The following is a 56452-nucleotide window of genomic DNA, read 5'->3' as shown; positions in this document are numbered from 1 at the left end:
TGACCGAGGTGCAGATCGATTTGGGAAAGCCGCGATAGTTCAGCGGCGCGGGGATCGCATCCTGGGTGTTCACGATGTAATCGTGGCAGATGCGATCCAGCTCGCCGGTGGTGACCCCGGCCTGCACATGCGGTTCGATCATCTCCAGGACTTCGGCGGCCAGGCGGCCGGCGACGCGCATGTGTTCGATCTCTTCTGGGGTCTTGATGGTTACGGACATGGGGGCTCCGGTCGAGACCTGCGAGGGTTGTGTGGCGGGTCTCGGGAGCCCGCGACACGGCGCCAAACAGGGCCCGGATAGTTGGTTCAAGTCAGCGTCCTATGCTATAAAGCGCGCGCCTCGCTGGCAATTCGGCGGGGTCGGGAGGCGGCCGGAAGCCGGCGGTCTCGCGGAACCTTAATCCACACACGCATCGACACGGTCTGTCGGGTGCCCGCCAGGAGGCTTCGGTCTCGTGCTCGGGTTTCAGATCGGGATGCGTGGAGGCTCAACCCGTTACAGGAGAAACCTAATGTCCCTCGTGACTATGCGACAGATGCTGGAAGCCGGTGTGCATTTCGGCCACCAGACGCGTTACTGGCATCCCAAAATGGCCCCGTACATCTTCGGGGAACGCAACAAGATTCATATCATCAACCTCGAGAAGTCCCTGCCGATGTTCAACGACGCGTTGAACTTCCTCGGCAAGATCGCCGCAGACGGCGGCAAGATCATGTTCGTGGGCACCAAGCGCTCCGCGCGTGAAGTGGTGGCCGAAGAGGCGCGCCGTTGCGGCATGCCGTTCGTGTCCCATCGCTGGCTGGGCGGCATGCTGACCAACTTCAGCACGGTCAAGCAGTCGATCAAGCGCCTGAAGGACCTGGAGACCATGGACGCCGATGGCAGCTTCGAGGTGCTGAACAAGCGCGAAGCGCTGACCCGCCGCCGCGAGAAGGACAAGCTCGAGCGCAGCCTGGGTGGCATCAAGGACATGAACCGCATGCCGGACGCGATGTTCGTGATCGACGTCGGCTACGAGAAGATCGCCGTGGCCGAGGCCAAGAAACGCGGTATCCCGGTCGTGGCGGTGGTCGATTCCAACCACTCGCCGGAAGGCGTGGACTACGTGATCCCGGGCAACGACGACGCGATGCGTGCGATCCAGCTGTACGTGGCTGCGATCGCTGACACGATCATCGAGGCCAAGGGCGCGGTGACCACGGGCGGCGTGTCCGAGGACGAGTTCGCGGGTGCGGATGCCGCTGCCGGGGGCAGTGCCGAATCCAGCGAGGCGGCCCCGGCCAACCCGGCCTGAGTGGGCATTGGGCCCGGTGCGCGATACCGCGCCCGGGCCACTTGAACCAGAGAGCCGGCCCCGGTTTGCTGCGTGGCCGGCTCGATTGACGAATTTTTCAGGAGTACATCCCGATGCAGATTACTGCTGCCCAAGTGAAAGAACTGCGCGAGCGCACCGGCGCCGGCATGATGGAGTGCAAGAAGGCACTGACCGAGACCGGGGGCGACCTGGAAGCCGCCGTGGAGGCCATGCGCAAGTCCGGCATGGCGAAGGCCGACAAAAAGGCCGGTCGTGTGGCGGCCGAAGGTCGCGTCGAGATCGTCAGCGAGGGCAACAAGGCCGTGCTGGTCGAGATCAACTGCGAGACGGACTTTGTTGGTAACGACGACAACTTCCGTGCCTTTTCCGCCCAGTGCGCCCAGATTGCCCTGAGCTCCGGTGCTGGCGACGTGGAAGGCCTGATGGCCGAGACCGTCGATGGCCAGACCCTCGAGGAGCACCGCACCCAGTTGATCGCCAAGGTCGGCGAGAACGTGCAGGTGCGCCGCTTTGATCGCCTGCAGGCCGAAGACGCGCTGGGCTTCTACCAGCACGGCACGCGCATTGGTGTCGTGGTCAGCCTGAAGGGTGGCGACGAGGCCCTCGCGAAGGACGTGGCGATGCACATCGCGGCCTCGAAGCCAGTGTGTGTGGACGAGTCCGGTGTCCCGCAGGACCTGCTGGACAAGGAACGCGCGATCTTCAAGGCGCAGGCCGAGGAATCCGGCAAGCCGGAGAACATCATCGAGAAGATGATCGAAGGCCGCATTCGCAAGTACCTCGCCGAGATCACCCTGGTCGGTCAGCCGTTCGTGAAGGACCCGGACCAGACCGTTGGCCAGTTGCTGGAAGCGAAGGGCGCTTCGGTTACCGGTTTCCTGCGCTACGAGGTGGGCGAAGGCATCGAGAAGAAAAAAGAGAACTTCGCCGAAGAAGTGATGGCCCAGGCCCGCGGGGCCTGATCCGCCGAATCGCTTTGGCGTAGACTCCCGATGCGGGCGCAGGACGCGCCCGCATCGCTCGCCGGCCGGCAAGCACGGCCATTGATGACAGGTGCAGGACCCGAGCCCGATAAAGGAGCCCAATGAGTCAGGACAGGCAGCCCGCGTACAGGCGCATCCTTCTGAAGTTAAGCGGGGAGGCCCTGATGGGCCAGCAATCCTATGGGGTGGACCCGGATGTCCTGGCGCAGGTCGCCGAAGAGGTGTCGGAGCTTTCGAGCATGGGTGTCGAGGTCGGCATCGTGATCGGAGGGGGCAACATCTTTCGTGGCGCCGGTCTCGCCCAGGGTGGCATGGACCGGGTTACGGGTGACCACATGGGCATGCTGGCAACGGTCATCAATGCCCTGGCCATTCAGGATGCGATCGAACGCGCGGGTCGTTTCTCGCGTGTGATGTCGGCCATCCGCATCAATCAGGTTTGCGAAGACTACATTCGCCGCCGCGCCGTGCGGCATCTGGAAAAGGGCCGGATCGTGGTGTTCGCCGCGGGAACCGGCAACCCCTTCTTTACCACCGACTCCGCCGCTTCGCTGCGCGCCATCGAGATCAATGCCGAATTGATGATCAAGGCCACCAAGGTGGACGGGGTCTATGATTCGGACCCGATGACGAGCAAGGATGCCCGCCGTTATGAACGCCTGACGTTCGACGAGGCGCTGGAACGCCGTCTGGGTGTAATGGATACGACCGCGCTGGTGATGTGTCGTGACAACGGCCTGCCAATCCGCGTGATGAACATGTTTGCAAAAGGGGACCTCCGCCGGTTGGTGATGGGCGAGCCGGTGGGAACCCTGGTCGAGGGATCCCGAGATGACTGACGCCACGATCAAGGACGCGCGCCAGCGCATGGACAAGAGCATCGAGGCCCTGCGCAACGAGCTGGCCAAGATTCGCACGGGTCGCGCGCACCCCAGTCTGCTCGAGCATGTGCATGTCGACTACTACGGCATGGAAGTGCCGATCAATCAGGTCGCGAACATCAACGCCGAGGACTCGCGCACCCTGGCCGTGGTGCCATACGAAAAGGACATGGTCGCGAAGGTGGAGAAGGCGATCATGACCTCGGACCTGGGTCTGAACCCGGCGAGCATGGGCACCGTGATCCGGGTGCCGCTGCCGGCGCTGACGGAAGAACGCCGCCGTGACCTGGTCAAGGTGGTCAGGGCCGAGGCCGAAAATGCGCGTGTTGCGGTGCGCAATATCCGCCGCGACGCCAACAACACCTTCAAGCAGGCGGTGAAGGACAAGGAGGTCTCGGAAGACGAAGAGCGCAAGGCACAGGAACAGGTGCAGAAGCTCACCGACGACCACATCGCGAAGATCGATGCATTGCTCGAGGACAAGGAAGCCGAGTTGATGGAAGTCTGACCGGCCATCCCCGTATGCCGGTTTCCTCCGCCACCGACCCCGCGCTGCCCGGCCACGTTGCCATCATCATGGATGGCAACGGGCGCTGGGCCCAGGCCCGTGGGCTGGACCGCTCCGAAGGCCATCGCGAGGGTCTGGAGGCGACCCGCCGGGCGGTGCGTTTCTACGCCGAACACGGTATTCAGTCGCTCACGGTATTTGCGTTCAGCAGCGAGAACTGGGGTCGCCCCCGCGCCGAGGTCGAGGCGCTCTTTGAACTCTTTGTCACGGCTATCGAGGGCGAACTGCCCGAGCTGGTCGAGCGCGGCATTCGCCTGAGATTCATCGGCGATCGCGCCACTTTTCCTCCAACGCTACAAACCCGTATGTGCGAGGCCGAAGAGGCCACCGCGGGCAACGAGGGGATGTGCCTGGTGGTTGCACTGGGATACGGCGGCCGCTGGGACATCCTGCAGGCGGCCAGGCGGTGGGTGGCCAGTGGTGGCTCGGAGGCCGATGGTGATGCCGAGGCCGCTTTTGCGGCCGAGCTGAGTACAGCCGGTCTGGCCGACGTGGACCTGCTGATCCGCACCGGCGGCGAACAACGCATCAGCAACTTCCTCCTGTGGCAGGCGGCCTACGCCGAAATACTGTTCATCGAAACCTACTGGCCGGATGTTGGCGTGAAGGACTTCGAGCGCAGTCTGGCCTGGTATGCCCAGCGCCAGCGGCGTTTTGGCCGAGTGTCAGCCGGGGCCTATTCAGCGACCGAGGCCCCCGGTGCTTAGAACCCGGGTAATGACCGCCGCGGTGATCGGGCTGCCCGCGCTGGCACTGATCGCGTTCGGGCCCAACTGGGCGGTGCTGGCGTTGATGGCTTTGGGAATTGGGCTGGCCACCTGGGAGTGGGGCGAGCTGACCGGACTGCACGCAGCCTGGGAACGCGCGGTGCTGGTGGTGCTGGTGCTGACGCCACTGGTGGCCTTGGGATTGACGCTGGCGCAGCCCGTGCATCTACTGGTTCTCCTGTTTGCGGTTGTCTGGTGGCTGCTGATTGTGCTGGCACTACCGTTTTACCGCTCCGGGATCGACGAGCGTGGGCCGCGCCCCAAGCTGCTAACCGTCGCGGCGGTGTTGACGCTGGTGCCCGCGGGTATGGCCATCGTCTGGCTGCATGCGCTGGCACCCTGGCTGGTGGTGTACCTGATCGTTCTGGTGGGCTTTGCCGATACCGGTGCCTATTTCGCCGGAAGGGCCTTCGGGCGCACCGCACTGGCTCCGCATATCAGTCCGGGGAAGACCCGGGAAGGTCTGCTCGGCGGTCTGGGCGCCGTGTTCGCCTTGGCCGTGGTGGTGGCCGGTGTCTGGGGGCTGGCGCCCATGGATGCGCTGGTGTTCGTGCTGCTGTCGATCCTGATTGCGCTGGTGTCGGTGGTGGGCGACCTGTTCGAGAGCATTCTCAAGCGCCAGGCGGGTGCGAAGGACAGCGGTTCCTTGCTACCCGGTCACGGGGGTATTCTGGATCGCATCGACAGCCTGATCGCGGCGGCCCCGATCTTTCTGGCCGGCTTGCTCTGGCTGGCCTTGTTGCCCGTCCCCGGGGCATAAAGAGTCGCAGGTAACACGTTATGAGCCCCACGCGGATCACCATACTCGGTTCCACCGGCAGCATCGGCGTCAGCACCCTGGATGTGGTGTCGCGCCAGCCGGACCGCTTTCACGTCTACGCGCTGACCGCGCATCGCAATGTCGAACGTCTGAAAGCGCAATGTCTGCAGGTGCGACCGCGCATCGCCGTCGTTGCCGAAGAGGACGCCGCGAGCGCGCTTCAGCGCGAACTGGAGGCGGCCGGTTGTCCCACGGAGGTGCGGGCGGGGCCGGAAGCACTGGCCAAGGTGGCGGAGGCGCCGGAGGTGGACGCCGTGATGGCTGCTATTGTCGGCGCGGCCGGGCTCCTGCCGACTCTGGCGGCGGCCGAGGCCGGCAAACGTGTGCTCCTGGCCAACAAGGAGGCCCTGGTGATGTCCGGGGCGCTGCTGATCGATGCGGTGCGCCGTTCCGGGGCCTGCCTGCTGCCGATCGACAGCGAACACAACGCCATTTTCCAGTGTCTGCCGACGGGTTATGTCTGCGCGGACGAGGTTACGCCGCATGGCGTCGAGCGCATCTGGCTGACCGCCTCGGGTGGCCCGTTCCGCGACCGGCCTCTCGATACCTTTGGCGACATCTCGCCGGACGAGGCCTGTGCTCACCCGAACTGGGACATGGGGCGCAAGATTTCGGTCGATTCCGCAACCATGATGAACAAGGGCCTGGAGGTGATAGAGGCCTGCTGGCTGTTCGCGGTTCATCCCTCGGCCATCCAGGTCGTCCTGCACCCGCAAAGCATCGTGCACTCGATGGTGGCGTATAACGACGGCTCGGTGCTTGCCCAGATGGGCAATCCCGATATGCGCACCCCGATCGCGCATGCCCTGGCCTGGCCCGACCGGGTGGAGTCCGGTGTTGCGCCACTGGATCTTCTGGGTGTGGGGCCGCTGGAGTTTCGCGAGCCGGAGGCCGAACGGTTCCCGGCCCTGGGGCTGGCCTACCGAGCCATGGAGCAGGGCGGTACGGCTACCGCCGTGCTGAACGCGGCGAATGAGATCGCGGTAGAGGCCTTCCTGTCGGGCGGCTTGGCCTTCAGCGACATCACCGTGGTCATCGAACGGACGCTGGACGCCCTGCCGACGCAGCCAGCCGACTCCCTGGAGCGCGTCCTGGCGGCGGATGCCGAGGCACGCGCCCATGCCGGTAGCGAGATCGGGCGTCTGCAGCGCCGGGCGGTGTCATGACGCTGTTGACCAGTCTGCTGGCGTTCGCCGTGGCCATCGGTGTGCTGGTGACGGTGCACGAGTACGGGCACTATCTGGCGGCGCGTGCGATGGGGGTCAAGGTCCTGCGGTTCTCGGTCGGGTTCGGGCGGCCGCTGTTGAGCCGCCGGATCGGACGGGATCGAACGGAGTTCGTCGTGGCGGCCCTGCCGCTTGGCGGGTACGTGAAGATGCTCGACGAGCGCGAGGGCGATGTGGCGCCCGAGGAGCGGGATCGCGCCTTCAACAACAAGGGCCTGAAGGCGCGCACGTTTATCGTGTCCGCCGGCCCGCTGGCGAATTTCCTGTTCGCGATCGTTGCTTACGGTGCGATGTTCATGATTGGCGTGGGCGGGGTGCGACCGGTAGTGGGCGACATTACCGCGGACAGCCCGGCGGCGGTCGCGGGCCTGGAGCGCGGCGAGGAGATTCTTGCGGTCGACGGGCGCGCCGTGCGGGACTGGGAGCAAACGAACCTTCGGCTCCTTGACCACGCCGTACGGGGTGATACGGTGCCGGTTCTCGTGCGCGACCGCGATGGCCGCGAGGTGGAGCGCACGCTGGATCTGCGCGATCGTCAGGCGATCCTGGGCCAGGGGCAATTCCTGGAGCAGGTGGGGCTCGCGCCTTATCGCCCGGCACTGGTGCCGCGCATCGGCCAGGTCGAGTCGGGCAGCCCCGCGGCGACGGCCGGGCTTGAGCCCGGCGACCGCGTGCTGACCGTGGACGGTGACCCGATCGACGACTGGAACGACTGGGTCCGCCGCATTCAGGCGAGCCCGGAGCGTGAACAGGTCGTGCAGGTGGAACGTGGTGACCAAACGGTCGAGCTGAGGGTTACGCCGGAGGCAATCGCCACCAATGGCGAGACCATCGGGCGCATCGGTGCGGGGGTGGATCCAGACCAGCCCGCGGCGCGCGAGATGGCGGTGCTGGTGCGCCAGGGCCCCGTGGAGGCGCTGGTTTCAGGGGCGGCTCGCACCTGGGATGTCTCGATTCTGACGGTCGGCATCCTCTGGCGTATGGTCACTGGCGAGGCGTCGGTCAAAAACATCAGCGGACCGGTTACCATAGCCGAGTTTGCGGGCACCACCGCGGTGATCGGGATCTCGGCCTTCCTCGGGTTCCTGGCGCTGGTGAGTGTGTCGCTGGGGATCATCAATCTCTTGCCGATCCCGCTGCTCGATGGTGGCCACCTGCTGTATTACGCGGTGGAGGCGGTTAAAGGGAGCCCGGTGTCCGAGCGCGCCCAGATCATCGGGCAGCAGTTCGGCATCCTCGCGATCGCCGGGTTGATGTTGCTGGCCCTCTACAACGATTTGACACGTCTGTTCGGGTAACCCCGAAACAGCCCTTCTGAATTGGCGGAAAGCATGTCGCGAAACAGCTTGAGAGCAATAGCCCTGGTCGGTCTCCTGGGTCTGGCAGGTACGGCCTGGGGACAGACCTACCAGATCGAGGATATCGAGATCGAGGGGCTGGAACGGATTACCGCCGGTACGGCGCTGAGCTATCTGCCAGTCGAAGTGGGCGACACCTTCGATGAAAGCCAGAGCCCGGACATCATCCGCGAGATGTTCCAGACGGGGTTTTTCGACGACGTGGAGATTGCCCGGCGCGGGAACGTGCTGGTGGTGATTGTCTCCGAGCGTCCGGCCATCAACGAGATCAACTTTTCCGGGAATCGAGACATTCCGGACGATGGCCTGCGCGAGGCGCTTGAAGCGGCCGGGCTGCGCAGCGGGCGCGTGTTCAACCGCACGATGCTCGACCGGATCGAGAGCGAGCTGCGTCAGCAGTACTTCGCGCGCGGCCGCTACAACGTCGAGGTGGATGTGGAGATCATCGACCTGCCGCGCAACCGCGTGGATATCGAGATCGATATTGCCGAAGGCCCTGTGGCGCGTATCCAGCAGGTCAATGTGGTGGGCAACGAGACCTTCACCGACCGCGAACTGACCCGCCGTTTTGATTCGGGCGTACCCCGCTGGTGGGCCTTCTTCAGTCGGCGGGACCACTATTCCCGCGAGAAGCTGTCGGGTGATCTGGAGCAGCTGCGTTCGCACTATCTGGACGAGGGCTTTCTCGAGTTCGATATCGATTCCACCCAGGTGACCCTGACGCCGGACCGCCGCGATCTGTTCATCACGATAAATGTGGACGAGGGTGACCGCTATACCGTCACCGGATTCGACCTGGCGGGCGATTTCGTGGTCTCGCGGGACGAGTTGGAAGAGCTGGTCGAGATTGATGTAGGTGAACCCTTCTCGCGCAGCCAGGTGACCGAATCGGCCGAACGCATCACGAACCGTCTGATGCAGGACGGCTATGCATTCGCCAACGTGAATCCCGTGCCGGATGTCGACGAGGACAGCCGCGAGGTCGATATCACCTTCTTCATCGACCCAGGCCCGCGTGTATACGTTCGTCGCATCCAGATCACCGGTAACGAGAATACGGAGGAGCGCGTCTATCGCCGCGAGCTGCGGCAGATGGAGAGCTCCTGGTACAACGGGGCCTTGATCGAGCGCTCCCGCGTGCGGCTGCAGCGTCTGCCATTCGTGCAGAGCGTGAATGTGGAGACGCAGCGGGTCCCCGGTACTGATGACGAGGTGGACCTGAATATCACGGTCACCGAGCAGCAATCCGGTGCGTTGACGCTCGGGGCGGGTTTCTCGCAGAACCAGGGCGTGCTGCTGACGGCCGGGCTGCAGCAGGACAACTTCCTGGGCACCGGGAACCGCTTCAACGCGGAGATCAGCACCAGCCGGGTGAACCAGATCTTCCGCATGAGCGTGACCAACCCGCACTACACCCCCGCCGGGGCCAGTCGCGGGTTCTCCGTCTTCTACCGCAAGATCGACGCCGAGCGGGCGAATATCTCGCGCTACTCCTCGAACCGCTACGGGTTCGACGTGAGCTACGGGATCCCGCTGTCCGAGTTCGACCGGATTCGGATCGTGCCCGGGTACGAACACATCGAGATCGACACGGTAGAGCGTGATGGACGGCGGGGAAGCCCGGAAGAGATCTTCGCCGAGATCGACGAATTCGGCAGCTCCGCCAATTTCTACAAGATCGAGACGAGTTATATCCACGACACCCGAGATCGCACGACATTCGCGACTCAGGGTCGGCGCCACCGCATTGGTTTGGAACTTGCTGTGCCCGGCAGTGACCGAGAGTTCTACAAGCTGACCTATTCGGGCGAGGAGATCTTCCGCCTTTCGGATCGGTATTCCTTCAGCCTCTCTGGCGGTATCGCCTACGCGGATGGTTACGGCGGCTCCGAACTGCCGTTCTATGAACGCCTGTTCGCCGGCGGTATCCGTTCGGTGCGAGGCTACGAGGACAATCGCCTGGGCGACCAGCGCGAGCTGCGCGAGTTCGACGGCGAGTTGAGACCCGCCACGCGTGATTCGAACGACGACCCGTATGGTGGCCGGTTCCGCACCACGATCTCGGGCGAGCTGTTCTATCCGTTGCCCTTTGCGGCCGACAACGATGCGGTGCGCATGAGTACCTTTGTCGATGCAGGTAATGTATTCAACGATCCGGGTGACTGGGACGTCGGCGAACTGCGGGCTTCCGCGGGGTTTGCGATAACCTGGTTCTCGCCGGTGGGTCCGTTGAGCTTCAGTATTGCGGAGCCGCTGAACGACCAGCCGGAAGACGATATTCAGCGCTTCCAGTTCCTGCTGGGGGCGTCCTTCTGAGCGTAAGGAGCAAGAAACGATGAGTCAGCGCAGTGGGACCATGAAGGGCGGCGCCCTGGCGCTGTCCGCCGTGCTGTTGTTGGCTGGCTGGCTGGCCCTCCCGGCACAGGCCGGGGCTCAGAACGTCGCGTTCGTGACGATGAACCGCATTCTGGAGGACTCGCCGCAGGCCGAGCAGGCTATGCGCGAGCTCGAACGTGAGTTCTCCCCGCGTGACGCCGAGCTTGTGGCCGAGCGCGAAGAGCTGCAGCGCATGCGTGACCGGCTGGAGCGCGACGGGGACATGATGAATCCCTCCGAGCGGGCCGATCTGGAGCGGGAGTTTTCCCAGCGGTCGCGAGAGTTCCGGCGCGCCCAGGAGAGCTTCAGCGAGGACCTGAACGTGCGCCGTAACGAAGAACTCTCGCGGCTGCAGCGGCGGATCAACGATGCAATCGTGGAACTGGCGCGCGAACGCGAGATCGACGTCATCCTGACCGAGCGCAACGTGCTCTACGCCAGCGACCGGGTCGACATCACGGACGATATCCTTGCCGCAATGCAGCGCGACGACTGAGCGGGTGATTACCACCGGTGAGCTCGCCGAGCATCTGGACGGCGAACTCACCGGGTCGGCGGAGATCCCGTTGCGAGGCCTGGCGACGCTCGCCCAGGCCGGGCCAGCGGATGTGGCTTTTGTGACGAATCCCGATCGCTATCGCAATGCCCTGGAGTCGACCGAAGCGGGCTGTGTTCTGGTCCCCCGGTCGGGTATCAAGCCAGTGGCCACGACTGCGCATGCATGGATTGCCGTCGACAACCCCTATCGGGCCTATGGGCAGGTTTCCCGTTGGTTGGCTGCCGGTCGCCGGGACGCCGTTCCCGGAGTGGACGCAAGCGCGCGAGTGCATCCGGATGCGCATCTTGCCGCCGATGTGCAGGTTGGGCCCGGCGCGGTCGTTGGCCCCGGATCGCGGGTTGGTGCAGGTTCGGTGATCGGCGCAAACAGTGTGCTGGGGGAGCGCGTCGAGCTGGGGGAGGGGTGCTACCTGCATCCCCGCGTCAGCCTGCTGGATGACGTGAAGGTTGGCAAACGCGCCATCATCCACAGTGGCGCGGTACTGGGCGCGGATGGGTTCGGATTCGCACCTGGCCCGGATTCCTCCTGGGAGAAGATCGAGCAATTGGGAGATGTGCGCGTGGGCGATGATGTGGAGATCGGTGCGAACTCCACCATCGATCGCGGATCGCTTGAGTCCACACGGATCGGCAACGGGGTCAAGATCGACAACCTCGTCCATGTTGCCCATAACGTTCAGATTGGCGACCATACGGCCATTGCGGGTTGTGTGGGGATTGCGGGCAGCGCACGCATCGGGGCGCATTGCGCCATTGGGGGCGGGGTCGGAATTCTCGGCCACCTGGCGATCGCCGATCGGGTGACACTGCACGCGATGACGCTCGTCACGCGCTCGATTGATCAACCGGGGGAGTATGCATCCGGTGTCCCTCACCAGGATGCCCGGCTGTGGAACCGGATGCTGGCACGGCTGCGTCGGCTCGCCCGGACACGGGATGCGTGAGTCCCGCTTGTGTTGGAGTCGTCCTTTGGTCTCGGCTCGTCAGAATCAACAAAAAAGGAATGCCGCGTGGATGACTTCAATGTCCAGGAGATCATGCGCTATCTGCCGCATCGATATCCGTTTCTCATGGTCGACCGGGTGCTGGAATGGGAGCCCGGCACCTATCTGACCGGTATCAAGAACGTCAGTATCAACGAGCCCTATTTTCAGGGGCACTTCCCGATCAAGCCCGTGATGCCCGGCGTCCTGATCCTCGAGGCGCTGGCGCAGGCCACCGGCCTCCTGGCGTTCAAGACCGAAGAGGCGCGTAACGAGAACCAGGACAAGCAGCAGCTGTACCTGTTTGTCGGCATCGACGAGGCACGTTTCCGGCGCCAGGTGGTGCCCGGTGACCAGCTCCACCTGCGTGTGGATCTCAAGCGCACCATGCGCGGCATCTGGCGCTTTGACGCGGTTGCTCGTGTGGGCGATGAGGTTTGTGCCACGGCGCAGCTGATGTGTTCCGGGCAGGAAATCCCCTCGTGATCGACCCTCGGGCCGACGTACACCCGAGCGCGGAGCTGGACTCCTCGGTCGAGGTGGGGCCGTTCAGCGTAATCGGTCCGAATGTGCGGATCGGGGCCGGTACCCGCGTGGGTCCGCATGTGGTGATCCGTGGCCCGACCGAGATCGGTCGCGAGAACCGCATCTTCCAATTCTCCTCGATAGGCGAGGAACCGCAGGACACGACCTACAAGGGCGAGCCGACGCGGCTGGTGATCGGGGATCGCAACGTGATCCGTGAATCCGTCACGCTGCACCGGGGCACGGAGAAGGGGCTCGGCGAGACCGTGATCGGACACGACAATCTGATCATGGCCTACGTGCACATCGCGCACGACTGCACCATCGGCAACCAGATCATCTTCTCCAACGCGACCTCTCTGGCGGGCCATGTCGAGATTCAGGACAACGTGACGCTGGGGGGGTTTACCCTGGTACACCAGTTCTGTCGCGTGGGGACCTTTGCCTTTACCAGTATGGGCGCGGCGCTGAACCGCGACCTGCCGCCCTACTGCCTGGCCAGTGGCAACTACGCGCGGTTGATCGGGATCAACAAGGTCGGGCTGCGGCGCAACGGTTTCTCCAACGAGGCGATCCAGGCGCTGCATCGGGTCTTTATCCTGGGCATGCGCGGTCGCGCGGGTCGCGAGCGCCATCTGGAGACGATGTTCGACGAGACCGAGGTCCCGGAGGTGCGCAACTTGATCGGGTTCGTGCGTAACAGCCAGCGCGGCATACTTCGTGGCGGGCGGCCGCACTAGGGAAACGCTGATCCCCGAGGCCGGATTCAACCTTGGGACAGATGCCCCTGGCTGAGCAGTTCCTGCGCCATCTCGGCGATACGGCGGTCGGCCCCGCCGTCTCCCAGACGTTCACGGATCGAGGCCAGGGACTCCCGCATCGCGCCGAGCCGCTCCGGGTGTCGCAGCAGGTCGAGCGCGTCCGACGCGAGGCGTTCGGGGTTCGCCTGGCGCTGAAGGTATTCGGGGACCAGTCGTTCGCCCGCGACGATGTTGACCAGGGCGATATTCTCCAGGCGGACCAGGCGGGAAAAGACCGCGTGGCTAAGCCCTCCCATTCGGTAGAACACCAGCATGGGCGCCTGGAGCAGTCCGGCCTCGAGCGTGGCCGTGCCCGAGGCAATCAGCAGCAGATCGGCATCCGCCATCAGCGCGTGCGTGCCATCCTCGCCCGAGACAAACGAGATCGGCAGGCCGTCGCGCGGCGCCAGTGCGTCCAGGCGCGACGGGTCCACACCCGGGGCCAGCGCGACCACGAAGCGCAGTGCGGGCTCCTCCCCGTGCATCCGTCGCGCGGCCTCGACCAGGAGCGGCCAGTGGCGCTTGAGCTCTCCGCTGCGGCTGCCGGGCAAGAGCCCGATCACGCGTTCATCTTCGGCGACGGCGATCCGTTCCGCTAACGGTACGGTGGGGTCCTGGACCCGGTCCACCAGTGGATTGCCCACGTAGCGCACCGGGACGCCGGCACGTTCGTAAATCTCGGTTTCGAAGGGAAACAGCACCGCCATCGCATCGACGCACTGCTGAATCCGGCGGATGCGCCCGGATCGCCAGGCCCACAACTGGGGGCTGACATAGAACAGGACCGGGATACCCAGGCGTCGTGCATGTGCCGCCAGGCGCAGGTTGAATTCGACGTAGTCGACCAGGACCAACAGGTCCGGACGGTTGTGCTCCAGGTGGGTACCCATGCGCCGGAACAGTCGGCGCAGGCGCGGGTAGTTCACCAGGACGTCGACGAGGCCGACGACCGCGAGTTCCTCGACATCGATTAGCGTCTCGACACCCGCGTCACGCATCTGCGCGCCCCCCATGCCGGAGTAGCGCACTTCGGGCTCCAGGGTCGCCAGTTCGCGTACCAGCCCGGCACCCAGGGCATCGCCGGAGCTCTCTCCGGCGCAGATGACCACGTGGCGTTCCATGGGGCCGGGTCTGTCTCGGCGCTTAGGCGAGGGCGTGCCGGATGGTGTCGCAGATCATCTCGATCTGGCCGTCCTCGAGCTCGGGGAACACCGGAAGGGACAGGCAGCGTGCAGTGACGGACTCGGTGACCGGAAGACTCGTCGGCAGATTCGGGAGATCCGCGAAGGCCTTTTGCTGGTGCAGCGGCACCGGGTAGTAGATCGCGTGCGCAATCTCGGCCTCTTTCAGGGCCTGCATGATCGCGTCACGGTGATCGGTCAGCAGCGTGTACTGGTGGTAGACATGCGTGCCGATGCCGTCCTCGTGCGGGGTCTGAACCGGCAGGCCCTCCAGGCCCTTGCGGTAACTGGCGGCGACGCGCCGGCGCTGGGCGTTGTAGTCGTCGATGTGCGGCAGTTTCACGCGCAGTATCGCCGCCTGCATCTCGTCCAGGCGGCTGTTGTAGCCCACCTCGTCGTGGTAGTAGCGCTCGCTGGACCCGTGGTTCCGCAGTCGCTTCAGGGCCTCGGCGGAGGTCGGGCAGCTGGTGGTGACCAGGCCGCCGTCGCCGAAGGCCCCGAGGTTCTTCGAGGGGAAGAACGAGAAGCAGCCAAAGGCATTGGCGGACCCGGTCTGCGCGCCATCGATGGCGGCGCCAAAGGACTGGGCGCAATCCTCGACGATCAGGAGCTTGTGGCGTTCGGCGATGGCCTGCAGGCGTGGCAGGTCGGCCGGCTGTCCGAACAGGTGCACTGGAATGATTGCCTTGGTGCGTTCGGTGATCGCCGCTTCGACACGCTCCGGGTCGATGTTGAAGGTATCGGGATCGATGTCCACGAACACCGGATCGGCCCCCACATACCGAATTGCCTCGGCGGTGGCAATGAAGGTGAATGGCGTGGTGATCACCTCGTCGCCCGGCCCGATGCCCGCGGCGGCCAGGGCCAGATGCAGCGCGTCCGTGCCCGAGGCGCAGGTGATCGCATGCTCCACTCCGAGATAGCGCGCCAGCTCGTCTTCCAGCGCCTGGACATTGGGACCGAGGATATAGCGGGCCCCGGCCAGGACCTCCTGCAGCGCGGCATCGATTTCGGGACGCAGGCTCTGGTACTGGCGCTGCAGGTCGACCATCGGGATCACGGCTTGACTCCTGTGCGGGTGTTGTCGAGGTGGCTGTGGGGGCCGTCGGCCTGGCCCATCACGTTGAGATTCTGATAGACGAGCTTCGTGATCTGCTCGGCGGTGGCCAGCGCCCGCTGACCATCGCGGCCGCTGACCACGACCGGGCCTTCGCCGCGCACGGCGGCCACGAAGGCGCGGATCTCGGCGAGCAGGGCATCGGCCTCGTCGAACACGCTCTCGTCCCTATGGATCTCCGGGGCACCGGTCTCGGGATCGGGCGCGCCGATTCGGTTCAGCGAAAGGATACGGTTCTGAAAGTCCACCGAGGCGTAGGCGTGCGACTGGAAGATGCGCATGCGGCGCTCGGACTTGTTGCTGACGCGCGAGGAGGTGACGTTTGCGACGCAGCCGTTGGCGAACTCCAGACGGGCGTTGGCAATGTCGATGTCCTGCGTGAGCACGCGGGCGCCGGAGGCACGGACCTCGGTCAGCGGCGAATCCGTCAGAGACAGGATGATGTCGATGTCGTGGATCATCAGGTCCAGTACCACGGAGACGTCGGTCGCGCGGGGCTTGTAGGGCGCGAGGCGGTGCGATTCGATAAAGCGCGGATGCAGCGGATCGTCGGTCAGCCGGCGCAGGGCGGCATTGAAACGCTCCAGATGCCCGACCTGTAATACCACGCCCTTGGCCTCGGCCAGCTGGTTCAGGGCCTCGGCCTGCTCCAGCGTCGCGGTGATCGGTTTTTCCACCAGCACATGGCACCCGGCGTCGAGAAAGTCCCGCGCGATGTCGTAGTGCAGCGTGGTTGGCGCGGCGATCGAGACCGCATCGACCTGGCCGAGCAGCTCGCGGTGATCGGTGACCGCGGCGCAGCCATGTTCGGCGGCGACACGCTCGGCGGTGGCGGCATCGGCATCGGCTACGGCGACCAGTTCGGTCTCGGGCAGGGCGGCGTATTTGGCGGCATGCCATTTGCCAAGGTGACCGACGCCGATCGCGGCGCAGCGCAGGGGATTCTGAGACATGGGCGGGCTCGAGGTTCGTGGGGCGTGTGCTAGGATTTCCGGCGCTATTGTAACGGATCGCCCGGACCGCGCATGTCCGCGATCCATTCCCGCTACTGTCCAGGGAAACACAGGTTTCAGTGTTTTCCTGGTGTCCAGGCCCGATCGGGGGTTCGATGTCCGCAAACAGGGTGGCAAACGCTTGGGTCGCGGGCGTCGACGAGGTGGGGCGTGGCCCGCTGGCGGGGCCTGTGGTGGCGGCCGCGGTGATCCTGCCGGAGGGTTTTGAAGCACCGGGGCTGACCGATTCCAAGAAACTCTCGGCCCGGCGCCGGCAGGCGCTGGATGTCGAGATTCGCGAGCGGGCGGTGGCCTGGGCGCTGGGGCGGGCCGAGGCGGCCGAGATTGACACATTGAACATCCATCGCGCGACTCTGCTGGCGATGCAGCGCGCGGTAGTCGCATTGTCGCAGGCGCCCGATCACCTGCTGGTCGATGGCCGCTTCACGCCCGATGGCCCCTGGAGCGCCGAGGCGATCGTCGGGGGGGATGGCTCCGTAGCCGCAATCAGCGCGGCCTCGGTCATCGCCAAGGTGGCGCGTGACGCGGAGATGACGGCCCTGCACGAGCGCTACCCCGACTACGGCTTTGATCGCCATGCCGGCTACCCGACGGCTTATCACCGCGACGCGCTGGCGCGCCTCGGGCCGTGTGTGGAGCACCGTCGCAGCTTTGGGCCGGTGGCACGCGCGCTGGCCGCTGTTGCGGGGGAACAGGCATGAGCAGCGAATGGCACGACCCCGGCTTTGTGCACCTGCGGGTGCACTCCGAATACTCCCTGATCGACGGGCTGGTGCGCCTGAAACCGCTGGTCGCGGCGGTCGCGGAGAAGGGCATGCCGGCCGTCGCGGTGACCGATCACTGCAACCTGTTCGGGCTGGTGAAGTTCTATCGGGCGGCCATCGCCCAGGGCGTGCAGCCGATCATCGGGGCCGATCTGCTGGTACGGGATGCCCGCGCCGACGGGAGCGTGGCGCGCATCACCCTGCTCGCGCAGAACGACCCCGGCTATCGAAACCTGACTCGACTGATCTCTCGGGCCTGGCAGGAAGGTCAGGAAAAGGGCATCCCGCGGATTGACGCCGAATGGCTGGACAGTGCGGCCGAGGGCCTGATCGCGCTGTCGGGTGGCATCGATGGTCTGTTCGTGAGTGGCTCCGGGGTCGCGCGCGCGCTGACTCACGATGATCTTGCCCCCTGGGTGAAGCGTTTTCCCGGGCGCTTCTATCTGGAGCTGACGCGCACCGAGCGCCCGGGCGAGGAGGCCTGGATCGAGCAGGCCCTGGCGGCGGCGGAGCAGTTCGAGCTGCCGGTGGTGGCGACCAACGACGTTCGTTTCCTAAAAGCCGAGGATTTCGAGGCACACGAGGCGCGTGTCTGTATCCATGACGGCACAACGCTGGATGACCCCTCGCGCCCCCGGCGTTACTCCGAGCATCAGTACCTCGCCACCCCGCAGGAGATGGCGGAACGCTTCTCGGATATCCCCGAGGCCCTGGCGAACTCGGTCGCGATCGCGCGGCGCTGCAGTGTGAGCCTCACGCTCGGGGAGTCGGTGTTGCCGGATTTCCCGGTGCCGGAGGGATACACGGTCGAGGATCACCTGCGCGAGACCTCGGCGAAGGGGCTCGAAGCGCGGCTGGAACGTTTTCAGTTTGCCGAGCGCTCGGAGTACGAGGAACGCCTGAAGCTCGAACTGGACGTGATTTGCCAGATGGGTTTCCCCGGCTACTTCCTGATCGTGGCCGACTTTATCCAGTGGGCAAAGGACAACGGCATCCCGGTGGGGCCGGGGCGTGGCTCGGGTGCGGGTTCGCTGGTGGCCTATGTGCTGGGAATTACTGACCTCGATCCATTGCGTTACGAGCTTCTCTTCGAGCGGTTTCTTAACCCTGAGCGCGTCTCCATGCCCGACTTCGATGTCGATTTCTGCATGGAGAAACGCGACGACGTGATCGACTACGTGGCCGAGCGTTACGGGCGCGACAAGGTCTCGCAGATCATCACCCACGGCACCATGGCCGCGAAGGCGGTCGTGCGCGACTGTGGCCGCGTACTGGGTTATGGCTACGGATTTGTCGACCGTATCGCCAAGCTGATTCCGTTCGAGCTGGGCATGACACTGGGCAAGGCCCTGGCCGAGAGCGAGGACCTGAAGGCGCAGTACGACCAGGACGAGGAGGTGCGAGGGATCATCGATCTGGCGCTCAAGCTCGAGGGGCTTACGCGCAACGCGGGCAAGCACGCCGGCGGCGTGGTGATTGCACCGTCTGCGCTGACCGACTTCTCGCCACTGTACTGCGAAGACGATGGCGGGTCGCTGGTGACCCACTTCGACAAGGACGACGTCGAGGCCGTGGGCCTGGTGAAGTTCGACTTTCTGGGGCTGCGCACACTGACGATCATCGACTGGGCGGTCGAGAACGTGCGCAAGATGGACCCGGAGGCCCGCATCGACCTGGATGCGGTCCCGCTGGATGACCCCGACACCTTCAAGCTGCTGAAGGCCTACCAGACCACCGCGGTGTTCCAGCTGGAATCGGGCGGGATGAAGGACCTGATTCGCCGCCTGCAGCCAGACAGCTTCGAGGACATCATCGCCTTGGTGGCCCTGTACCGTCCGGGCCCGTTGCAGTCCGGAATGGTGGATGACTTCATCGACCGCAAGCACGGCCGCGCGCAGGTGGAGTACCCGCATCCGGATCTGGAGCCGATCCTGCAGCCGACCTACGGGGTCATCCTGTACCAGGAGCAGGTCATGCAGATCGCCCAGGTGCTGGCGAACTACACCCTGGGCGGCGCCGACCTGCTGCGACGCGCGATGGGCAAGAAAAAGCCCGAGGAGATGGCCAAGCAGCGCCAGATCTTCATGGAGGGTGCTCTTGGGCGCGGGGTCGAGGAGAGTACCGCGACCTACATTTTCGATCTGATGGAGAAGTTCGCCGGCTACGGCTTCAACAAGTCGCACTCGGCTGCCTACGCCCTGGTCGCCTACCAGACTGCCTGGCTGAAGGCGCATTATCCGGCGCCGTTCATGGCGGCGGTGCTGTCCGCGGATATGGACAACACCGACAAGGTCGTGGGCCTGATCGAGGAATGCCGGAATATGGGTCTGGAGGTCCTGCCGCCAGATGTGAACCAGTCGGACTACCGTTTTACCTGCCTCAATGCGCAAACGGTGGTCTATGGCCTCGGGGCGATCAAGGGCGTGGGCGAGTCCGCGATCGACACGCTGCTGAAGGCGCGTGCGGCGGATGGATCCTTCCACGGACTGATCGACCTGTGCCAGCGCGTGGACCTGTCCAAGCTGAACAAGCGGGTGCTGGAGACGCTGGTGCGTGCGGGCGCGCTGGATGCGATCGGCGCGAACCGCGCGACGCTGCTGAACGACATCCCCACGGCTGTCGCCGCGGCGGAACAGACCGAGCGCAATGCGAGCCTGGGCGTGGTCGATCTGTTTGGCGACCCGGCGGCCGCCGTGGTCCCCGAGAGCGAGACCCTCCCGGAGATGGAGGACGACGACCGACTGCGTGGGGAGAAGGAAACACTCGGCTTGTACCTGACCGGGCATCCGGTGGAGCGTTATCGCGCCGAGCTCAAGCGGTTGACGGGCAGCACCCTGGCCGAGCTGGAGGCGAAGCTGGAACAGCGACCTGATGACAGCGGCCAGCAGGGGCGTCGCGGGCGCCAGGAGACGGTGCGCATTGCCGGCCTGGTCGTGGGTGTACGGGTGCGCAACACGCAGAATGGCCGCATGGGCATCGCGACGCTGGATGATCGCAGCGGGCGTGCCGAGATCGTGCTGTTCAACGACGACTTCAATACTTATCGCGATCGGCTGGAGCCGGACACCCTCCTGGTGGCCGAAGGGACGGTAGCGCTGGATGATTATGCTGGCGGCATCCGCATGCGCGCCCGGGCGGTGTATACCCTGGACGAGGCGCGGGCGCAGTGGGCGCGCGCCCTGCACCTGTGTCTGGAAGGGGTGCGTGCCGAGCAGGTAGAAAACCTGCGCGGCCTGATGGAGGAGCATCGCGATGGCCAGTGCCGGGTCCACCTGTGCTACCGGCGGGATGACCTCGAGGCCGAGCTGAGCCTGCCCGAGGCCTGGGCCATCCGCCCGGACGAGCGCCTGCTGCGCAATCTGCAGCAGACCCTTGGGCCGGGTTGCGAGGCCCAGGTCCTGTACGGTCGGTGATTCTGTCGGCTTCTACGATATCGGGCGTTGTGATCAGTAGCCCTGAGCCAGCGCATATTGTTGCCTAACCGTTTTGGCCGGTCTCGAACGGGCAGCGAAGTGCGGGGTAATTGGTTACAATTCCGCGCCTGACGCCCATCTTTCCGACGCGGGACCCTGCATGAATCCGGATTTTCTCGACTTCGAACAGCCCATTGCCGAACTGGAAGCCAAGATTCGGGATTTGCGCTATGTGGGTGACGATGCCGAGGTCAACATCCAGGAAGAGATCCAGCGCCTCGAGGAAAAGTGCCGTTCGCTGACGGAGAGCATCTTCGCCAAGCTCACCCCCTGGCAGGTGGCGCAGATGTCGCGCCACCCCAAGCGTCCGTACACGCTGGATTACATTCCGCAGCTGTTCGACGAGTTCGAGGAGCTCCACGGTGACCGAACCTACGCGGATGATCCGGCGATCGTCGGTGGCGTGGCCCGTCTCGACGGGCGTCCGGTGATGATCATCGGCCATCAGAAGGGGCGCCAGACGCGCGAGAAGGTCTACCGCAACTTCGGGATGCCGCGCCCGGAGGGCTACCGCAAGGCCCTGCGGCTGATGGAGACGGCCGAACGTTTTCGGCTGCCGGTTCTCACGTTCATCGATACCCCGGGCGCCTATCCGGGCGTGGGAGCCGAGGAGCGCGGTCAGAGCGAGGCGATTGCCCGCAATCTGATGGTGATGGCTCGGCTGGATACCCCGATCATCGCGACCGTGATTGGCGAGGGCGGCTCCGGTGGTGCGCTGGCGATCGGGGTCGGGGATGCCACGCTGATGCTGCAGTACTCGACCTACTCGGTCATCTCGCCGGAGGGCTGCGCCTCCATTCTCTGGAAGAGTGCCGAACGCGCGTCCGAGGCAGCTGAGGCGCTGGGGATTACTTCGCAGCGGCTGCACGATCTCGGGCTGGTCGATCGCATTGTCCCCGAGCCCCTGGGCGGCGCCCATCGCGATCCGGAAACGATGTCGGCACAACTGCGCTCGGCGCTGCTGGAAACCCTCGATGGCCTGGAGGCGCTGGACCCCGGCAAGCGGCTGGATCGGCGTTACCGCCGCCTGATGGACTACGGTGCCTTCCAGGAAGCCGCCTCCTGAGACACCGGGCCGGGGGCCGGATCGCGCCCACCCGGTGATGGCCGCTGTTGGGGCCTTTTTGCAGGATCACCCCGGTGCTACTTCCCTGCGGGTTGCCTTCAGCGGCGGTCGCGATTCCTCCGTATTGCTGCATGCGCTCGCCCATCTGCGTCCCCGAGGCCTTGAGGCCTGGCACGTGAATCACGGTCTGCGACCGGATGCCGATGCGCAGGCAGCGTTCTGTGTTCGCGTTGCCGAGGCGCTGGATGTACCGCTGACCGTATGCAAGGTGACCATTCTTGATGATGCCTCCGAGGGGCCGGAAGCCGCGGCGCGCCGTGCGCGTTATACGGCTCTGCGCGAGGGCCTCGGCGAGCAGGACCTGATCCTGACCGCCCAGCATGCCGACGACCAGGCCGAGACCTTCCTGCTTGCCGCGCTGCGCGGGAGCGGGCCGGAAGGCCTTCAGGGCATGCGGGCCATGCGTCGCGAAGGGGATACCTGGCTGGGGCGTCCGTTGCTGGAGGTCCCCGGCGAGGCCATCGCGGACTATGCGCGAGTGGCAGACCTCGACTGGTACCACGACCCAAGCAATGACGACACTCGCTTCGATCGCAATTTTCTGCGCCACGAAATCCTCCCGCGTCTGGCGGAGCGCTTCCCCGTTTACGCCTCCCTGACGCGCTGCGCGCGCTGGCAGCGGGAGGTCGTCGACCGTCTGGAGGGCCTGGAGGATGAACGCGTTCCGGACAAAGACTCGCTCGAGCTGGCCTCGCTGGCCGAGCTGGCTCGGCCCGCTCGGCGGGCGCGATTGCGGGCCTGGCTGCGCGCACAGGGCCTGCGACCACCGGGCCATGCGCGGCTGGAGGAGTTCTGTCGACAACTGGAGGTCCACGGGCCGGATCGGAATCCGGAGCTGCGCTGGGCGGATGGCTGGATGGGCGTTTATCGCGGAACGATTTACGCCGAAGCCCCGGATGCGAAACCAGCCGCGCCAGGGGACGTAATTTCCTGGCCGTCGGGGCATGCGCGTCTGACACTCCCGGATGGTCGCGTGCTGGAGCGCGCCGCGCTGGTGGCCCTGGGTGTGGACGCACAGGAGGCGCTGGAGGTCGGTTTTCGCCGCGGCGGGGAGACCGTGGTGACGCCAGCTGGCCGCCGACCCTTGAAAAAGCGGCTTCAGGAGCGGGGGATCCCGCCATGGGAGCGCGAGCATCTGCCGTTGATCAGGCGGCAGGCGGATGGGCTCGTCGTGGCAATTCTCTGGTCGGATGGAGACCTGAGTCCCTGAAAGTGGCTGGTATGATGGATGGTGATCCGTCCAAAACCTGTAGTCACCTTACAGTTGACGGGGCGAGCGGAAAAGCCAATGCTTGAACTTCGTCATACTTTTGAGGGGCTGGGGTGTGAGAACCATCAGCCGGCAGACCGGGGGGTATGTCCAGGGTATCGCTTGTGTGCTCGCGTTGCTGGGTATGGCAACGGCACAGGGCGGAACCCTCAACCTGGCCACCGAGAGTTATCCGCCATTCAACTTCGAGACGCCGGATGGCGAGCTCGACGGTATCTCTGTGCGTGTGATGAGCCAGCTGCTCGAGGAGACCGGGATCGAGGCGGAGATCCGGTTGCTGCCCTGGAGTCGTGCCTACGCCGAGGCGCAGTCGAACCCCGATACCTGCGTGTTCTCCACGACGCGGACTCCGGAACGCGAAGAGCTCTTCGAGTGGGTGGGCCCGCTGGTGGAGAATCAGTGGCATGCCTATGCCCTTGCGGGTTCCGACGTCGCGGCGCAAGCACTCGAAGACCTTCACGACTATCGAGTGGGTGGTTATCGCGACGATGCCGTCGCGTTGTATGTCGAGGCGCGAGGGATTGAGGTCGATACCGCCCCCAATGACCGCCTGAACGCGCGCAAGCTCGCGGCCGACCGGATTGACGTCTGGGTCAGCGGCGAGCACCTCGCACCCTGGTACGCGCGCCTTGAAGAGATCGGAGAGCTGCGCTCGCTGTTTGCATTCAACGACACGGTGATGTCGCTCGCCTGCCACCCGGATACCGATCGCGATCGCCTGGACCGCCTCCAGGGCGCGCTGGATGCCATGCGCGAGGACGGTCGCTATGCAGCGATCGTCAGCGACGTGCTCGAACGTAACGGAGACCCGAATGACTGAGTTCGCCACGCAGCGCGAAGCGGATCGCGGGGGCCTGATCGCCGAGGAGGTGCTGGATTTTCAGCGCAACATGACTCGGCGCGGCATCATCTTTTCGTTCACCGGCTATATCTCCGAAGGCATCCTGAAAGCGCTGGGCGACGCCCTGCGCCAGAAGATCCGGCTGGAGTCGACGGACAACAAGACCGTAAACCGGGTGTTCTCGGTGTTCGTCGAGCAGGTGCAGAACATCATTCGCTACTCGGCCGAACGGATCGAGCACGCGGCGGAGCCCCCGGTTGAGCTGAGCTCCGGCATGATTACGGTCGGCTCCGAAAAAGGCCGATTTTTCGTGATCTGCGGCAATATCATCGCCCGCGAAGACGCCGATACTCTCGGCGGCCGGCTCAGCGAACTGCAGGGCATGGACCCGGAGGCCCTGCGGCGCTTCTACAAGGAGAAGCTGCGCGAGCCGCCGGACGAGGGCAGCAAGGGGGGCAGCATCGGGCTGATCGAGATCGCACGCCGAGCCAGCGAGCCGATCCAGTTCGACTTCGAGCACCTCTCCGACGCGTATTCCTACTTTGTACTGAAGGCCTACATCTGATGGCAGCACTGGACCCCATTCGACACGAGGCAACGGACCGCACCCCGGAGGTCCTGTTCGATTTCGCGGCGGGGCAATACCGCATTGCCGGCGAGTCCTACCCGGAAGACGCCGCGAGCTTCTATGGACCCCTGACCCAGGGCCTGCGACAGGCGGTCGAGGAGCGGGCCAGCGAGTCGCTGGAGTTCAGCGTCGAGATGATCTACTTCAACAGCTCGACCGCGAAGGCGCTGATGAACCTCTTTCAGATCCTCGAAGAGGCCGCCGAGGCTGGTATCAACGTGCGGATCAACTGGTGCTACCACGAAGACGACGAGACGATGGAAGAATTCGGCGAGGACTTTTCCGAGGACTTCGCGCACGCTGACTACCGCATGTGCCCGACATCATGAAATTCTCTCACGACCCCAATCAGCCCGTGCCTTTGCCACCGACTTCACGCGACGGTGACGATTCGGAAGCGCTTGCCGACTTCTCCCTGTTCGAGCAGGAAAAACAGATCATGCAGCGCTCCGAGCAGATGCTCGAGGCGCTGGATGATGTAGCCGAAGGCGTGCGCATGCTGGCCAAGGCCTATTCAGAGAGTTACCGCGTTCAGCGCCGCATGATGCGCATGAGCGATCGCATGCAGCTGGACCTGCAGGCCGCGAACCGTCAGCTGCGTGAGCAGGCCACGCACCTGGAACAGCTCAACTGTGCACTGTCAGACGAGGTGCGCGAGCGCGAGCGCCTGACGGCCGAGCTCGAGCGCCTGGCGCTGGAGGATGCCCTGACCGGGCTGTTCTCGCGGCGCCGGGTAATGGACTGTGTCGAGGGGCTGGCCGAAACGGTGGGCGATCAGGCCCGCTCGCTCGCCGTGATGATGCTCGACCTCGACGACTTCAAAACCCTGAATGACACCCATGGCCATGCCGCCGGGGATTACGCCCTGCAGAGCTTCGCCGAGATCCTGCGCGGCGAGCTCGGTGCCGATCAGTACGCTGGGCGCATGGGGGGCGAGGAGTTTCTGGTGGTGGCGGCAGATCTCGATCTCGACGCCGCCATGACTCTTGCAGAGCGCATTCGCACCAGTGTCGAGCAGACGATCCCGCGCTGGAAGGGCGAGCCGCTGCATCTGGAGGTCTCGATCGGTCTGGTGGTGACGACCGAGCGCTGGCCGGATGCGGGGGCGCTGGTCGCGGCGGCGGATGATCTGCTTTACCGCGCGAAGAACGAAGGCCGTAACCGCGTCGAGGTCCAGTTCCACGGCGAGCCTGTATGACAGAGTCCGGCCCGGCGCGCAGCCGCAGCCTGGTCGCGAAGCTGGCGCTCGCGACCCTGCTGGTTGCGCTGGCGCTCAGCCTGCTGGCGAGCGCCTACGTGATCGCGGCCGACTCGCGCGCCTTTCGCGCGGACACCCTGGAACAGATCGAACGGCTGCAACGGCTGGTGGCCCCTCCCGCGGCCGAGGCGGCCTATCAGTTGAATGCCGATCAGGCGGAGTCCCTGGTGGCGGGTCTGCAGGCCTTTGACGAGATCCACCGCGCCGAGATCCTCGACGACTTCGGGCGCACCCTGGCCGAGGTGGAACGCGAGGGAGGCGGTGCCTCCTGGCTTGGGGAGCGCCTGTTCGGGGCGGATCGCCAGCACGAGCGCGAACTGCTCCACCCGGACCTGCGCGAGACCAATGGCGCGGTGGGCACGCTGCGTGTGGAGCTCGCCCCCGATGTGCTGGCTGCAGCCCTGGTCGAGCGCCTGCGCAATAGCGTGATCACCAGCGTGGTACAGGCGGTGATCGTCTCGCTGGTCGTCGTGCTGCTGTTCTATGGCCTGATGCTGCGCCCGATGCTGCGCATCTCCCGCGCCGTCGCAGGTACCGATCCCGACCGCCCGGCCCAGTGGCCACGGCCCCGCATGGGCCATCATGCGAATGACGAGCTCGGCGCCCTGGACCGCTCGCTTGATCGCCTCCTGAACGCATTTCAGCAGGGCCTCGATGCCCGCGATGGCGCGCGTGGCGAGCTGAAGGCCCTGAACGAGGACCTGGAGCGCCGTGTGGTCGAGCGTACCCGCGAGCTGGAGGCCGAGAAGCTGGAAACGGAGCGCGCGCTCGCGCGCGTGGACGAGGCCAACCGCGAGCTCGAGCGCAGCAACCGCCTCGTGGTGGAGAGCATCCGCTATGCGCGGCGCATCCAGACCGCGATGCTCCCGGACAAGCACGCCCTGGACGGTCACCTGGACGAGGTGCAGGTCTACTGGGAGCCGCTGCACCTGGTCGGGGGCGACTACTTCTGGCTGGAGGCCATCGACGGGCGCAGTGTACTGGTGGCCGCGGACTGCACCGGGCATGGCGTCCCCGGGGCGTTCATTACCCTGGTGCTGGCCTCGGCGCTGGATCGCATCCTGCATGAGCACCGGCTCCTGGAGCCGTCGGCAATCCTGCGCGAGATGGATCGGCTGGTGCGCTCGCGCCTGCGCCAGGACGGTCAGGACTCGGATTCCGACGACGGACTGGAGGCGGCCGTGTGCGTCTATGACCCGGATGCCCGGACGCTGACCTTTGCCGGCGTGGGGCTGCCGCTGATCATGGATCGTGCGGGACAGGTGGAAGAGATTCGCGGCGTGCGCGGAGGGCTGGGGTATCGCAGCCTGGAGCCCGCGCAGCCGGTGGACCACGTAGTGTCGGTGGAGCCCGGCATGGAATTCTTCCTGATTACCGACGGCGCCCACGACCATGTGGGGGGCGAGCCGCCGCGGCTGTTCGGGCGCCGGCGCCTGCGCCATGTGCTGGCGGAAAAGTCCCCGCGTGACCTGGCCGCCAAGATCGATTCCGTGGTCCGCGTACTGGAGGATTATCGCGGCGGTGAACCACGGCGCGACGATATGACGCTGGTCGCGTTCCGACCTCTTCCGCCTAATGCGCAAAGTGCGCTTCGCGATGCCGCAGTTGATTGAGCCGAGAGGGGCTCTCTGGTAGCATTTCGGCCGATTTCAGCCGCCCGTGAGCCCTTTTGTGGCGGGGGTCCGTCGTTCCCCAGGGAAACACTGATTAATGTACACGCTCGCGTTGGTACCCCAGGTTTTCCGAGACAAGGCGCGTCGCGCAGCGGGTAGTGGTTCTACCCACAAGTGGCGCAACGCAGGATCGGGGAACCTGGGGTACCAACCCCGAAGGGGCTCGGCCGCTTTTGTGCGCGCACGGCGTTGCGGCTCCCTTGTGCAGAGTGACTGCACGGCGGTCACCGCGCCTTGTTCGCACGCAAAAGCGACTCGAGCGCGAGCGTGTCCATTAATCAGTGTTTCCCTAGCCAGGTTTCCCGCATGACGCGTTATGTATTCATTACCGGAGGCGTGGTTTCGTCTCTGGGCAAAGGCATTGCATCCGCCTCGCTGGGGGCCATCCTGGAGGCGCGCGGCCTCAAGGTGACGCTGCTCAAGCTCGACCCCTATATCAACGTCGATCCGGGCACCATGAGCCCGTTCCAGCACGGCGAGGTCTTCGTGACCGACGACGGCGCGGAGACGGACCTGGACCTGGGGCATTACGAACGCTTTGTGCGCATCCGCACCTCGCGGCGCAACAATTTCACCACCGGGCAGATCTACGAGAACGTGATCCGCAAGGAGCGCCGCGGCGACTACCTGGGCGGTACGGTGCAGGTGATCCCGCATATCACCGACGAGATCAAGCGCTCGATCCGCGAGGGCGCGGGCGATGCCGACATCGCGCTGATCGAGATCGGCGGTACGGTGGGCGATATCGAGTCCCTGCCGTTCCTCGAGGCGATCCGCCAGATGGGTGTGGAGCTAGGGCACGAGAATGCCCTGTTCATGCACCTGACCCTGGTGCCCTTTATTGCCGCCGCCGGCGAGATCAAGACCAAGCCCACGCAGCACTCGGTCAAGGAGCTGCGCTCGATCGGTATCCAGCCGGACATTCTGCTGTGCCGCTCGACCCAGGCGATTCCCGAGGGCGAGCGGCGCAAGATTGCGTTGTTCACCAACGTCGAGGAGAAGGCGGTCATTTCCGCTGTGGACGTGGACAACATCTACAAGATCCCGCTGTGGCTGCATTCGCAGAAGCTCGACGAGATCGTGCTGCGCAAGCTGCATATCGAGGCGCCGCAGGCGGACCTGTCGGACTGGAAGCACGTGGTCAACGCCATGGAGTTCCCGGAGTCCGAGGTCACCGTCGGCATGATCGGCAAGTACGTCGATCTCACGGAGTCCTACAAGTCCGTGAACGAGGCCCTGACCCACGCCGGCGTACAGGTCGGGACGCGCGTGCGTATTCGCTATCTCGACTCGGAAAAACTCGAAGGGGCGGATGCCGAGATCCAGGGCGAGATGGAAGGCCTGGACGCGATCCTGGTGCCCGGTGGCTTCGGCGAGCGCGGTGTGGAAGGCAAGATCGCGGCCGTGCGCTATGCGCGCGAGCACGGCGTGCCCTACCTGGGCATCTGTCTCGGCATGCAGGTTGCGGTGATCGAGTTCGCCCGTGATCAGGCCGGGCTCGAAGGCGCGCACAGTACGGAGTTCGCCCCGGATACTCCGCACCCGGTGATTGCCCTGATTACCGAGTGGCAGGACCGCGAGGGCCGTATCGAGCGGCGCGATGCCGAGAGCGATCTCGGCGGCACGATGCGTCTGGGGGCACAGTCCGCGCGACTGGCCCAGGGCTCGCGGATTGCAGAGGCCTATGGCCGCGAAGAGGTCAGCGAGCGCCATCGCCACCGCTTCGAGTTCAACAATGCCTATCGCGAGCGGCTGGAGGCCGCGGGCCTGCGTATCTCCGGCGTGTCCGAGTCCGGCGAACTGGTCGAGGCGGTGGAGCTGCCGGGCCACCCATGGTTCATCGGTTGCCAGTTCCATCCGGAGTTCACCTCGACCCCGCGCGACGGGCACCCGCTGTTTACCGGTTTCATCCGCGCCGCGCGCACCTATCAGGACGAGCGCGAGCCGGAGACCACGACTGCGTTGACGGATTAGTGTTTTCCTAACGCGCCGTATGACGGCGCTTTGCGGCCGTACCCGGAGGGTGGCGTCCGCCAGACAGGACATTGCATGCAGCTTTGCGGTTTTGAAGTCGGCCTCGATCGGCCCTTTTTTCTGATTGCCGGCCCCTGCGTTATCGAATCCGAGGCGATGGCCCTGGAGACCGCGGGTACGCTCAAGGCGATCACCGACGAGCTGGGCATCCCGTTTATCTACAAGTCCTCGTTCGACAAGGCCAATCGCTCGTCGACGAAGAGTTTCCGTGGTCCGGGCATGGAAGAGGGCCTGCGCATCCTGGAGCAGGTGAAGCAGCAGCTGGGCGTCCCGGTGCTGACCGACGTCCACGAGGACACCCCGCTGGACGAGGTCGCGGCCGTGGTGGACGTGCTGCAAACGCCCGCGTTCCTGTGTCGGCAGACGAACTTCATCCAGAACGTCGCGCGCCAGGGACGCCCGGTGAACATCAAGAAGGGCCAGTTCCTGGCGCCCTGGGATATGGGCAATGTCGTGGACAAGGCGCGCGAGGCGGGCAACGACCAGATCATGGTCTGCGAACGCGGTGTCTCCTTCGGCTACAACACGCTGATTTCGGACATGCGGGGCCTGGCCCAGATGCGCCAGACCGGTTGCCCTGTGGTATTCGACGCCACGCACTCGGTCCAGCAGCCGGGTGGGCAGGGCGCGACGTCCGGTGGACAGCGCGAATACGTCCCCGTGCTGGCGCGGGCGGCCGTCGCCTCCGGGGTATCGGGTCTGTTCATGGAGACCCATCCGGATCCGGAGCGCGCCCTCTCGGATGGGCCCAATGCCTGGCCACTGCCACGCATGGCGGAGCTGCTGACCACGCTCAGGGCGCTGGATGCCGCCGCCAAGGCGCAGCCGTTTGCCGAGGCCGAATACGGGCTGGGTTGATTCGCGCAGGTTTGCTTTAGAGTTTCGTTTAAATTTCGCCTGCAACTTGCGGGGCGGATGAGTTTATTTTTCAAGGAGAAAGCATGTCCCAGATTGCGGAGATTCATGCCCGCGAGATCATCGACTCGCGGGGCAACCCGACGGTCGAGGCCGACGTTGTCCTGGATTCCGGCGCGATGGGTCGCGCCGCAGTGCCGTCGGGGGCCTCCACGGGGGCCCGCGAGGCGCTGGAGCTGCGCGATGACGAGGCGCGCTATGGCGGCAAGGGCGTGCAGAAGGCCGTGGGCCATGTGAATGGCGAGATCCGCGATGCCCTGCGCGGCATGGAGCTGGACCAGACCGCGGTGGACCGCCGCATGCTCGAGCTGGACGGCACCGAGAACAAGTCCCGCCTGGGTGCGAATGCGCTGCTGGCGGTATCGATGGCGGCCGCGCATGCGCAGGCGGCGGATCGCGAACAGCCGCTGTTCGAGTCCATGGGCGGCGAGCAGGCGAATCTGCTGCCCGTGCCGATGATGAACATCATCAACGGCGGCGCCCACGCCGACAACAGCGTCGATATGCAGGAGTTCATGATCCTGCCGGTGGGCGCGGATTCCGTGCGCGAGGCCGTGCGTTACGGCGCCGAGGTGTTCCATGCCCTGAAGAAGGTGCTGGGTCAGCGCAATCTGGCGACGGGCGTGGGGGACGAGGGCGGCTTCGCCCCCGATCTGCCGTCCAACTCGGCCGCGATCGAAGTGATCCTCGAGGCCATCCACAAGGCGGGCTTCAAGGCCGGGCAGGACATCTGGCTGGGCCTGGACTGTGCCAGCTCCGAATTTTATCGCGACGGCCGTTACCACCTCGACTCTGAAGGCAAGGCCTTCTCCGCCGACGAGTTCTGCGACTACCTCGCCCACTGGGTCGACCAGTACCCGATCCTGACCATCGAGGACGGTATGGCCGAGGACGACTGGGACGGCTGGAAGACCCTGACCGAGCGAATGAGTGATCGCGTGCAGCTGGTGGGCGACGACCTGTTCGTGACCAACACGCAGATCCTGCAGGAAGGGATCGACAAGGGTGTGGCCAACTCGATCCTGATCAAGCTGAACCAGATCGGCACCGTGACCGAGACCCTGGAGGCTATCGAACTGGCGCGCCAGGCGAAGTACACGGCGGTGATCTCGCATCGCTCCGGCGAGACCGAGGACGTGACCATCGCCGATCTGGCTGTAGCGACGGGTGCCGGTCAGATCAAGACCGGTTCGCTCTCGCGTTCGGATCGCGTGGCCAAGTACAACCAGCTGATCCGGATCGAGGAGCATCTGGGGTCTCGGGCGCGTTATCCGGGGATGGATGCCTTCAACATCCGGCGATAGGTCTGCGGTTGCCTCGTTTGCTGCGGTCCGGGTTCGCAGCCTGCGGGGCGGTTCCTGTGCCCCACGACCAATGGGCCGTAGAATGCCGGGCATGGAAGCTCGACTCTCTCCCTTGCGGCCGGCCGAGGAGGCCGTGGCGGCCGGTCGCGGGAATCGCTGATGCGCGGGTTGCTGATCGGTCTGGCCGTGGTGCTGCTGCTGTTGCAGTGGCCGCTGTGGCTTGGGGAGGGCAGCTGGCGGGATGTGCGCGACCTGCGAGAGCAGGTCGAGGAGCAGCGTGCTGTCAACGCCGAACTGGAACAGCGCAACCAGGCGCTGGAGGCCGAGGTGCAGGACCTGCGTACTGGTACCGATGCGGTGGAAGAACGCGCCCGCCGCGACCTGGGCATGATCCGCGAAGACGAGATCTTCTTCTTTGTGGTCGGCGAGGACGACGACCGGCGCCCGGTGCCGGAGCCGCTGCCGGATCCGGCGCGGGATGTGTCCCCGGGCCCCGCCGAGATCCCGGACCGCGAGCGCGAGCCGGCAACCGATACGCTGCCACCCGAGGATCCGTTTGATGGCTGATCCCGACGCAAACAATCCCTCTGCGGAACCCGCCTACTGGGCCCTGATCCCGGCGGCCGGCGTGGGCCGGCGCATGGGATCGGGTCGACCCAAGCAGTTCCTGACGCTGGGGTCACGTACCATCCTCTCGCATACCCTGTCGATTTTTCTGGAGCACCCGCGCATTCGCGGTGTGGTGCTGGTGCTGGGGCCGGATGTGGATCCGGACGCGCTGGACCTGCCGACGGCGGGTGGCCGTCTATTTCGCGTGGCCGGCGGGGCCGAGCGGGCGGATTCGGTCCAGAACGGGCTCGATTTCCTGCAGGAACGGGCGGCCCCCGATGACTGGGTGCTGGTGCACGATGCCGCACGCCCCTGTCTCCCACGCGCGGACCTGGACCATTTGCTGAAATCGCTGCGGGACGATCCGGTGGGCGGTCTGCTGGCCACGCCCAGCACCGACACAGTCAAGTGGAGTGACGAGGACGGGCGGGTCGAGCGCACGCTGGAGCGCGAGCGTGTCTGGCGCGCGCTGACTCCGCAGATGTTCCGTCTCGGCATGCTGCGGGAGGCTAATCGGGCCGCGCGCGAGGCCGGCCACCCGGTTACCGACGAGGCCAGCGCGATGGAATGGCATGGCGCCCGTCCGCGTCTGATCGAGGGCTCGATGATGAACATCAAGATCACTCGCGCCGAGGATCTGGAACTGGCCCAGCTGTACCTGATGCAGCAGGGGCGTCTGGACGGGGCGTTCCGGCCATGAGTCGCATGCGCGTGGGGCAGGGCTTCGACGTGCATGCCTTCGGGCCGGGCGATCACCTGATCCTGGGCGGTGTGCGCATCCCGTTCGATCACGGTTTTGTCGCGCATTCCGATGGCGATGTCCTGCTGCACGCGATCTGCGATGCCCTGTTCGGGGCCGCGGGGCTGGGGGATATCGGGCGTCACTTTCCCGATACCGACGAGCGTTTTCGCGGGGCGGACAGCCGCAAGCTGCTGCGCGAGACCCTGCGTCGCGTCCAGGAGGCCGGGTGGCGCCCGGTAAACGTGGACGCGACCGTAATCGCCCAGGCGCCGAAAATGGCCCCGCATGTGGCGGCGATGGAGGAACACATCGCCGCGGACCTGGGGCTCACGGCGGGTGCGGTGAACGTGAAGGCAACGACCACCGAGCGCCTGGGCTTTACCGGACGCGGAGAAGGTGTGGCGGCCCAGGCAGTGGTGTTGCTGGAGCCGGCCTCGGGGCTGATGCACGTATGACGGCGGCTCGATCCCCCAGCGTGCAGGGTCTGGATCACGTCAGTGTTGTGATCGCCGGTCTGGAGGATTCCGCGCGGTTCTATGGCGAGATTCTGGGCTTGCAGCCCGTGGAGCGTCCGGATCTCGGCTTTCCGGGACTCTGGTATGACCTCGGCGGTGGGCAGACGCTGCATCTGCTCTGCGTGCCCAATCCGGATGCCACCGAACGCGGTGTACGCGGCGGCCGAGACCGCCACCTGGCCCTGCGTGTGCGCGGTCTGGAATCCTTGCTGCAACGCCTGGAGAACGCCGGGCATTCGGCCGAGCGCAGCCAGTCCGGGCGGCCTGCCGCATTCGTACGCGACCCGGACGGCAACACCGTCGAACTGATCGAGGCGGGCTGACACCGCGCGGGTGCGCCGCGCCGGGACCCCCGCTGCACGAGGAGGGAGCATGGACGGCGAGTACATCCTGGCCCTGGATCAGGGCACGACCAGCTGCCGCGCGATCCTGTTCGATCGTGATGCGTCGATCATCGGCGTCGCCCAGCGCGAGTTTACCCAGCACTACCCGCAGCCCGGCTGGGTCGAGCACGACGCGATGGAGATCTGGGGCACCCAGATCGGGGCCGCACGCGAGGTGTTGGAGACCCGCGGTATCAAGCCGGCCCAGCTCGCGGCCATCGGCATCACCAACCAGCGCGAGACCACCATGGTCTGGGACCGCGAGACGGGCAAGCCGATCCACCCGGCAATCGTCTGGCAGGACCGGCGCACCGCCAGTTTCTGCGACGAGCTGAAGGCGCGCGGGCTGGAAGAGACGATCCGCAACCGCACGGGCCTGGTCGTGGATGCCTACTTCTCCGGCACCAAGCTGCGCTGGCTGCTCGACCATGTAGACGGTGCGCGCGAGCGCGCGGAGCGCGGCGAGCTGCTGTTCGGCACCATGGATACCTGGTTGATCTGGAATCTCACCCGCGGCGAGCGGCATGTAACGGACGTCTCCAACGCCTCGCGCACGCAGTTGTTCAACATCCACGAGCTGGACTGGGATGACACGCTGCTGCGCGAGCTGGAGATCCCGCGGGCCATGCTCCCCGAGGTCCGCGCCTCCAGCGAGGTCCTGGGCCATACGGGGACCGAGATGTTCGGTGCCCATGAGATCCCCATCGCGGGCGTTGCCGGCGACCAGCATGCGGCGCTCTTCGGGCAGACCTGTTTCGAGCGCGGCATGGCCAAGAACACCTATGGCACCGGCTGCTTTCTCCTGATGAACACCGGCACCGAGCCGGTTACGTCGCACTCAGGTCTGCTGACGACCGTCGCCTGGAGCGTCGATGGCCAGGTCGAGTACGCCCTGGAGGGATCCATCTTCATCGCCGGTGCCGCGATCCAGTGGCTGCGCGACGAGCTCAAGCTGATCGACTCGGCCGAGGACTCGGAGTACTACGCGAGCAAGGTGGAGGACTCCGATGGCGTGTATGTCGTCCCGGCATTTGCGGGGCTCGGGGCGCCGTACTGGGACATGTATGCTCGTGGCGCGATTTTCGGGCTGACCCGCGGTACGCGCAAGGAACACATCACCCGCGCCACACTGGACTCGCTGGCCTACCAGACCAAGGACGTGATCGACGCGATGGAACAGGACTCCGGCATCGCGCTGAGAGGTCTGCGGGTCGACGGCGGTGCCGTCGCCAACAACGTGATGATGCAGTTCCAGGCCGACATGCTCGGGGTCAATGTCGAGCGGCCGACGGTTACGGAGTCAACCGCGCTGGGAGCTGCTTATCTGGCGGGGCTGGCCGTGGGTTTCTGGTCGCGCGACGAACTGGAGCAAAAAAGCCAGCTGGACCGGGTATTCGAGCCGCAGATGGATGCGGCCACCCGTGACCGCTACTACCGGGGCTGGAAGAAGGCCGTAAAGCGCACGATGGGCTGGGCGCGCGAGGACGACAACGAGGCGACCGACTAGCGGGCGGGTGGTCCGGGGGAGCTGGCTGGCGTGGGCAAGGGCTTCGCCGCCAAGGCGGCTCCCACAGGCGGCAGTGGATAGAACGATGACTTTTACCCGGCGCTACCCTGAAGTCTGTGGGAGCGGGCTTGCCCGCAAAGCCCCTGCCAGAGTCAGACCCTGCCGGATCAGTCGATGCTGGCCGGCTCGGCGGCGAGCTGCCCGGACTGGTAGTCGCTGATCGCCTGTTCGATCTCGTCGGAGGTGTTCATCACGAACGGGCCGTAGTGGGCAATCGGTTCGCCCAGCGGGCGGCCCTTGAACAGCAGCACCCGCGCATCCTGCTGGGCGATCAGGTGGATCTGCGTCTGCCCGCTCCAGGTGCCCAATTGCCCCGTCTTCAGCCCGGTCAGCTCGCCATCATAGACATAGGCGAGTACCCGGTCGTCCAGCTGGACGGCCAGCGACAGGCGGTAGCCGGCGGGCAGGCTCAGATCCGCCATGGCCGCGCCTTCGCCGATCTGTGCCAGCGGACCTTCGGTGTCCCCGGCGCTGGTCTGCCAGGACCCGGCAATCGCCTTGAAGTGCAGCGGGCCGTCGTCTTCCGGCAGGTGGCGCATCGCGTCGGCGCGCACGTCGCGGTAGCGCGGCGGGTCCATCTTGCGCCGTGCCGGCAGGTTCACCCAGAGCTGGAAGCCGTGCAGCCCGTCCGAGTCCAGCAGGGGCATCTCGGAGTGGATGACCCCGCGCCCGGCACTCATCCACTGGGCTTCCCCGGCCTCCACGCGACCCTGATTGCCCATCGAATCCTCGTGGGTCAGGCCGCCGTGGACGAGGTAGGTCAGCGTCTCGAAGCCGCGATGCGGGTGGGACGGGAATCCGCCGACGTAGTCCTCCCTTGCACTCGCTTTCAGCTCGTCCAGCATCAGGAACGGATCGAGCCCCCCGTTAAAGTCGTGAATGCGACGAATCTTTACCCCGGCGCCATCCTGGGTCGGTTGAGCGGTGCGTACGGTGTCCGGGGGGGTCGGGGTCATGGCGTTCTCCTTCGCAACAAGGCCTGCACCATACCGACCATGAAAACAAAAGAAAATTGCACTGCGCCCTTTCATGGGGCGGTTTGCGGCCGCCGGGGTATGCGGCTCCCTAGTCAGGGCGCGGCATGAAAACCGGGTATCCGTCGATTTCGCCGACCCCCAGGGGCTGGTTGTACAGCCGCTCCAGTGCGGACGGCACCAGCATCGTCCTTGTTGGCCCCCAGCAGGCCTTGCCGTCGGGGAACATCAGCAGCAGGTGGTCGCAGTAGCGTACCGCCAGGTTCACGTCGTGCAGCACCAGGATCGCGGCGCGATCATCCCGGGCGATACCGCGGATATGGTCCAGTACCGCGACCTGATGATGCAGGTCGAGCTGGCTGGTGGGCTCGTCCAGCAACAGGAGCCGCGGGTTCTGGGTGAGCACCGTGGCGATGGCCAGGCGCTGGCGCTCGCCACCGGACAGGGTGTCCACCAGGCGGTGCTCCAGCTCGGTCAGGTCCATCCAGGCCAGTGCGGTGCGGGCCTGGGCATAGTCCTCGGCGGTCTCGATGTCCCAGGGCCGCAGGTAGGGGTGGCGGCCGATCAGGGCCGTCTCCAATACGGTCGCGGGGAACCCGTCGTGGTGCTTCTGAAACACCAGGCCCAGTTCGCGGGCCAGCCGGGTGCGGGAGTATTCGGGGAGGGGGCGGCCTTGCACATGGATTTCTCCCGCGCGCGCCGCGCGCAGCCCGGCCAGGGTATGCAGCAGGGTGCTTTTCCCGGCCCCGTTCGGGCCGAGGATGCCCCAGCACTGGCCCGGGTTGATGGTCAGGTCCAGGGGCGCGCCACTGGCACGCTCCGGGATGTCGATGACCAGATCGCGGGTGGCCAGCAGGGTGTCCGGCCGTGGCGCCTCGTGCACGCTCTCGAAACCGGGCGCATGGGGATCGCCGTGACGTTGTGGATCGGCGGTGTGCGGAGGCATCAGCGGCTCCGGTACAGCAGGAACAGGAACACGGGAACCCCCAGCATCGCGGTGATCACGCCGACGGGCAATTGCTCCGGGGCGATCATCGTTCGGGCGAGGGTGTCGGCCAGCGTCAGCAGGATGCCGCCGCCGAGCGCCGAGGCGGGCAGGATCACGCGCTGGTCGTTGCCAAAGATCAGACGGAGCATGTGCGGCACGATCAGCCCGACAAAGCCGACCGCGCCAACCTGCATGACCGCCGTGGCCGTGATCAATGCCGCCGCGATATAGATCGTCCATTCCACCGGCCGCACGGCCACGCCCAGCGCCGCCGCCTGCATCGGGCCGCGCGCGAGGACGTTCAGCGTCCGACCCAGGGGCAGGGCCAGCAATACCACCAGCACCAGCACGCCCCAGGCGGGGTAGGGATTGCGGGCATGGGAGACATCGCCCATCAGCCAGTACAGCATTCCGGGCAGCTCCGCGGTCGGACTTACGGCGAGCAGGAAGCTGATCACCGCCCCCCAGCCGGCCGCCACGACCACGCCGGTCAGCAGCAACCGGGTCGGCGTCCAGCTGCCGGTGCCGTGCGCCAGGCCGAACACGATCACCGTGGACAGCAGCGCACCCGCGAATGCGGCGACCGAGACCGAGAACATCGACAGGCCGGCGAGCATCGCCAGCAGCGCACCCACCGAAGCCCCGCCGGAGAGGCCCAGCACATAGGGGTCGGCCAGCGGGTTGCGCAGCAACACCTGCATCAGGGCGCCGGCGACGCCCAGCAGCCCGCCAGCGGCGAACGCGGCCAGGGCGCGCGGCAGACGCAGTTCCAGCACCAGCGTGCTGTGCAGGCGACTCCCTTCGCCCTGAATCACGGCGAGCAGGTCCCCGGCGGGAATGGCGACACTGCCATAGGCCAGTGCGATCAGGATCGCGAGCAAGGACGCCGGGAGCAGGACCCCCGTGGCGAGGAGGAAGGAGCGGGTCACGGAGGGTCAGTCCGCCCGGCGCTGGCGGGCCCGTTCGAGTTCCTCGCACATCAGCCGGGTCCCTTCGGCAATCCGCGGGGTGTGACGCTGGAGCAGGGATGGCGGGATGAAGAACAGGTTGTCGCGCTGCACCGCGGTCATGTCCTCCCATTGTTCCCAGGCAATTACCCAGTCTGGTCGGTCCTCGCCCATGCCACCGCCGATGATCACCTCCGGGTCGGCCTCGATCACGGCCTCGCGGTCCATGCGCGGCACCAGGCGGTCCAGATGGCCGAACACGTTCTCCCCCCCGCACAGGCGGATGGCCTCGCTGATCAGGTGATCGTCGTTGATCGTCATCAGTGGTTGCTCCCAGACCTGGTAAAACAGCGGGACCGGGTCGCGGTCGGAATAGTCCAGCCGCAGAGTTTCGATCTCGTCGAGAAAGGCCTGCACGGCCTCTTCGCCGCGTTCCTCGGTACCTGCGAGCTGGGCCATGCGCCGCATGCTGGAGGCCACGCCCTCGAAGCTGCGTGGTTCCGAGACATAGACGTTCATCCCCAGGTCGCGCAGGCGCTCGATCTGCGAGCTGGAATTGCCACTGCGCCAGGCGACCACCAGGTCCGGGTCCATTTCGACCACGCGTTCCAGGTCGATGCGGCTGTAGCCCCCGACCCGCGGGATCATCTCCGCGTCCGGCGGGAAGTCGCTGTGCTGGGTTACACCCACCAGCTTGTCTCCGGCGCCGACGGCGAACAGGACTTCCGTGATGTGCGGGGCCAGGCTGACGATGCGTTCGGCGGGCCGGTCGAGGGTGACCTCGCGATCGTCATCGTCAGTCACCGTGACCGGTTCGGCCAGCGCCGGTGTCGCGCACAGGAGTATCGTGACAAGGAGTGTCAACTGGCGTTTTATGGCGATAAAAGTCATTAAAAAATCCGACTGTTGGGGATGGCTCGTAATGTTAAAAGCACCGTGTTTTCGGGGTGCTGTAAGGGCAGCGAAAGCGCTTCATCATAGCAGCAAGGGCAAGATGGTTTGGTGCCCAAATTGGTAGCGGGTGGCCTGAGTGCGTATCATGACTTGCTTTCGCCAGGTGCCTGCAGTCAGCAGGTGAAACGGGAAGCCGGTGCAAATCCGGCGCTGCCCCCGCAACGGTAAGCGAGCGGTAAATCGCTCGGCAGACTGGCCACTGGGTCCTGTGCCCGGGAAGGCGTCCGCCGATCGGCATTGTCCGACGCTCGCAAGCCCGGAGACCGGCCTGGCTGTTAATCATCCTGCGACCGTGCGGCGGGCAACGGTCGAGGGCGCAGGCGTGCTTGCTTGATGCCTGTTCCTTCGTGTCTTCGCCGTGCCGTCGCCTCGACGGAACCTCATGACGGCCCCAGCTCCCAACCAGCCAGAAGAGAATCCGAACGCGTTCGCCTCGGCCGAACGCGCGGCGGTCTATCGCGTGATCGGCGAGCGCCGGGACATGCGCCATTTCCGTCCGGACCCGGTGGACGCCGACACCCTGCGGCGGCTGCTGGAGGCCGCGCACCAGGCGCCCAGCGTGGGGTACATGCAGCCCTGGCGCTTTCTGCGGGTGACGGACGCCCGGCTGCGCGACGCGCTGCACGGCCATGTAGCGGCCGAGCAGGTGCGCACGGCCGAGGCCTGCGGCGAGCGTGCCGCCGAGGTGCACCGGCTGAAGCTTGAAGGCATCCGCGATGCGGGCGAGCTGCTGGTGGTCGCCCTGACCGACGGGCGTGAACGCTACGTGCTGGGCCGGCGCACGATCCCGGAGATGGACCTGTGTTCCGCGGCCTGTGCGATCCAGAACCTGTGGCTCGCCGCCCGGGCCGAGGGCCTGGGCATGGGCTGGGTGTCGCTGTTCGACCCGGACTGGCTGGCCGGGGAGCTGGGGATGCCGGAAGGGGCCTGGCCGATCGCGATCCTGTGTCTGGGTCATGTGGATGCGTTCTACGAGCGGCCGATGCTGGAAACCGAGGGCTGGGACCAGCGGCGGTCGCTGGACGAACTGGTGTTCGAGAATCGCTGGAAACAAAGGGACTCGGGTGTCGATGCGCCGCGCGCGGCTCGACGCCGCGCATGACCACCTTCGCCCTGCTGGTCGCCGCGCTGGTATTGGATCGGCTGCTGGGGGACCCTCGGCGCGGCCATCCACTGGCCGGGTTCGGGATGCTGGCGGCCGGGGTGGAGCGGCGCGGCCATGCGGATTCGGTCTGGCGCGGCGGTTTCTGGGTACTGGTGCTGGTCGTGCCCTTCGGGCTGTCAGCGTGGTGGCTGAGCCGTCTCCCCGGCGGCTGGCTGGTGGAGCTGGCCGTGCTGTGGCTGGCGCTCGGCGGGCGCGGGTTGGAGGAGCACGCCCGTCGTGTGGCCGATGCCCTGCAGGCAGGGGACCTCCCTGGCGCCCGACAGGCGGTGGGCATGCTGGTCAGCCGTGACACCTCCGAGCTGGACGCGTCGGGTGTTCGTGCGGCCACGGCAGAGTCGGTACTGGAGAACGGTAACGACGCGGTGTTCGCGACAGTATTCTGGTTTCTGGTCGCCGGTGCGGCGGGTGTGGTGGTCTACCGGCTGGTGAACACGCTGGATGCGATGTGGGGCTACCGCACGCCGCGCCATGCACGCTTCGGGCGGGTCGCGGCGCGGCTGGACGATATCCTGAACTGGATTCCGGCACGCCTGACCAGTCTGGCCTATTCGCTGGCCGGCCAGACACGCACGGCGCTGCGCTGCTGGCGCGACCAGGGCGCGCGCTGGAAGAGCCCGAACGCGGGGCCGGTGATGGCCGCGGGGGCCGGGGCGCTGGGGGTGACACTGGGTGGTCCGGCGCGCTATGCCGGGGGTATCGAGGACCGGCCGGTTCTCGGTGCCGGTGCCGCCCCGGGCCCGGGCGCCATCGATGCCGCGCTGCGGCTGGTCGATCGCGCACTGGCGATCTGGCTGGTGGCCATAGCAACAGGAGTGCTGATTGTTGTATTCGTCTGACGCCACAACCGAGTCCGTGAGCGGTCCGCTGGAGCAGGTCCACGGGGGCGGTGTGCGCGCGGCGGCTGCGCATTACGGGATCCCCGAGGCGCAGTGGCTGGATCTGTCCACGGGGATCAACCCGCAGGGTTATCCCGTCGGGCCGGTGCCCGCCGAGGTCTGGCAGTGCCTGCCGGAGGACGAGGACGGCCTGGAGGCCGCGGCCCGGGCGTACTACGGCGCTGAATCGCTGCTGCCGGTCGCCGGCTCCCAGGCGGCGATCCAGGCGCTTCCGAGGCTGCGCGCGGGGCCTGCGCGTGTCGGGGTACTGGAGCCGAGCTACAACGAGCACACTCGTGCCTGGCGGGCGGCCGGACACGAAGTGGTCGCGGTGAGCCAAGACGAGCTCGCCGGGACAGCGACCACCCTTGACGTACTGGTGCTGGTCAATCCGAACAACCCCACAGCCGTGTATTTCGACCCCGAGACACTGCTCGACTGGCACTGCACGCTCGCCGCGCGCGGTGGCTGGCTGGTGGTCGACGAGGCCTTCATGGACACCACGCCCGAGCAGAGCCTGGCGGGATATACGCCGCGCGAGGGGCTGTTCGTGCTGCGGTCGCTGGGCAAGTTCTTCGGTCTGGCCGGGGCGCGCGTGGGATTTGTGCTGGCGCCGGGGCTGTGGTTGGAACGCGTTGACTCGCTGCTGGGGCCGTGGAGCGTGCCGGGTCCCGCGCGGTGGGTGGCGCGGCAGGCGCTGGAAGACCGGGCGTGGCAGACACAGACGCGCTGGCAGCTGCAGGAGGCGGGACATCGGCTCGATGCGTTGCTGCGGGAAGCCGGTTTGCCGCCGACGGGCGGGACGCCGCTGTTCCGGTGGTGCAGGACCGAGCGTGCGCAGGTGATTCAGGATGCGCTGGCGCGGCAGGGCATCCTCGTGCGTCGTTTCGACCGTCCAGCCAGCCTGCGCTTCGGTCTGCCGGGGAGCGACGCCGAGTGGCAGCGGCTGGAAGCGGGGCTGCAGCAGGCATGAACGGTACAACGCTCATGGTGCAGGGGACCACCTCGGATGCCGGCAAGAGCGTGCTGGTGGCCGGCCTGGCGCGGGTGCTGCACCGCCGTGGGCTGTCGGTGGTGCCGTTCAAGCCGCAGAACATGGCGCTGAACAGCGCCGTCACCCTGGACGGCGGCGAGATCGGGCGTGCCCAGGCCCTGCAGGCCGCCGCCTGCGGCCTGGAGCCGCATACCGACATGAATCCGGTACTGCTCAAACCCAGCTCCGATCAGGGGGCGCAGGTGATCATCCACGGCCGTCCGGCAGCCGAGCTGGATGCCCGTGCCTACCACGACTACAAGCCCGTCGCTCACGAGGTCGTGCTGGTCTCGCATCGACGGCTGACCGCGCAGTATGCGCACGTGCTGGTGGAAGGCGCGGGCTCGCCGGCGGAGATCAACCTGCGCGCAGGCGATATCGCCAACATGGGGTTTGCCGAGGCGGTGGACTGCCCGGTGATCCTGGTCGCGGATATCGACCGCGGCGGCGTGTTCGCGCATCTGGTGGGCACGCTGGCGTTGCTGAGCGAGACGGAGCGCGCGCGGGTGCGGGGCTTTGTGATCAACCGCTTCCGCGGCGATATCTCGCTCCTGCAGCCGGGGCTGGACTGGCTGGAGCAGGAGACCGGCAAGCCGGTGCTGGGCGTGATCCCGTATCTCCACGGGCTGTACCTGGATGCCGAGGACGCCCTGCCGCGCGAGGCGGTGCCGGAAAAGGCGGTGAATGCCCTGAAGGTCGTCGTGCCGGCCCTGCCGCGTATCTCCAACCATACCGATTTTGACCCGCTGCGCCTGCACCCGGGTGTGGACCTTCGCTTCGCCGGCCCGGGCGAGTCGCTGCAGCCGGCGGACCTGGTCATCCTGCCCGGGTCCAAGGCCGTGCGTGACGACCTCGCCTGGTTGCGGGAACAGGGCTGGGAAGACGAGCTGCAGCGCCATGTGCGTTATGGCGGCAAGGTGCTCGGGATCTGTGGCGGCTTCCAGATGCTGGGCCGGGCCGTGCACGATCCTGACGGCGTCGAGGGGCGCCCTGGTTCCACGCCGGGGCTCGGCTGGCTGGACATGGAGACGCGCCTCGCACCCGACAAGCGCCTGGAGCGAGTTCACGGGGGCCGTGTGCTGGGCCGGGAGGCCCGCGTGGAGGGCTACGAGATTCATGCCGGTGTGACGACCGGGCCCGGGCTGGATCACCCGCTGCTGGAGCTGCAGCATGGCCCGGACGGTGCGCGCAGCGAGGACGATGCGGTGGCGGGGACCTATGTCCACGGAGTATTCGATACTTCCGCCGCAGCCGAGGCCCTTTTGCACTGGGCCGGAATGCGCACGGGGACGGAGCATGGCGAAGACCTGGGGACCGCACGCGAGCGTGGCCTGGAACGCCTGGCCGATACGCTGGAGGCGCATCTGGACCTGGGGCGCATCCTTGCCCTGCTGCGGGCAGAGAACACGGAGCCTGTGACATGAAGACGCTGGTACTGGGGGGTGTGCGTTCCGGCAAGAGCCGGCTGGCGGAGAATCTCGCCGATGCCAGCGGCCTGCGCGTGACCTATGTCGCCACCGCGCGTGCCGACGACGCCGAAATGGCACGGCGTATCGAGCGCCACCGCGCAGACCGGCCCGGTGACTGGGGCCTGGTTGAGGCCGATACCGGCCTGGCCGCCGCACTTGAAGAAGCCGCGAAACCGGATGAATGCCTACTGGTGGATTGCCTGACGCTGTGGCTGACCCAGCTCCTGTGCACCGAGAACGAGGCCCTGATCGAACGCGAACGTGAGGCCCTGATCGCCACCGTGCCGCGGCTGCCGGGCACACTGGTGTTCGTTTCCAACGAGACCGGCATGGGAATCACCCCGATGGACGCGCTGTCCCGCCGCTTCGCCGACGAGGCGGGCTGGCTGCACCAGCGCCTGGCCCCCACGATGGACCGCGTTGTCCTGACCGTCGCCGGCCTTCCGCATGTGCTCAAGGGTGACCCTCTGTGATCCAGAGCGTGCTTTGCCGCGGCCAGGATGACGGCGATTCGCGGGCAAGCCCGCTCCCACAGGGCTGCCGCACCTGCCCTTTTGGGAGAGGATTTGCTTGTGGGAGCGGGCTTGCCCGCGAATCCTGACCGAATAAGGAGAAGGCGTGACCGAAGACTGTGACTGGCTGCAGGTGCCGCCGGCGCCCCTGAGCGCGGAGGCGCGCCGGGCGGCGGCCGAACGGCAGGCCCAGCTGACCAAGCCGCCGGGTTCGCTCGGACGGCTGGAGGCGATCGCCGAGCGCCTGGCCGCCATGCAGGGTGTGGCCCAGCCTGCGCTCGAGCGCGTGCATGTCGCGGTGTTCGCGGGCGATCACGGTGTGGTGGCGGAGGGCATTTCGCGTTTCCCGCAAGCCGTGACCGCGCAGATGGTTGCGAACTTTGCGAACGGCGGCGCCGCGATCTCGGTGCTGGCGCGGCACCTGGGCGCGTCCATCGAGGTGATCAACCTCGGTACCGTGGCCCAGCCACCGGCCGTCGCCGGCGTACAGCAGCTGAACCTGGGCCCCGGCACCGCGAACCTGGCCCGCGAACCCGCGATGACACCGGCACAGCTGGAACGCGCCTTGAACGCCGGCCGCCAGTGCGCGGAGCGGGCGCGAAGGGGCGGGGCGCAATTGTTCATCGGTGGAGAGATGGGCATCGGCAACACGACGGCGGCTGCTGCACTCGCCTGTTCACTGCTGGACCTGCCGCCGGCCGATCTGGCCGGGCCCGGCACGGGCCTGGACGCGATTGGCGTACGCCACAAGGCCGAGGTGATCGAACAGGCCCTGCGAACCCACGCAGCGGTGCGCAGCGAGGCGCTCGGCAGCCTGCGTTGTCTGGGGGGATTCGAGATCGCGGGCCTCGCCGGTGCCTATATCGCCGCGGCGCAGATCGGGCTGCCGGTGCTGGTGGATGGTTTCATCAGCACCTCGGCGGCGCTGGCGGCCGAACGGCTGTGTCCGGGCACGTCGGGTTGGTTCTTCTACGCCCACAGCTCGGCGGAGCCTGGGCACCAGCGGCTGCTGGAAGCACTCGCCGCCGAACCCCTGCTCGATCTCGGCATGCGCCTGGGCGAGGGCAGCGGGGCGGCCACCGCCGTGCCGCTGCTGCGCTTGGCGTGCGAGCTACACGCCGGTATGGCGACCTTCGCCGAGGCTGGCGTGTCGGGCGATACCCCATGACCAAATCGGTCCGTATCGGTCTGCTGCGCCACGGCGAGACGACCGGTGCCGGCTTTCGCGGGCGCGGCTGCGATGATCCGCTGACCCCGGAAGGCGAGCGGGCGATGTGTGCGGCGTTCGAGGCCTCGGGCGAGTGGGATCGTGTCGTGTGCTCTCCGTTGCAGCGCTGCCGGCTTCCGGCCGAGGGCTTCGCCCGCGCGGCCGGGCTCCCCGTCCAGTGTGATCCCCGCCTGCAGGAGCTACATTTTGGTGACTGGGAGGGGCAAACGGCCGAGGTACTAATGCAGACGGACGCCGAGGCACTGGGTCGGTTCTGGGAAGACCCGTTCGGCTACCCGCCACCCAACGGCGAAGACCTCGGCAGCTTCCGCGACCGGGTGCTGGCCGGCTGGGAGCAGAGCGTGATCGCGCCGGGCGATCGTGTGCTTGTGGTGACGCATGGCGGGGTGATCCGCCTGCTGCGTGCGCACCTGGAGGGCTGGCCGTTGGAAAAGCTGTTGTCGATCGAAGTCCCGTTGGCCTCGCTGCACATTGTCGAGCCGGGCCAGCGTGATGGGGTGCCCTCGTGATCAAGCAGAACCTATGTAGGAGGCCAGCCCTCTGGCCGATGGGGCGTTGGCATGTTTCCAATCGGCCAGAGGGCTGGCCTCCTACAGCAAGAAGGGACGGAGGGGTGCAATGAACTCGGTATTAGCCCCCTTCTGGCTGGCCCTGCAGTTCCTGACCCGCGTGCCGACGCCGGCACAGGAGCCGCAGCCCGAGGACCTAGGCCGTTCGGTCCTGGCGTATCCGCTGGTCGGCCTGATCCTGGGGCTGTTGCTCGTGCTGGTGGGGATCGGGCTTTCCGCGATCCCCGGGGCGCCGGTGTTGCTGGTCGCGGCGCTGGTGCTGACCTTCTGGGTGGCCCTGACCGGCGCGCTGCACCTGGACGGGCTGGCGGACACGGTGGACGCCTGGGTCGGCGGTCAGCGGCATCCGGAGCGGGCCCAGGCCATCATGAAAGACCCGGCCTGTGGCCCTATGGCGGTCGCGGCGCTGATCCTGATCTTGCTGCTGAAAGGTACGGCGCTGGTGGCGTTGGTCGATACCGGCGCCTGGGTCGCGCTGTTGCTGGCGGTGCTCCTGGGGCGCGTGGTGCCGCCGGTGCTGTTTCTGACCACGCCCTACGTGAACCCCGTCGGATTGGGCGCGGACATGGCCAGGCACCTTCCACGCAGCGCCGCCATCGGCGTTGTCGCAGTCTCGGCTGCCGTGGTGCTGGTGCTGGGCCTGCTCTCCGGCCTTTGGGGGGTGATACCGGCCCTGCTCGCCGCCGGGCTGACGCTGTGGATTGCAACGCGCGTACTGCGACACTGGCTGGGAGGCTTCACCGGCGACACGGCCGGGGCCACGCTGGAGCTGGTAGAGACCCTGACCCTCGTGATTCTGGTGCTGACGCTCGCGGGCTGAGCCCGGGTCGATCAGGCCAGGTTAAAGACAGACGTTGTCACGAAACCGTCACCGCATTGCCACATACTGACGGAATGAACTCATTCCCCTCTCGCCTGAACCCGGGCCTTCTGGTCCTGCGCACGCTGACGAACCCCCTGCGGGCGGTGCGGGAGGTGGGCGAACTGGAGGCGATACCCCCCTGGTGGCAAACCTTTCTGCGTCTGGCGCTCCCGGTGCTGCTGGTTAGCGTGATTGCCAGCCAGTGGCTGTACCAGGTCATTCCGACCGGGTTGCCGCCGGAGGCGATGCCGGGGGCCTGGGGCTTCGGCGCCTACAGCGTGCTGGCGATGAGCATCGGGGTGCTCGGCCTGGCCTGGTCGGCGCACTATCTGACCGAACTGTTCCAGGGGTACTCCCACCCGGACCGAGCGATGCTGGCGGTGACCATCGGGCTGCTGCCCGCCTGGGTGGGGAAGGTGGCCGCCGCCTTCCCCTGGCCCTGGGGCAACACCGTTGGCCTGCTGCTGATCCTCTACAGCCTGTGGCTGCTGTACTGGTCACTGCGCGGCATCCTCGGCCTGAAGCGCGGCAACCGCATCGGCCTGTTCGTGGCCACCGTCTTCTGCGGCGCCTTCATCACCCTCATCTTCGGCTGGCTGCTGATGGACCTGATCCCTGGCGCCACCCCAGGGACCCGCATCGGCACGACCTGGCTGATCTGATTCACTCCGGCCCTGTAGGAGGCCAGCCCTCTGGCCGATTGGGAATATGCCAACGCCCCATCGGCCAGAGGGCTGGCCTCCTACAGGGGGCAATCGGGCAACTGGGGGCCGCTTTGGTTTTCGTTACCCGAGATCCGTATCTCTGAGGGTCCAGGGCGATTGCTGCGTGGCCTTGCTCCTTGGCAATGACGGTAGTAGTGGCTTCGGACCTGACACAGCTTTCTCGCATTACCTGGGTGCGTCAAAGCAGTTGTTCAGGGCCACGGGTATGTGGCTGGCCTGGTGTCCCCTGTGGCGCAGTTCGGCTCGGCATCGGCATCGGCCGTGGCTGATGAGTGGTGTGAGCCGAAGCGCTGGGGATGGCGAGAGGCGCCGTGGCGGACACGTTCAGGCGGGCGGCAAAATTTTTCCGGAATGGGGCTAAAGGATTCGGTCGAGTGGTCGTTACTGCTTTCGAAGGCGCACGAGTGTTCGCCGAGGAAGCCGACCAAGGTGGTTCGGCATGACGCTACAGGAGCGTAATCATGTCTCAAGTCATCAACACCAATATCCTGTCCCTGAATGCTCAGCGCAATCTGAGCAATTCCCAGGGCGCGTTGGCCCAGAGCCTGGAGCGACTGTCCTCCGGCCTGCGTATCAACAGCGCCAAGGATGACGCCGCTGGTCTGGCGATCTCCGAACGCTTTACCACTCAGATTCGCGGCTTGAACCAGGCCGTGCGCAACGCTAACGACGGCATTTCGTTTGCGCAGACCGCCGAGGGTGCGCTGAGCACCGTGGGCGACGCGCTGCAGCGTATCCGCGAGCTGTCCGTGCAGGCGGCGAACGACTCCAACTCCGCCTCCGACCGCGAAGCCCTGAACAACGAGGCCCAGCAGCTGATCGCCGAGATCGGCCGCGTCGCGAACTCCACCGAGTTCAACGGTGACGCGATCCTGGATGGGGCGCTGAACGACCTGTTCTTCCAGATCGGGGCCAATCAGGGTCAGAACATCGCTGTGTCTGGGGTGGATGCCAGAAACACCTCACTGGGCCGAGCTGTAGCGGTCGATGAATCGGTCGGTTTGAGCCAAGAACAGATCAACGATGTTGGGATTGCAAGCATCGGTGATATCACGATTACGCTCGACAATGTTGGGGTGTTGGAGGATCTTGGCATTGAGATCGAGGTTGACCTGGAGGACGTCACCTCCCTTGAAGATGCCGTGAGAGAAATTAATTCTGCGATTGCGAACTTCACATCGGATGAGACAGATCCCGAGGATGCAGCGCTGGAAGAGCAGGCTGTTCGTGACGCTGGCTTGAGCGCCTCACTCGTCACGAATAACGAGGGTCTGACGACTATCGCGATTCGCGGGAACTTCGACACGGCGTTCGACGTTGACCAAGAAGACGGGATCCTCCTTGAGGGTGGTACCGCAGGAACGGACGAGATCGCGCTTTTCGACGACACGGAATCGCAGCAGCTGAATCTGACTGATGTGGATATCGGCAACCGGTTCGGCGCGACCGAAGCCCTTGCCATCGTCGACGGGGCTTTGAACCAGGTGAATTCTCTGCGGGCCGACCTGGGTTCGGTCCAGGTGCGCTTCGAGAACACTATCGCGAACCTGCAGGTGTCCTCGGAGAATCTGGAGGCCGCCCGCTCCCGGATCCGTGATGCGGATTTTGCCGCCGAAACGGCCGAACTGACCCGGGCGCAGATTTTGCAACAGGCCGGTACCTCGGTGCTGGCCCAGGCCAACGCCACGTCGCAGAACGTGCTGGCCCTGTTGCAGTAAGTTGAACCGGTAAAAGGCCATGAGACGGGCGGGTGGCCAGACGGTCACCCGCCTTTAATGGCGAGGGAAGCAAGATGAGTGATTCGATTGGCAGTATCACTTCATTGGTGTTTCAGCCTGCTCGTCAGGGGCAGGGCGATGCCTCGATGCCGGTTGCCAAAGGGTTGACCGATACCGCGAGTTCTCGGAATGCCAGTTTCGGGGATGCCCCGGTGGGCCCCGGTGCTCCTGAACGGGGGCTGGATGAGTCGACCCAGTCTGTGGATTTGGGAGAGTCGGAGGGCATGGAGCAAGTGGTGGAGTCGATCAATGCATATCTGCAATCGTCCAAGCGTGCGCTGGAATTCAGTGTGGATGATTCCAGCGGCCGGACGGTGATCACGGTGAAGGATGCCGAGCAGGACGAGGTGATCCGGCAGATTCCACCGGAGGCAGTAGTTGCCCTGATCCGTCATTTCCAGGAACAGCAAGGCCTGGATGGTACGGGGGTCGAGGAACGCGCCTGACTGACCCGACGCATTATCAATCACAGTGACTTTCGGCCGGGCTTGTCCCGGCTTTTTTCTGTCTGGAGACTTGGGTGTGCACCTGATGTGGGGGCTCTATGGAAGTTGTTGCGGACCCGACAGAGACACAATGACAAGAAAATCGAAAATTCGTGTTAAAGCTGGCGGATAGCTTGTCGTTAACGGGCCTGAGAGCGGTTGAATGCCGCCATCGCGATCGCCCGAGGCGGTCTAAAGCTATGCCGTAAGGAGACGTAATCATGTCCCAAGTTATCAACACGAACATCCTGTCCCTGAATGCTCAGCGCAATCTGAGCCAGTCGCAGGGTGCCCTGGGCCAGAGCCTCGAGCGGCTGTCCTCGGGCCTGCGAATCAACAGCGCAAAGGATGATGCTGCCGGTCTGGCCATCTCCGAGCGCTTCAGCACGCAGATCAACGGTCTGAACCAGGCCGTGCGCAACGCCAACGACGGTATCTCGTTCTCGCAGACCGCCGAAGGTGCGCTGAGCACCGTGGGCGACGCGTTGCAGCGTATCCGTGAATTGTCCGTGCAGGCGGCGAACGACTCCAACTCTTCGTCCGACCGCGAAGCCCTGAACAACGAGGCCCAGCAGCTGGTGGCCGAGATCAGCCGCGTGGCCAACGAGACCGAGTTCAACGGCGACGCCATCCTGGATGGTGCGCTGAACGACATCTTCTTCCAGATCGGTGCCAACCAGGGTCAGAACATCGCGGTGTCCGGCGCCGATGCGCGGGCAACCGAACTGGGTCGGGCGATCGCCGAAGGTGCAGAAGGCCTGAGCCAGGAGGAAATTAACGACGTCGGCATCGAGGAGATCGGTGACATCGAGATCAGCTTGACCGCGGTCGGGGTCCAGGAGGACATCGAAGATCTTGATATTGAGGTCAATCTGGATGGGGTCACATCGCTCGAGGACGCGGTCCGAGAGATCAATTCGGCGATTGCGAACTTCGATGGGGATGACGATGAGACAGACTTGGTACGGAGCGCCGGACTTAGCGCCGCTCTCGTAACAGACAATGATGGCGACACTACCATTGCGGTACGCGGGAACTTTGATACCGAGTTTACCGTCAGCGGTGGACAGGTTGAACTGGAAGGTGGTGAGGACGGTGACGAGATTGATCTCTTCTCCGAAACTGCCGGTACCGATGGCGTCGAATCGGATCCGCTCAACCTAACGGATGTGGACATCGGTAGCCGCGCGGGCGCCACCGAAGCCCTGGCCGTAGTGGATGGCGCCCTGGACCAGGTGAACTCCCTGCGAGCCGACCTGGGCTCGGTGCAGGTGCGTTTCGAGAACACCATCGCCAACCTGGAGATCTCCTCGGAGAACCTTGATGCGGCCCGCTCCCGGATCCGGGACGCCGACTTCGCCGAGGAAACCGCGGAGCTGACACGTGCCCAGATCCTGCAGCAGGCGGGGACCTCCGTACTGTCGCAGGCGAACGCCACGTCGCAGAACGTGCTGGCACTGTTGCAGTAACTCAGGGTCTTCCAAAAAGGCCTTATTGGGGGCGGGTGGCTTTTGGCTGCCCGCCCTTTTTTATTGGGCGGTTGTGAATCCGAGGCATACGGGGGCAGGCTGGGTAACCCCTTCGGTTAGGCCAGAATGGAGCGAAAAGGGTGAGGCGGTTCACGAATGAAGTGGTCCGGCTCGGCTAAAGAAATCGCTGAGACAGTCGTTATACTCAGCTAGAACGCATGCGAAAGTCCCGAACAGGGGCGTGGTGAGGTGGCGCGTCATGGCAATCAGTTCTCTTGGTGTAGGGTCCGGGCTGGACCTGAATCAGCTGGTAGGGCAGCTCGTAGCAGCCGAACGCGAGCCAAAGGAGCTGCGCCTTAACCAGCGCGAAGAACGGATCGACGCACAAATCTCGGCCTTTGGCGAGCTGACCAGCAGTGTGGATCGGGTGGGTTCGGTGCTGGGCGACCTTTCCGGTTTCGAGCCTGCGCAATCGGCCTCGGTGGCGGATGAAGGTGTGGCGAATGTCACGGTGACCGGGGACGCCGAGAACAGCGATTTCTCGCTTGAGGTGAATCAGCTCGCGCAATCTCAGATCGTCGCCTCGGCTGCCGGAGATTTCGACAGCGCCGATGACGAGGTGGGCGCGGGTCAGCTTCAAATCCAGGTCGGGAATGGCAATGCGGTCTCCATCGACGTGGAAGAGGGCGCCACGCTGCGTGACGTGCGCAATGCGATTAACGACTCCGAAGCGGGTGTCACCGCGTCCATTGTGAATGACGGCAACGGCGCGCGCCTGGTCCTTAGCGCGAATGAGACCGGAGCGGAAAACACCATCTCCGTCACTGCGACGGAAGACCCCGAGGGAAGTGGATTGGGGCGTCTGGATAGCAGCAACCTGACCGAGACAAGGGCGGCCCAGGATGCCGAGGCTGTCATCAACGGACTGACCGTAACCAGCGCCACTAACACGTTGAGCGACACGATCGAGGGGCTCGAAATTGAACTGACGGGTGTCTCCAGCGGACCGACGACCGTGTCTGTGTCGGAGGATCGCGACGAGCTGGAATCGCTGCTGCAGAGCTTCGTGGAGAACTACAACGCGCTCATTGGGCAGACCAACCAGCTCACCGCTTACGATCCCGAAGAAGATCAGGCAGCCGTGCTGACGGGCGACAGCACGGTGCGCGGGATTCGCAGCCGTCTAGGCAATGCACTGATCCAGCCGGCGGAAGGTGCAGGCGGCTCGAATCAGACGCTGGCCGAACTCGGCATTATCTCCAACCGAGACGGGACGCTGAGCTTTGACAGCGCTCGCTTCAGTTCGGCCATGGACCGTGACGGGTTCGAGAACATCTCCGACACCGTGCGCAACATCGCGGGCCAGATGCGCGATGTGACCGACAGCTTTACCGGTCGCGATGGACTGATACAGGTCCGGCAGGACGGCCTGCAAAGCGATCTCAGCCGAATCGAGCGCCAGCGTGAGGATCTGGAGGCCCGCATTGAGCGCCTCGAGGCGAATTGGGTCCGCCAGTTTTCCCGCATGGACTCCATGGTGGCGCAAATGCAGGCGACGGGTGATCAACTGATGGCGCAACTGGCCAACACGCCGCTGGCCAGAAATCAATCCCGATAACCTCACCGACCAGGGGTAGTGAAATGTATGGACCGGGCATGAACAGGGCAGTCAACCAGTATCGGGAAGCGGGGCCCATGGCCGAGGCACAGGTGGCCAATCCTCACCGTCTGATTCAGATGCTGTTCGAGGGGGCATTGGAGCGTATCGCGGTGGCGAAGGGTGCGATCCAGCAGGGCAATGTCACCGTCAAGGGCGAACGCATTGGCAAGGCGATCGATATCGTCGAATCACTCAGGGCGATGCTGGATCACAAGCATCGGCCGGAGCTGGCAGCGAACCTGGATGCACTCTACGGTTACATGAGCCGTCGTCTGCTGGAAGGCAACGCGCAGAATGACCCGGAGGCGCTGGACGAGGTCGCCAAGCTTCTTCGCGAGATCAAGGCCGGCTGGGACGAGATTCCGCCGGAGGAACGTCAGCGCAAGGCCGGTTGAGGCGTCCGACCTTGACCGCGGGGGAGCCGCGTGCTGTTGTTCGCCGATCATGACGACAAACGATGCGGGTACAGAGGACTCCGGTGCAACGCTGGAGGATGCGGTGGAGGCTGTACGCGGCCTGATGGACCAGGCCATCCGCGAAGAAAACTGGGATCGCCTGGAAGAGCTCGACCTGAAGGCGCGCGTACTGGTCGAACGCGCATTTGGCGAAGAGCCCGTACCATTGCGTGATGACACGGGCGAGGCCCTGCGCAGCGCGCTGGAACGCCTGTCGGCGTTCTACGAAGAAACCGTTCCGATCCTGACCGAACGCCGCGGTGATGCCAGCCGCCAGTTGCGCGAACTGCGCGCGGGGCGGAAAGGCACCAACGCCTACGAGAACACCCGCCGCAACTCCATGCGCTCCGGGCCGATGAAGCCTGGGGGCTAGGGGGCTGTCCAGCGTTGGATCGCGCAGGGGCTGCGCTCCTACAGGTGGGCGCGTGTTGGTGTAGGAGGCCAGCCCTCTGGCCGATGCAGTAGTGCTTACGCAGCCGGAAGCTCAGGTTGACGGATTGGGGGTGCGGCGCACGGACTGGACGCTGCCGAGGGATTGCAGGCGGTCGAAGAGGGTGCTGAGTTCGCCGAGGTCGGTGATCTCGGCTTCGAGTTCCATGTGCACGCTGCGGTCGTGGGGGTCGGTTCGCGTGTTCACGCGCAGCAGGTTGATGCCGCTGGCGGAGAAGGCATTGCCGACTTCGCCGAGCAGGCCGGCGCGGTCGTGGGCCTCGAGCTCGAGGGTGATGGGTTCGCGTTCCGGCTCGTCGCCCCAGGAGACGGGGATCAGGCGGCCGCGTTTGTCCTCCGGCATGCGCAGGATGTTGACGCAGTCGCTGCGGTGGACGGAGACGCCGGCGCCGCGGGTGATGAAGCCGACGATCGGGTCGCCCGGTTGCGGGTTGCAGCAGCGCGCGCGGGAGGTCAGCAGGCCGCCGACGCCACGGATGCGGATCTCGTCGTCCTGGATGCGTTCTTCCCGGCGTGGTTCTGCGGGTTGGGGAGGGGCCGCCTCTTCGGCGTGGGCCTTTTCCGCCTGGCGCTGTTCGCGCAGCTGCTGGGAGATGCGTCCGGCGATCTGGGAGGTAGTGATGTCGCCGGCGCCGAGTGCGATCAGTAGCTCGTCGAAGGTCTGGAACTTCATGGCGTCGGCGAGCGCGGTGCGGTCCAGGTTCGAGCCGCAGCCCAGGCGCTGGCATTCGCGGTCGAGCAGGTGTTTGCCGGTGGCCAGGTGTTCGTCCTGGTGCTGCTGGCGGAACCAGGTGCGTACCTTGGAGCGGGCGCGGGCGGTGTTCAGGTAGCCGAGATTGGGGTTGAGCCAGTCGCGGCTGGGGCCGCCCTCGCGGGTGGTCAGCACCTCGACGCGCTCGCCGGACTTCAGCTTGTAGGTCAGCGGGACGATATGCCCGTCCACCTTGGCACCCCGGCAGCGGTGGCCGACCTCGGTGTGTACGGCGTACGCGAAGTCCAGTGGCGTGGCGCCCTGGGTCAGGTCCATTACCTCGCCCTGGGGCGTGAGCACGAACACGCGCTGGTGCAGCGGCTCGCTCTGGATCTCGTCGAGCAGGTTCTGGTCGGAATTGTCAGCGGCCTCCAGCAACTGGCGCAGGCTGCTGATCGCACGGTTGAGCGCCTGATCCTCGCGCCCGCCCTCCTTGTAGCGCCAGTGCGCGGCAACCCCGAGTTCGGCGAAGTCGTCCATCTCGCGGGTGCGGATCTGCACCTCGACGACCTTGCCATCGGGGCCTACCACGGCCGTGTGCAGTGACTGGTAGCCGTTGTCCTTGGGGTTGGCGATGTAGTCGTCGAACTCGCTGGGCAGGTGGCGCCAGTCGTTGTGCACGATGCCAAGCACGGTGTAGCAGGTGGCGAGTTCGTCGACGATCACCCGCGTGGCGCGCAGGTCGTAGAGCTCGTCCAGCGAGGTCTGCTTGCGCTGCATCTTCTTCCAGATGCTGTAGATGTGCTTGGGCCGCCCGAACACCCGCGCCTGGATGCCGGCCTCGGCCAGCCGGTCGCGCAGGGTATGGGCGAAGCGTTCGACATAGGCCTCACGCTCGGTGCGGTTCTCCTCCAAGCCCTTGGCTATCTCGCGGTAGGTCTCGGGTTCGAGGATGCGCAGCGCGAGGTCTTCCATCTCCCATTTCAGCTGGCCCACGCCCAGGCGGTTGGCTAGCGGGGCGATCACGTCCAGCGTCTCCTGGGCGAGCACGCGGGCGCCGTCGTCCGGCTCCTTCACCGCCAGGCGCAGGTGCTGCACCCGGTAGGCGAGCTTGATCAGCACCGCGCGCACGTCGTCGACCATCGCCATCAGCATGCGGCGCAGGCGTTCGGCCTGTTCCGGGCGCCCGACCGGGGCCTCGAAGCGACGGCTGACCAGGGCCGCGACGTTGACGGTCAAGCGCGCAATCGAGTCGCCAAAGCGCTCCTTGAGGGCACGCTCGTCGATCTGTCGGGCCAGATAGGCGCTGACCAGGAGCGCGGCGGTGATGGTCTGCCGGTCGACGTTCAGGTGACGCAGGACCTCGGCCACGTCCAGCGGATGAGACTCCAGCCCGGAGGCATCCACCGAGGTGAGCGCCAGGTCCAGCGCCTCCGCGAGCGCGGTTGCGGATGCGGCATCGCCATTGGGCCCGGCAAAGCGCGCGACCATCTGGTCGCGGTCCAGGCCCTGCAGCTCGGTGTTGGTGAGTAGCGAATGGCGCATGATCGCTTGCTATTGTACGTCAGCCGTCCGGCGGGCAAAGGCTC

General features: G+C 65.7%; 54 protein-coding genes and 1 riboswitch (1 of these 55 cut by a window edge). Of the genes, 45 read left to right on the top strand and 9 right to left on the bottom strand.

The genetic code is table 11. The features are described 5' to 3' along the window. Nucleotides 1-220, bottom strand: partial view of a type I methionyl aminopeptidase gene (map, locus tag F579_RS0104250; protein WP_012982887.1) — the 5' portion only. Its footprint begins 566 nt before the window's first position; only the first 220 of its 786 coding nucleotides appear in the window; it begins with the start codon at nucleotides 218-220; its stop codon lies beyond the left edge, outside the window. A 292-nt stretch (nucleotides 221-512) separates the two neighbouring features. On the opposite strand from map, the gene rpsB reads away from it, so the two are divergent. The 13 genes from rpsB (at nucleotide 513) to lpxA (ending at nucleotide 13101) form a co-directional block, all read left to right on the top strand. Next, nucleotides 513-1295 carry a 30S ribosomal protein S2 gene (rpsB, locus tag F579_RS0104245; protein ID WP_019024118.1) on the top strand — a complete coding sequence of 261 codons (783 nt, stop codon included), beginning with the start codon at nucleotides 513-515 and terminating at the stop codon, nucleotides 1293-1295. 113 nt (nucleotides 1296-1408) lie between these two features. Further along, the gene (tsf, locus tag F579_RS0104240; RefSeq protein ID WP_017926280.1) at nucleotides 1409-2278 is read left to right on the top strand and encodes a translation elongation factor Ts; all 870 of its coding nucleotides are present in this window, start codon (nucleotides 1409-1411) and stop codon (nucleotides 2276-2278) included. Nucleotides 2279-2400: 122 nt separating this feature from the next. Then, the gene (pyrH, locus tag F579_RS0104235; protein ID WP_012982884.1) at nucleotides 2401-3138 is read left to right on the top strand and encodes a UMP kinase; all 738 of its coding nucleotides are present in this window, start codon (nucleotides 2401-2403) and stop codon (nucleotides 3136-3138) included. After that, entirely contained in the window at nucleotides 3131-3688 is a 558-nt protein-coding gene (gene frr / locus F579_RS0104230) for a ribosome recycling factor (RefSeq protein ID WP_012982883.1), read from the top strand. Before pyrH ends, frr begins: the two co-directional genes overlap by 8 nt. Before the next feature lie 14 nt (nucleotides 3689-3702). After that, a complete protein-coding gene (uppS, locus tag F579_RS0104225; protein ID WP_019024119.1) occupies nucleotides 3703-4455 on the top strand; it encodes a polyprenyl diphosphate synthase in 753 nt (250 codons plus the stop codon). 10 nt (nucleotides 4456-4465) lie between these two features. Next, the gene (locus F579_RS0104220; protein ID WP_019024120.1) at nucleotides 4466-5275 is read left to right on the top strand and encodes a phosphatidate cytidylyltransferase; all 810 of its coding nucleotides are present in this window, start codon (nucleotides 4466-4468) and stop codon (nucleotides 5273-5275) included. A gap of 20 nt (nucleotides 5276-5295) precedes the next feature. After that, on the top strand, nucleotides 5296-6501 hold the full coding sequence (gene ispC / locus F579_RS0104215) for a 1-deoxy-D-xylulose-5-phosphate reductoisomerase (protein ID WP_019024121.1): 1206 nt from the start codon (nucleotides 5296-5298) through the stop codon (nucleotides 6499-6501). Beyond that, a complete protein-coding gene (gene rseP, locus F579_RS0104210; protein WP_019024122.1) occupies nucleotides 6498-7859 on the top strand; it encodes an RIP metalloprotease RseP in 1362 nt (453 codons plus the stop codon). Before ispC ends, rseP begins: the two co-directional genes overlap by 4 nt. A 33-nt stretch (nucleotides 7860-7892) precedes the next feature. Beyond that, on the top strand, nucleotides 7893-10235 hold the full coding sequence (bamA, locus tag F579_RS0104205) for an outer membrane protein assembly factor BamA (protein ID WP_019024123.1): 2343 nt from the start codon (nucleotides 7893-7895) through the stop codon (nucleotides 10233-10235). Nucleotides 10236-10254: 19 nt separating this feature from the next. Continuing rightward, a complete protein-coding gene (locus tag F579_RS0104200) occupies nucleotides 10255-10791 on the top strand; it encodes an OmpH family outer membrane protein (RefSeq protein ID WP_012982877.1) in 537 nt (178 codons plus the stop codon). 4 nt (nucleotides 10792-10795) lie between these two features. Then, nucleotides 10796-11797: a UDP-3-O-(3-hydroxymyristoyl)glucosamine N-acyltransferase gene (lpxD, locus tag F579_RS0104195; protein ID WP_019024124.1), complete on the top strand. Its 1002-nt coding sequence runs from the start codon at nucleotides 10796-10798 to the stop codon at nucleotides 11795-11797. A gap of 66 nt (nucleotides 11798-11863) precedes the next feature. Next, on the top strand, nucleotides 11864-12322 hold the full coding sequence (fabZ, locus tag F579_RS0104190; protein ID WP_019024125.1) for a 3-hydroxyacyl-ACP dehydratase FabZ: 459 nt from the start codon (nucleotides 11864-11866) through the stop codon (nucleotides 12320-12322). Further along, a complete protein-coding gene (gene lpxA / locus F579_RS0104185) occupies nucleotides 12319-13101 on the top strand; it encodes an acyl-ACP--UDP-N-acetylglucosamine O-acyltransferase (RefSeq protein WP_012982874.1) in 783 nt (260 codons plus the stop codon). The genes fabZ and lpxA overlap by 4 nt, the downstream gene beginning before the upstream one ends. A gap of 26 nt (nucleotides 13102-13127) precedes the next feature. Here the strand turns inward: lpxA and lpxB are convergent, their stop codons facing one another. Genes lpxB through F579_RS0104170 form a run of 3 tightly spaced genes read right to left on the bottom strand, consistent with a single transcriptional unit; the run spans nucleotide 13128 to nucleotide 16412 of the window. Further along, nucleotides 13128-14282: a lipid-A-disaccharide synthase gene (lpxB, locus tag F579_RS0104180; RefSeq protein ID WP_019584605.1), complete on the bottom strand. Its 1155-nt coding sequence runs from the start codon at nucleotides 14280-14282 to the stop codon at nucleotides 13128-13130. 22 nt (nucleotides 14283-14304) lie between these two features. Continuing rightward, a complete protein-coding gene (locus F579_RS0104175; RefSeq protein WP_019024127.1) occupies nucleotides 14305-15402 on the bottom strand; it encodes a DegT/DnrJ/EryC1/StrS aminotransferase family protein in 1098 nt (365 codons plus the stop codon). Further along, entirely contained in the window at nucleotides 15399-16412 is a 1014-nt protein-coding gene (locus tag F579_RS0104170) for a Gfo/Idh/MocA family protein (protein WP_019024128.1), read from the bottom strand. The genes F579_RS0104175 and F579_RS0104170 overlap by 4 nt, the downstream gene beginning before the upstream one ends. A gap of 155 nt (nucleotides 16413-16567) precedes the next feature. Between F579_RS0104170 and rnhB the strand changes: the two genes are divergently transcribed. The 17 genes from rnhB to glpK all read left to right on the top strand — a co-directional run bounded on the left by rnhB (nucleotide 16568) and on the right by glpK (nucleotide 35514). Beyond that, the gene (rnhB, locus tag F579_RS0104165) at nucleotides 16568-17173 is read left to right on the top strand and encodes a ribonuclease HII (protein WP_019024129.1); all 606 of its coding nucleotides are present in this window, start codon (nucleotides 16568-16570) and stop codon (nucleotides 17171-17173) included. After that, complete coding sequence (gene dnaE / locus F579_RS0104160) at nucleotides 17170-20649, top strand: DNA polymerase III subunit alpha (protein ID WP_019024130.1); 3480 nt, start codon at nucleotides 17170-17172, stop codon at nucleotides 20647-20649. The genes rnhB and dnaE overlap by 4 nt, the downstream gene beginning before the upstream one ends. Before the next feature lie 160 nt (nucleotides 20650-20809). After that, nucleotides 20810-21775: an acetyl-CoA carboxylase carboxyltransferase subunit alpha gene (locus tag F579_RS0104155; RefSeq protein ID WP_019024131.1), complete on the top strand. Its 966-nt coding sequence runs from the start codon at nucleotides 20810-20812 to the stop codon at nucleotides 21773-21775. Between the two features lie 37 nt (nucleotides 21776-21812). Then, nucleotides 21813-23045 (top strand): tRNA lysidine(34) synthetase TilS, encoded by a 1233-nt coding sequence (gene tilS / locus F579_RS0104150; RefSeq protein ID WP_019024132.1) that lies wholly within the window; start codon nucleotides 21813-21815, stop codon nucleotides 23043-23045. A gap of 184 nt (nucleotides 23046-23229) precedes the next feature. Beyond that, complete coding sequence (locus F579_RS0104145; protein ID WP_020621314.1) at nucleotides 23230-23925, top strand: ABC transporter substrate-binding protein; 696 nt, start codon at nucleotides 23230-23232, stop codon at nucleotides 23923-23925. Continuing rightward, on the top strand, nucleotides 23918-24511 hold the full coding sequence (locus F579_RS0104140; RefSeq protein WP_019024135.1) for a SiaB family protein kinase: 594 nt from the start codon (nucleotides 23918-23920) through the stop codon (nucleotides 24509-24511). The genes F579_RS0104145 and F579_RS0104140 overlap by 8 nt, the downstream gene beginning before the upstream one ends. Beyond that, nucleotides 24511-24903 carry a DUF1987 domain-containing protein gene (locus tag F579_RS0104135; RefSeq protein WP_017926295.1) on the top strand — a complete coding sequence of 131 codons (393 nt, stop codon included), beginning with the start codon at nucleotides 24511-24513 and terminating at the stop codon, nucleotides 24901-24903. Before F579_RS0104140 ends, F579_RS0104135 begins: the two co-directional genes overlap by 1 nt. Beyond that, complete coding sequence (locus F579_RS0104130) at nucleotides 24900-25772, top strand: GGDEF domain-containing protein (protein WP_051076698.1); 873 nt, start codon at nucleotides 24900-24902, stop codon at nucleotides 25770-25772. The genes F579_RS0104135 and F579_RS0104130 overlap by 4 nt, the downstream gene beginning before the upstream one ends. Continuing rightward, nucleotides 25769-27445 carry a PP2C family protein-serine/threonine phosphatase gene (locus F579_RS0104125; protein ID WP_019024137.1) on the top strand — a complete coding sequence of 559 codons (1677 nt, stop codon included), beginning with the start codon at nucleotides 25769-25771 and terminating at the stop codon, nucleotides 27443-27445. Before F579_RS0104130 ends, F579_RS0104125 begins: the two co-directional genes overlap by 4 nt. A gap of 366 nt (nucleotides 27446-27811) precedes the next feature. Next, nucleotides 27812-29479 (top strand): CTP synthase, encoded by a 1668-nt coding sequence (locus tag F579_RS0104120; protein ID WP_019024138.1) that lies wholly within the window; start codon nucleotides 27812-27814, stop codon nucleotides 29477-29479. Between the two features lie 75 nt (nucleotides 29480-29554). Beyond that, complete coding sequence (gene kdsA / locus F579_RS0104115) at nucleotides 29555-30397, top strand: 3-deoxy-8-phosphooctulonate synthase (protein ID WP_019024139.1); 843 nt, start codon at nucleotides 29555-29557, stop codon at nucleotides 30395-30397. Between the two features lie 83 nt (nucleotides 30398-30480). Further along, complete coding sequence (gene eno, locus F579_RS0104110; protein ID WP_019024140.1) at nucleotides 30481-31758, top strand: phosphopyruvate hydratase; 1278 nt, start codon at nucleotides 30481-30483, stop codon at nucleotides 31756-31758. Nucleotides 31759-31917: 159 nt separating this feature from the next. After that, a complete protein-coding gene (gene ftsB / locus F579_RS0104105; RefSeq protein WP_019024141.1) occupies nucleotides 31918-32325 on the top strand; it encodes a cell division protein FtsB in 408 nt (135 codons plus the stop codon). Beyond that, complete coding sequence (gene ispD / locus F579_RS0104100) at nucleotides 32318-33067, top strand: 2-C-methyl-D-erythritol 4-phosphate cytidylyltransferase (RefSeq protein WP_019024142.1); 750 nt, start codon at nucleotides 32318-32320, stop codon at nucleotides 33065-33067. The genes ftsB and ispD overlap by 8 nt, the downstream gene beginning before the upstream one ends. Then, nucleotides 33064-33564 carry a 2-C-methyl-D-erythritol 2,4-cyclodiphosphate synthase gene (gene ispF / locus F579_RS0104095; protein ID WP_026301025.1) on the top strand — a complete coding sequence of 167 codons (501 nt, stop codon included), beginning with the start codon at nucleotides 33064-33066 and terminating at the stop codon, nucleotides 33562-33564. The genes ispD and ispF overlap by 4 nt, the downstream gene beginning before the upstream one ends. After that, nucleotides 33561-33947 (top strand): VOC family protein, encoded by a 387-nt coding sequence (locus tag F579_RS0104090; protein ID WP_019024144.1) that lies wholly within the window; start codon nucleotides 33561-33563, stop codon nucleotides 33945-33947. The genes ispF and F579_RS0104090 overlap by 4 nt, the downstream gene beginning before the upstream one ends. Nucleotides 33948-33996: 49 nt before the next feature. Next, the gene (gene glpK, locus F579_RS0104085) at nucleotides 33997-35514 is read left to right on the top strand and encodes a glycerol kinase GlpK (protein ID WP_019024145.1); all 1518 of its coding nucleotides are present in this window, start codon (nucleotides 33997-33999) and stop codon (nucleotides 35512-35514) included. Between the two features lie 167 nt (nucleotides 35515-35681). On the opposite strand, the gene F579_RS0104080 is transcribed toward glpK, so the two are convergent. The 4 genes from F579_RS0104080 to F579_RS0104065 all read right to left on the bottom strand — a co-directional run bounded on the left by F579_RS0104080 (nucleotide 35682) and on the right by F579_RS0104065 (nucleotide 39374). Then, entirely contained in the window at nucleotides 35682-36530 is an 849-nt protein-coding gene (locus tag F579_RS0104080) for a pirin family protein (RefSeq protein ID WP_019024146.1), read from the bottom strand. Nucleotides 36531-36639: 109 nt separating this feature from the next. After that, entirely contained in the window at nucleotides 36640-37494 is an 855-nt protein-coding gene (locus F579_RS0104075; RefSeq protein WP_019024147.1) for an ABC transporter ATP-binding protein, read from the bottom strand. After that, the gene (locus F579_RS0104070) at nucleotides 37494-38465 is read right to left on the bottom strand and encodes an iron ABC transporter permease (protein WP_019024148.1); all 972 of its coding nucleotides are present in this window, start codon (nucleotides 38463-38465) and stop codon (nucleotides 37494-37496) included. The genes F579_RS0104075 and F579_RS0104070 overlap by 1 nt, the downstream gene beginning before the upstream one ends. Before the next feature lie 6 nt (nucleotides 38466-38471). Continuing rightward, nucleotides 38472-39374, bottom strand: a complete 903-nt coding sequence (locus tag F579_RS0104065) for a cobalamin-binding protein (RefSeq protein WP_019024149.1) — start codon at nucleotides 39372-39374, stop codon at nucleotides 38472-38474. Between the two features lie 147 nt (nucleotides 39375-39521). Further along, nucleotides 39522-39724: riboswitch (cobalamin riboswitch) on the top strand. A 95-nt stretch (nucleotides 39725-39819) separates the two neighbouring features. Here F579_RS0104065 and bluB point away from each other — a divergent pair. The 15 genes from bluB (at nucleotide 39820) to F579_RS0103990 (ending at nucleotide 54095) form a co-directional block, all read left to right on the top strand. Next, the gene (bluB, locus tag F579_RS0104060) at nucleotides 39820-40539 is read left to right on the top strand and encodes a 5,6-dimethylbenzimidazole synthase (RefSeq protein WP_019024150.1); all 720 of its coding nucleotides are present in this window, start codon (nucleotides 39820-39822) and stop codon (nucleotides 40537-40539) included. Further along, entirely contained in the window at nucleotides 40536-41438 is a 903-nt protein-coding gene (gene cbiB, locus F579_RS0104055) for an adenosylcobinamide-phosphate synthase CbiB (RefSeq protein ID WP_019024151.1), read from the top strand. Before bluB ends, cbiB begins: the two co-directional genes overlap by 4 nt. Nucleotides 41439-41454: 16 nt before the next feature. Next, a complete protein-coding gene (gene cobD / locus F579_RS0104050; RefSeq protein WP_019024152.1) occupies nucleotides 41455-42450 on the top strand; it encodes a threonine-phosphate decarboxylase CobD in 996 nt (331 codons plus the stop codon). Then, a complete protein-coding gene (locus tag F579_RS0104045; RefSeq protein WP_019024153.1) occupies nucleotides 42447-43934 on the top strand; it encodes a cobyric acid synthase in 1488 nt (495 codons plus the stop codon). Before cobD ends, F579_RS0104045 begins: the two co-directional genes overlap by 4 nt. Then, nucleotides 43931-44452 (top strand): bifunctional adenosylcobinamide kinase/adenosylcobinamide-phosphate guanylyltransferase, encoded by a 522-nt coding sequence (gene cobU / locus F579_RS0104040; protein ID WP_019024154.1) that lies wholly within the window; start codon nucleotides 43931-43933, stop codon nucleotides 44450-44452. Before F579_RS0104045 ends, cobU begins: the two co-directional genes overlap by 4 nt. A 145-nt stretch (nucleotides 44453-44597) precedes the next feature. Then, nucleotides 44598-45659, top strand: coding sequence for a nicotinate-nucleotide--dimethylbenzimidazole phosphoribosyltransferase (cobT, locus tag F579_RS0104035; RefSeq protein WP_019024155.1), 1062 nt, complete (start codon nucleotides 44598-44600; stop codon nucleotides 45657-45659). Next, complete coding sequence (locus F579_RS0104030; protein ID WP_019024156.1) at nucleotides 45656-46228, top strand: histidine phosphatase family protein; 573 nt, start codon at nucleotides 45656-45658, stop codon at nucleotides 46226-46228. The genes cobT and F579_RS0104030 overlap by 4 nt, the downstream gene beginning before the upstream one ends. Nucleotides 46229-46337: 109 nt before the next feature. Further along, the gene (gene cobS / locus F579_RS0104025) at nucleotides 46338-47108 is read left to right on the top strand and encodes an adenosylcobinamide-GDP ribazoletransferase (RefSeq protein ID WP_019024157.1); all 771 of its coding nucleotides are present in this window, start codon (nucleotides 46338-46340) and stop codon (nucleotides 47106-47108) included. Nucleotides 47109-47182: 74 nt separating this feature from the next. Further along, nucleotides 47183-47812: a YIP1 family protein gene (locus F579_RS0104020; protein ID WP_019024158.1), complete on the top strand. Its 630-nt coding sequence runs from the start codon at nucleotides 47183-47185 to the stop codon at nucleotides 47810-47812. 524 nt (nucleotides 47813-48336) lie between these two features. Continuing rightward, complete coding sequence (locus F579_RS0104015) at nucleotides 48337-49593, top strand: flagellin (RefSeq protein ID WP_019024159.1); 1257 nt, start codon at nucleotides 48337-48339, stop codon at nucleotides 49591-49593. Between the two features lie 74 nt (nucleotides 49594-49667). Further along, nucleotides 49668-50099 (top strand): flagellar protein FlaG, encoded by a 432-nt coding sequence (locus tag F579_RS15495; RefSeq protein ID WP_369772171.1) that lies wholly within the window; start codon nucleotides 49668-49670, stop codon nucleotides 50097-50099. Nucleotides 50100-50359: 260 nt separating this feature from the next. Further along, nucleotides 50360-51607 (top strand): flagellin, encoded by a 1248-nt coding sequence (locus F579_RS0104005; RefSeq protein WP_019024161.1) that lies wholly within the window; start codon nucleotides 50360-50362, stop codon nucleotides 51605-51607. A gap of 259 nt (nucleotides 51608-51866) precedes the next feature. Then, nucleotides 51867-53225 (top strand): flagellar filament capping protein FliD, encoded by a 1359-nt coding sequence (gene fliD, locus F579_RS0104000; RefSeq protein WP_019024162.1) that lies wholly within the window; start codon nucleotides 51867-51869, stop codon nucleotides 53223-53225. Nucleotides 53226-53248: 23 nt separating this feature from the next. After that, complete coding sequence (gene fliS / locus F579_RS0103995; RefSeq protein WP_026301026.1) at nucleotides 53249-53662, top strand: flagellar export chaperone FliS; 414 nt, start codon at nucleotides 53249-53251, stop codon at nucleotides 53660-53662. Nucleotides 53663-53711: 49 nt separating this feature from the next. Next, on the top strand, nucleotides 53712-54095 hold the full coding sequence (locus F579_RS0103990) for a flagellar protein FliT (RefSeq protein ID WP_019024164.1): 384 nt from the start codon (nucleotides 53712-53714) through the stop codon (nucleotides 54093-54095). Nucleotides 54096-54206: 111 nt separating this feature from the next. On the opposite strand, the gene F579_RS0103985 is transcribed toward F579_RS0103990, so the two are convergent. Continuing rightward, the gene (locus F579_RS0103985; RefSeq protein ID WP_019024165.1) at nucleotides 54207-56408 is read right to left on the bottom strand and encodes a bifunctional (p)ppGpp synthetase/guanosine-3',5'-bis(diphosphate) 3'-pyrophosphohydrolase; all 2202 of its coding nucleotides are present in this window, start codon (nucleotides 56406-56408) and stop codon (nucleotides 54207-54209) included. Between the last annotated feature and the right edge of the window lie 44 nt (nucleotides 56409-56452).

The organism is Thioalkalivibrio sp. ALJ21, from assembly GCF_000378605.1.
Classification (GTDB): domain Bacteria; phylum Pseudomonadota; class Gammaproteobacteria; order Ectothiorhodospirales; family Ectothiorhodospiraceae; genus Thioalkalivibrio.
Note: the sequence above shows the minus strand (reverse complement) of the source record. Positions and strands in the feature narration are given on the sequence as shown.

What these genes read in the sequence shown, in the direction of transcription:
- rpsB (WP_019024118.1), top strand. Translation starts at nt 513, where the DNA reads ATGTCCCTCGTGACTATGCGACAGATGCTGGAAGCCGGTGTGCATTTC.
- tsf (WP_017926280.1), top strand. Translation starts at nt 1,409, where the DNA reads ATGCAGATTACTGCTGCCCAAGTGAAAGAACTGCGCGAGCGCACCGGC.
- pyrH (WP_012982884.1), top strand. Translation starts at nt 2,401, where the DNA reads ATGAGTCAGGACAGGCAGCCCGCGTACAGGCGCATCCTTCTGAAGTTA.
- frr (WP_012982883.1), top strand. Translation starts at nt 3,131, where the DNA reads ATGACTGACGCCACGATCAAGGACGCGCGCCAGCGCATGGACAAGAGC.
- uppS (WP_019024119.1), top strand. Translation starts at nt 3,703, where the DNA reads ATGCCGGTTTCCTCCGCCACCGACCCCGCGCTGCCCGGCCACGTTGCC.
- F579_RS0104220 (WP_019024120.1), top strand. Translation starts at nt 4,466, where the DNA reads ATGACCGCCGCGGTGATCGGGCTGCCCGCGCTGGCACTGATCGCGTTC.
- ispC (WP_019024121.1), top strand. Translation starts at nt 5,296, where the DNA reads ATGAGCCCCACGCGGATCACCATACTCGGTTCCACCGGCAGCATCGGC.
- rseP (WP_019024122.1), top strand. Translation starts at nt 6,498, where the DNA reads ATGACGCTGTTGACCAGTCTGCTGGCGTTCGCCGTGGCCATCGGTGTG.
- bamA (WP_019024123.1), top strand. Translation starts at nt 7,893, where the DNA reads ATGTCGCGAAACAGCTTGAGAGCAATAGCCCTGGTCGGTCTCCTGGGT.
- F579_RS0104200 (WP_012982877.1), top strand. Translation starts at nt 10,255, where the DNA reads ATGAGTCAGCGCAGTGGGACCATGAAGGGCGGCGCCCTGGCGCTGTCC.
- lpxB (WP_019584605.1), bottom strand. Translation starts at nt 14,282, where the DNA reads ATGGAACGCCACGTGGTCATCTGCGCCGGAGAGAGCTCCGGCGATGCC.
- F579_RS0104170 (WP_019024128.1), bottom strand. Translation starts at nt 16,412, where the DNA reads ATGTCTCAGAATCCCCTGCGCTGCGCCGCGATCGGCGTCGGTCACCTT.
- rnhB (WP_019024129.1), top strand. Translation starts at nt 16,568, where the DNA reads ATGTCCGCAAACAGGGTGGCAAACGCTTGGGTCGCGGGCGTCGACGAG.
- dnaE (WP_019024130.1), top strand. Translation starts at nt 17,170, where the DNA reads ATGAGCAGCGAATGGCACGACCCCGGCTTTGTGCACCTGCGGGTGCAC.
- F579_RS0104155 (WP_019024131.1), top strand. Translation starts at nt 20,810, where the DNA reads ATGAATCCGGATTTTCTCGACTTCGAACAGCCCATTGCCGAACTGGAA.
- tilS (WP_019024132.1), top strand. Translation starts at nt 21,813, where the DNA reads ATGGCCGCTGTTGGGGCCTTTTTGCAGGATCACCCCGGTGCTACTTCC.
- F579_RS0104145 (WP_020621314.1), top strand. Translation starts at nt 23,230, where the DNA reads ATGGCAACGGCACAGGGCGGAACCCTCAACCTGGCCACCGAGAGTTAT.
- F579_RS0104140 (WP_019024135.1), top strand. Translation starts at nt 23,918, where the DNA reads ATGACTGAGTTCGCCACGCAGCGCGAAGCGGATCGCGGGGGCCTGATC.
- F579_RS0104135 (WP_017926295.1), top strand. Translation starts at nt 24,511, where the DNA reads ATGGCAGCACTGGACCCCATTCGACACGAGGCAACGGACCGCACCCCG.
- F579_RS0104130 (WP_051076698.1), top strand. Translation starts at nt 24,900, where the DNA reads ATGAAATTCTCTCACGACCCCAATCAGCCCGTGCCTTTGCCACCGACT.
- F579_RS0104125 (WP_019024137.1), top strand. Translation starts at nt 25,769, where the DNA reads ATGACAGAGTCCGGCCCGGCGCGCAGCCGCAGCCTGGTCGCGAAGCTG.
- F579_RS0104120 (WP_019024138.1), top strand. Translation starts at nt 27,812, where the DNA reads ATGACGCGTTATGTATTCATTACCGGAGGCGTGGTTTCGTCTCTGGGC.
- kdsA (WP_019024139.1), top strand. Translation starts at nt 29,555, where the DNA reads ATGCAGCTTTGCGGTTTTGAAGTCGGCCTCGATCGGCCCTTTTTTCTG.
- eno (WP_019024140.1), top strand. Translation starts at nt 30,481, where the DNA reads ATGTCCCAGATTGCGGAGATTCATGCCCGCGAGATCATCGACTCGCGG.
- ftsB (WP_019024141.1), top strand. Translation starts at nt 31,918, where the DNA reads ATGCGCGGGTTGCTGATCGGTCTGGCCGTGGTGCTGCTGCTGTTGCAG.
- ispD (WP_019024142.1), top strand. Translation starts at nt 32,318, where the DNA reads ATGGCTGATCCCGACGCAAACAATCCCTCTGCGGAACCCGCCTACTGG.
- ispF (WP_026301025.1), top strand. Translation starts at nt 33,064, where the DNA reads ATGAGTCGCATGCGCGTGGGGCAGGGCTTCGACGTGCATGCCTTCGGG.
- F579_RS0104090 (WP_019024144.1), top strand. Translation starts at nt 33,561, where the DNA reads ATGACGGCGGCTCGATCCCCCAGCGTGCAGGGTCTGGATCACGTCAGT.
- glpK (WP_019024145.1), top strand. Translation starts at nt 33,997, where the DNA reads ATGGACGGCGAGTACATCCTGGCCCTGGATCAGGGCACGACCAGCTGC.
- F579_RS0104080 (WP_019024146.1), bottom strand. Translation starts at nt 36,530, where the DNA reads ATGACCCCGACCCCCCCGGACACCGTACGCACCGCTCAACCGACCCAG.
- F579_RS0104075 (WP_019024147.1), bottom strand. Translation starts at nt 37,494, where the DNA reads ATGCCTCCGCACACCGCCGATCCACAACGTCACGGCGATCCCCATGCG.
- F579_RS0104065 (WP_019024149.1), bottom strand. Translation starts at nt 39,374, where the DNA reads ATGACTTTTATCGCCATAAAACGCCAGTTGACACTCCTTGTCACGATA.
- bluB (WP_019024150.1), top strand. Translation starts at nt 39,820, where the DNA reads ATGACGGCCCCAGCTCCCAACCAGCCAGAAGAGAATCCGAACGCGTTC.
- cbiB (WP_019024151.1), top strand. Translation starts at nt 40,536, where the DNA reads ATGACCACCTTCGCCCTGCTGGTCGCCGCGCTGGTATTGGATCGGCTG.
- F579_RS0104045 (WP_019024153.1), top strand. Translation starts at nt 42,447, where the DNA reads ATGAACGGTACAACGCTCATGGTGCAGGGGACCACCTCGGATGCCGGC.
- cobU (WP_019024154.1), top strand. Translation starts at nt 43,931, where the DNA reads ATGAAGACGCTGGTACTGGGGGGTGTGCGTTCCGGCAAGAGCCGGCTG.
- F579_RS0104030 (WP_019024156.1), top strand. Translation starts at nt 45,656, where the DNA reads ATGACCAAATCGGTCCGTATCGGTCTGCTGCGCCACGGCGAGACGACC.
- cobS (WP_019024157.1), top strand. Translation starts at nt 46,338, where the DNA reads ATGAACTCGGTATTAGCCCCCTTCTGGCTGGCCCTGCAGTTCCTGACC.
- F579_RS0104020 (WP_019024158.1), top strand. Translation starts at nt 47,183, where the DNA reads ATGAACTCATTCCCCTCTCGCCTGAACCCGGGCCTTCTGGTCCTGCGC.
- F579_RS0104015 (WP_019024159.1), top strand. Translation starts at nt 48,337, where the DNA reads ATGTCTCAAGTCATCAACACCAATATCCTGTCCCTGAATGCTCAGCGC.
- F579_RS15495 (WP_369772171.1), top strand. Translation starts at nt 49,668, where the DNA reads ATGAGTGATTCGATTGGCAGTATCACTTCATTGGTGTTTCAGCCTGCT.
- F579_RS0104005 (WP_019024161.1), top strand. Translation starts at nt 50,360, where the DNA reads ATGTCCCAAGTTATCAACACGAACATCCTGTCCCTGAATGCTCAGCGC.
- fliD (WP_019024162.1), top strand. Translation starts at nt 51,867, where the DNA reads ATGGCAATCAGTTCTCTTGGTGTAGGGTCCGGGCTGGACCTGAATCAG.
- fliS (WP_026301026.1), top strand. Translation starts at nt 53,249, where the DNA reads ATGTATGGACCGGGCATGAACAGGGCAGTCAACCAGTATCGGGAAGCG.
- F579_RS0103990 (WP_019024164.1), top strand. Translation starts at nt 53,712, where the DNA reads ATGACGACAAACGATGCGGGTACAGAGGACTCCGGTGCAACGCTGGAG.
- F579_RS0103985 (WP_019024165.1), bottom strand. Translation starts at nt 56,408, where the DNA reads ATGCGCCATTCGCTACTCACCAACACCGAGCTGCAGGGCCTGGACCGC.